General features: G+C 71.4%; 55 protein-coding genes (2 of these 55 cut by a window edge). 26 read left to right on the top strand and 29 right to left on the bottom strand.

Annotated elements, in window-relative coordinates; all coding sequences use genetic code 11:
- The 4 genes from IOE58_RS03715 to IOE58_RS03700 form a co-directional block, all read right to left on the bottom strand.
- A protein-coding gene (locus IOE58_RS03715; RefSeq protein ID WP_228018874.1) for an iron chelate uptake ABC transporter family permease subunit crosses the window boundary here: on the bottom strand, window positions 1-981 show its 5' portion. It extends 219 nt beyond the left edge of the window; the window shows 981 of its 1,200 coding nt (coding positions 1-981); its start codon is at window positions 979-981; the stop codon falls past the left edge of the window.
- Between the two features lie 16 nt (window positions 982-997).
- Window positions 998-1,999, bottom strand: coding sequence for an ABC transporter permease (locus IOE58_RS03710; RefSeq protein WP_193865078.1), 1,002 nt, complete (start codon window positions 1,997-1,999; stop codon window positions 998-1,000).
- Window positions 2,000-2,102: 103 nt separating this feature from the next.
- A complete protein-coding gene (locus tag IOE58_RS03705) occupies window positions 2,103-3,125 on the bottom strand; it encodes a siderophore ABC transporter substrate-binding protein (RefSeq protein WP_193865077.1) in 1,023 nt (340 codons plus the stop codon).
- A gap of 178 nt (window positions 3,126-3,303) precedes the next feature.
- Window positions 3,304-4,074, bottom strand: a complete 771-nt coding sequence (locus IOE58_RS03700) for an IclR family transcriptional regulator (protein WP_193865076.1) — start codon at window positions 4,072-4,074, stop codon at window positions 3,304-3,306.
- A gap of 251 nt (window positions 4,075-4,325) precedes the next feature.
- On the opposite strand from IOE58_RS03700, the gene IOE58_RS03695 reads away from it, so the two are divergent.
- The 9 genes from IOE58_RS03695 (at window position 4,326) to IOE58_RS03655 (ending at window position 12,624) form a co-directional block, all read left to right on the top strand.
- The gene (locus tag IOE58_RS03695; RefSeq protein ID WP_193865075.1) at window positions 4,326-5,678 is read left to right on the top strand and encodes an MFS transporter; all 1,353 of its coding nucleotides are present in this window, start codon (window positions 4,326-4,328) and stop codon (window positions 5,676-5,678) included.
- A gap of 72 nt (window positions 5,679-5,750) precedes the next feature.
- On the top strand, window positions 5,751-6,482 hold the full coding sequence (locus IOE58_RS03690) for a hypothetical protein (RefSeq protein ID WP_193865074.1): 732 nt from the start codon (window positions 5,751-5,753) through the stop codon (window positions 6,480-6,482).
- A gap of 9 nt (window positions 6,483-6,491) precedes the next feature.
- Window positions 6,492-7,415, top strand: a complete 924-nt coding sequence (locus tag IOE58_RS03685; protein WP_193865073.1) for a hypothetical protein — start codon at window positions 6,492-6,494, stop codon at window positions 7,413-7,415.
- A gap of 259 nt (window positions 7,416-7,674) precedes the next feature.
- Complete coding sequence (locus IOE58_RS03680; RefSeq protein WP_193865072.1) at window positions 7,675-8,430, top strand: VIT1/CCC1 transporter family protein; 756 nt, start codon at window positions 7,675-7,677, stop codon at window positions 8,428-8,430.
- Window positions 8,431-8,718: 288 nt separating this feature from the next.
- Window positions 8,719-10,254, top strand: coding sequence for a purine-cytosine permease family protein (locus tag IOE58_RS03675; protein WP_193865181.1), 1,536 nt, complete (start codon window positions 8,719-8,721; stop codon window positions 10,252-10,254).
- Window positions 10,255-10,410: 156 nt separating this feature from the next.
- Entirely contained in the window at window positions 10,411-10,638 is a 228-nt protein-coding gene (locus tag IOE58_RS03670) for a hypothetical protein (RefSeq protein ID WP_193865071.1), read from the top strand.
- A gap of 9 nt (window positions 10,639-10,647) precedes the next feature.
- Window positions 10,648-11,427, top strand: coding sequence for an SDR family oxidoreductase (locus tag IOE58_RS03665; protein ID WP_193865070.1), 780 nt, complete (start codon window positions 10,648-10,650; stop codon window positions 11,425-11,427).
- Between the two features lie 39 nt (window positions 11,428-11,466).
- The gene (locus IOE58_RS03660) at window positions 11,467-12,069 is read left to right on the top strand and encodes a cysteine hydrolase family protein (protein ID WP_193865069.1); all 603 of its coding nucleotides are present in this window, start codon (window positions 11,467-11,469) and stop codon (window positions 12,067-12,069) included.
- Window positions 12,070-12,144: 75 nt separating this feature from the next.
- Window positions 12,145-12,624, top strand: a complete 480-nt coding sequence (locus tag IOE58_RS03655) for a hypothetical protein (protein ID WP_193865068.1) — start codon at window positions 12,145-12,147, stop codon at window positions 12,622-12,624.
- A gap of 9 nt (window positions 12,625-12,633) precedes the next feature.
- Here IOE58_RS03655 and IOE58_RS03650 read toward each other — a convergent pair whose 3' ends face one another.
- From IOE58_RS03650 to IOE58_RS03640, 3 genes are read right to left on the bottom strand one after another with little or no spacing between them, the layout of a single operon-like run.
- On the bottom strand, window positions 12,634-12,987 hold the full coding sequence (locus IOE58_RS03650) for a hypothetical protein (RefSeq protein ID WP_193865067.1): 354 nt from the start codon (window positions 12,985-12,987) through the stop codon (window positions 12,634-12,636).
- Window positions 12,988-13,011: 24 nt separating this feature from the next.
- Entirely contained in the window at window positions 13,012-14,382 is a 1,371-nt protein-coding gene (locus IOE58_RS03645) for a CoA transferase (RefSeq protein ID WP_193865066.1), read from the bottom strand.
- A 33-nt stretch (window positions 14,383-14,415) separates the two neighbouring features.
- Window positions 14,416-15,057: a class I SAM-dependent methyltransferase gene (locus IOE58_RS03640; protein WP_193865065.1), complete on the bottom strand. Its 642-nt coding sequence runs from the start codon at window positions 15,055-15,057 to the stop codon at window positions 14,416-14,418.
- An 89-nt stretch (window positions 15,058-15,146) separates the two neighbouring features.
- Between IOE58_RS03640 and IOE58_RS03635 the strand changes: the two genes are divergently transcribed.
- On the top strand, window positions 15,147-15,692 hold the full coding sequence (locus tag IOE58_RS03635; RefSeq protein ID WP_193865064.1) for a DUF488 domain-containing protein: 546 nt from the start codon (window positions 15,147-15,149) through the stop codon (window positions 15,690-15,692).
- Here IOE58_RS03635 and IOE58_RS03630 read toward each other — a convergent pair.
- A complete protein-coding gene (locus tag IOE58_RS03630) occupies window positions 15,689-16,597 on the bottom strand; it encodes a sulfite exporter TauE/SafE family protein (protein ID WP_193865063.1) in 909 nt (302 codons plus the stop codon). The two genes, IOE58_RS03635 and IOE58_RS03630, sit on opposite strands and share 4 nt — an antisense overlap.
- Window positions 16,598-16,702: 105 nt before the next feature.
- On the opposite strand from IOE58_RS03630, the gene IOE58_RS03625 reads away from it, so the two are divergent.
- The 3 genes from IOE58_RS03625 to IOE58_RS14745 are packed head-to-tail and all read left to right on the top strand — an operon-like array spanning window position 16,703 to window position 19,005.
- Entirely contained in the window at window positions 16,703-17,878 is a 1,176-nt protein-coding gene (locus tag IOE58_RS03625; RefSeq protein ID WP_193865062.1) for a phosphotransferase family protein, read from the top strand.
- Window positions 17,871-18,701 carry a fructosamine kinase family protein gene (locus IOE58_RS03620; RefSeq protein ID WP_193865061.1) on the top strand — a complete coding sequence of 277 codons (831 nt, stop codon included), beginning with the start codon at window positions 17,871-17,873 and terminating at the stop codon, window positions 18,699-18,701. Before IOE58_RS03625 ends, IOE58_RS03620 begins: the two co-directional genes overlap by 8 nt.
- 13 nt (window positions 18,702-18,714) lie before the next feature.
- On the top strand, window positions 18,715-19,005 hold the full coding sequence (locus IOE58_RS14745; RefSeq protein ID WP_348981857.1) for a pyrimidine dimer DNA glycosylase/endonuclease V: 291 nt from the start codon (window positions 18,715-18,717) through the stop codon (window positions 19,003-19,005).
- A gap of 169 nt (window positions 19,006-19,174) precedes the next feature.
- On the opposite strand, the gene IOE58_RS14620 is transcribed toward IOE58_RS14745, so the two are convergent.
- The 3 genes from IOE58_RS14620 to gdhA form a co-directional block, all read right to left on the bottom strand.
- Entirely contained in the window at window positions 19,175-20,611 is a 1,437-nt protein-coding gene (locus tag IOE58_RS14620) for a hypothetical protein (protein WP_193865060.1), read from the bottom strand.
- Between the two features lie 89 nt (window positions 20,612-20,700).
- The gene (locus IOE58_RS03605; protein WP_193865059.1) at window positions 20,701-21,309 is read right to left on the bottom strand and encodes a GNAT family N-acetyltransferase; all 609 of its coding nucleotides are present in this window, start codon (window positions 21,307-21,309) and stop codon (window positions 20,701-20,703) included.
- Window positions 21,310-21,428: 119 nt separating this feature from the next.
- On the bottom strand, window positions 21,429-22,772 hold the full coding sequence (gene gdhA, locus IOE58_RS03600; RefSeq protein ID WP_193865058.1) for an NADP-specific glutamate dehydrogenase: 1,344 nt from the start codon (window positions 22,770-22,772) through the stop codon (window positions 21,429-21,431).
- Between the two features lie 279 nt (window positions 22,773-23,051).
- Between gdhA and IOE58_RS03595 the strand changes: the two genes are divergently transcribed.
- A complete protein-coding gene (locus IOE58_RS03595; protein WP_193865057.1) occupies window positions 23,052-23,588 on the top strand; it encodes a hypothetical protein in 537 nt (178 codons plus the stop codon).
- 53 nt (window positions 23,589-23,641) lie between these two features.
- Here the strand turns inward: IOE58_RS03595 and IOE58_RS03590 are convergent, their stop codons facing one another.
- From IOE58_RS03590 to IOE58_RS03545, 10 genes are all read right to left on the bottom strand, one after another.
- Window positions 23,642-23,842, bottom strand: coding sequence for a helix-turn-helix transcriptional regulator (locus IOE58_RS03590; protein ID WP_193865056.1), 201 nt, complete (start codon window positions 23,840-23,842; stop codon window positions 23,642-23,644).
- A gap of 10 nt (window positions 23,843-23,852) precedes the next feature.
- Complete coding sequence (locus IOE58_RS03585; RefSeq protein WP_193865055.1) at window positions 23,853-24,269, bottom strand: hypothetical protein; 417 nt, start codon at window positions 24,267-24,269, stop codon at window positions 23,853-23,855.
- Between the two features lie 96 nt (window positions 24,270-24,365).
- Entirely contained in the window at window positions 24,366-25,145 is a 780-nt protein-coding gene (locus IOE58_RS03580) for a CPBP family intramembrane glutamic endopeptidase (protein ID WP_193865054.1), read from the bottom strand.
- A gap of 94 nt (window positions 25,146-25,239) precedes the next feature.
- Complete coding sequence (locus tag IOE58_RS03575) at window positions 25,240-26,661, bottom strand: sodium:solute symporter family protein (RefSeq protein WP_193865053.1); 1,422 nt, start codon at window positions 26,659-26,661, stop codon at window positions 25,240-25,242.
- A 46-nt stretch (window positions 26,662-26,707) separates the two neighbouring features.
- Window positions 26,708-27,985: a metal-dependent hydrolase family protein gene (locus IOE58_RS03570; protein WP_193865052.1), complete on the bottom strand. Its 1,278-nt coding sequence runs from the start codon at window positions 27,983-27,985 to the stop codon at window positions 26,708-26,710.
- Window positions 27,986-28,109: 124 nt separating this feature from the next.
- Window positions 28,110-28,838 (bottom strand): glycerophosphodiester phosphodiesterase, encoded by a 729-nt coding sequence (locus IOE58_RS03565; protein WP_193865051.1) that lies wholly within the window; start codon window positions 28,836-28,838, stop codon window positions 28,110-28,112.
- Window positions 28,835-29,713 (bottom strand): glycerophosphodiester phosphodiesterase, encoded by an 879-nt coding sequence (locus IOE58_RS03560; protein WP_193865050.1) that lies wholly within the window; start codon window positions 29,711-29,713, stop codon window positions 28,835-28,837. The genes IOE58_RS03565 and IOE58_RS03560 overlap by 4 nt, the downstream gene beginning before the upstream one ends.
- 2 nt (window positions 29,714-29,715) lie before the next feature.
- Window positions 29,716-31,116 (bottom strand): ABC transporter substrate-binding protein, encoded by a 1,401-nt coding sequence (locus IOE58_RS03555; RefSeq protein WP_193865049.1) that lies wholly within the window; start codon window positions 31,114-31,116, stop codon window positions 29,716-29,718.
- Between the two features lie 132 nt (window positions 31,117-31,248).
- Window positions 31,249-32,151: a carbohydrate ABC transporter permease gene (locus IOE58_RS03550; protein WP_193865048.1), complete on the bottom strand. Its 903-nt coding sequence runs from the start codon at window positions 32,149-32,151 to the stop codon at window positions 31,249-31,251.
- Window positions 32,148-33,236: a carbohydrate ABC transporter permease gene (locus IOE58_RS03545; protein WP_228018779.1), complete on the bottom strand. Its 1,089-nt coding sequence runs from the start codon at window positions 33,234-33,236 to the stop codon at window positions 32,148-32,150. Before IOE58_RS03545 ends, IOE58_RS03550 begins: the two co-directional genes overlap by 4 nt.
- 414 nt (window positions 33,237-33,650) lie before the next feature.
- Here IOE58_RS03545 and IOE58_RS03540 point away from each other — a divergent pair, with 414 nt between their 5' ends.
- The 11 genes from IOE58_RS03540 to IOE58_RS03490 all read left to right on the top strand — a co-directional run bounded on the left by IOE58_RS03540 (window position 33,651) and on the right by IOE58_RS03490 (window position 47,372).
- Window positions 33,651-34,673: a LacI family DNA-binding transcriptional regulator gene (locus tag IOE58_RS03540; RefSeq protein ID WP_193865047.1), complete on the top strand. Its 1,023-nt coding sequence runs from the start codon at window positions 33,651-33,653 to the stop codon at window positions 34,671-34,673.
- Between the two features lie 230 nt (window positions 34,674-34,903).
- Entirely contained in the window at window positions 34,904-35,974 is a 1,071-nt protein-coding gene (locus tag IOE58_RS03535; RefSeq protein WP_193865046.1) for an LLM class flavin-dependent oxidoreductase, read from the top strand.
- A 187-nt stretch (window positions 35,975-36,161) separates the two neighbouring features.
- Window positions 36,162-37,109 carry a hypothetical protein gene (locus tag IOE58_RS03530; RefSeq protein WP_193865045.1) on the top strand — a complete coding sequence of 316 codons (948 nt, stop codon included), beginning with the start codon at window positions 36,162-36,164 and terminating at the stop codon, window positions 37,107-37,109.
- A gap of 186 nt (window positions 37,110-37,295) precedes the next feature.
- Window positions 37,296-38,081 carry an S-layer homology domain-containing protein gene (locus tag IOE58_RS03525; RefSeq protein WP_193865044.1) on the top strand — a complete coding sequence of 262 codons (786 nt, stop codon included), beginning with the start codon at window positions 37,296-37,298 and terminating at the stop codon, window positions 38,079-38,081.
- 259 nt (window positions 38,082-38,340) lie between these two features.
- Complete coding sequence (locus IOE58_RS03520) at window positions 38,341-41,967, top strand: S41 family peptidase (protein WP_193865043.1); 3,627 nt, start codon at window positions 38,341-38,343, stop codon at window positions 41,965-41,967.
- 6 nt (window positions 41,968-41,973) lie between these two features.
- Entirely contained in the window at window positions 41,974-42,288 is a 315-nt protein-coding gene (locus tag IOE58_RS03515) for a hypothetical protein (protein WP_193865042.1), read from the top strand.
- Window positions 42,289-42,569: 281 nt separating this feature from the next.
- A complete protein-coding gene (locus tag IOE58_RS03510; protein ID WP_348981853.1) occupies window positions 42,570-43,520 on the top strand; it encodes a WD40 repeat domain-containing protein in 951 nt (316 codons plus the stop codon).
- Between the two features lie 76 nt (window positions 43,521-43,596).
- The gene (locus IOE58_RS03505; RefSeq protein ID WP_193865040.1) at window positions 43,597-44,121 is read left to right on the top strand and encodes a hypothetical protein; all 525 of its coding nucleotides are present in this window, start codon (window positions 43,597-43,599) and stop codon (window positions 44,119-44,121) included.
- Window positions 44,118-44,438, top strand: a complete 321-nt coding sequence (locus IOE58_RS14615; RefSeq protein ID WP_348981852.1) for a copper chaperone PCu(A)C — start codon at window positions 44,118-44,120, stop codon at window positions 44,436-44,438. The genes IOE58_RS03505 and IOE58_RS14615 overlap by 4 nt, the downstream gene beginning before the upstream one ends.
- A 95-nt stretch (window positions 44,439-44,533) precedes the next feature.
- Window positions 44,534-45,739 carry a Dyp-type peroxidase gene (locus IOE58_RS03495; RefSeq protein WP_193865179.1) on the top strand — a complete coding sequence of 402 codons (1,206 nt, stop codon included), beginning with the start codon at window positions 44,534-44,536 and terminating at the stop codon, window positions 45,737-45,739.
- 145 nt (window positions 45,740-45,884) lie between these two features.
- Complete coding sequence (locus tag IOE58_RS03490; protein ID WP_193865039.1) at window positions 45,885-47,372, top strand: gluconokinase; 1,488 nt, start codon at window positions 45,885-45,887, stop codon at window positions 47,370-47,372.
- 114 nt (window positions 47,373-47,486) lie between these two features.
- On the opposite strand, the gene IOE58_RS03485 is transcribed toward IOE58_RS03490, so the two are convergent.
- From IOE58_RS03485 to larE, 7 genes are all read right to left on the bottom strand, one after another.
- Complete coding sequence (locus IOE58_RS03485) at window positions 47,487-48,824, bottom strand: mannitol dehydrogenase family protein (protein WP_193865038.1); 1,338 nt, start codon at window positions 48,822-48,824, stop codon at window positions 47,487-47,489.
- A 2-nt stretch (window positions 48,825-48,826) separates the two neighbouring features.
- Window positions 48,827-50,272, bottom strand: a complete 1,446-nt coding sequence (gene uxaC, locus IOE58_RS03480) for a glucuronate isomerase (RefSeq protein WP_193865037.1) — start codon at window positions 50,270-50,272, stop codon at window positions 48,827-48,829.
- Between the two features lie 141 nt (window positions 50,273-50,413).
- A complete protein-coding gene (locus IOE58_RS03475) occupies window positions 50,414-51,415 on the bottom strand; it encodes a LacI family DNA-binding transcriptional regulator (RefSeq protein ID WP_193865036.1) in 1,002 nt (333 codons plus the stop codon).
- Between the two features lie 51 nt (window positions 51,416-51,466).
- A complete protein-coding gene (locus IOE58_RS03470) occupies window positions 51,467-51,787 on the bottom strand; it encodes a DMT family transporter (protein WP_193865035.1) in 321 nt (106 codons plus the stop codon).
- On the bottom strand, window positions 51,784-52,206 hold the full coding sequence (locus IOE58_RS03465; protein ID WP_348981851.1) for a DMT family transporter: 423 nt from the start codon (window positions 52,204-52,206) through the stop codon (window positions 51,784-51,786). Before IOE58_RS03465 ends, IOE58_RS03470 begins: the two co-directional genes overlap by 4 nt.
- Before the next feature lie 34 nt (window positions 52,207-52,240).
- Window positions 52,241-53,020, bottom strand: a complete 780-nt coding sequence (larB, locus tag IOE58_RS03460; protein WP_193865033.1) for a nickel pincer cofactor biosynthesis protein LarB — start codon at window positions 53,018-53,020, stop codon at window positions 52,241-52,243.
- Window positions 53,013-53,885 (bottom strand): ATP-dependent sacrificial sulfur transferase LarE, encoded by an 873-nt coding sequence (gene larE / locus IOE58_RS03455; protein WP_193865032.1) that lies wholly within the window; start codon window positions 53,883-53,885, stop codon window positions 53,013-53,015. Before larE ends, larB begins: the two co-directional genes overlap by 8 nt.
- A gap of 192 nt (window positions 53,886-54,077) precedes the next feature.
- Here larE and IOE58_RS03450 point away from each other — a divergent pair, with 192 nt between their 5' ends.
- Entirely contained in the window at window positions 54,078-55,127 is a 1,050-nt protein-coding gene (locus tag IOE58_RS03450) for a Gfo/Idh/MocA family protein (protein WP_193865031.1), read from the top strand.
- A gap of 43 nt (window positions 55,128-55,170) precedes the next feature.
- Here IOE58_RS03450 and IOE58_RS03445 read toward each other — a convergent pair whose 3' ends face one another.
- Window positions 55,171-55,540 carry the end of a lactate racemase domain-containing protein gene (locus IOE58_RS03445; RefSeq protein WP_193865030.1) on the bottom strand. Its footprint extends 971 nt past the window's final position, so 370 of the gene's 1,341 nt are visible here — the last part of the coding sequence; its start codon lies beyond the right edge, outside the window; its stop codon occupies window positions 55,171-55,173.

The following is a 55,540-nucleotide window of genomic DNA, read 5'->3' as shown; positions in this document are numbered from 1 at the left end:
GAAGGTCATGGGTCCGATGAGGGCCGTGGAGACCGCCATCAGCACGGAGACCAGTACCAGGGTGTAGATGGTCTGGCGTCCGTGGTCCACCCCGATGTTGATGCACACGTCCCGCCCCAGGGCGATCACGTTGAGGGTGCGGGCGTTCAGCCAGATCAGCACCCCGGCCGTCAGGCACAGCGGGATCGCGTACGGGAGGTACTCGACCTCCGCGTTGGTGACCGAGCCGAACAGGCGGGCGGTGAGCACGTCGAACTCGCTGGGGGGCAGCAGGCGCTGCATGAAGGAGGAGACCGATCCCAGCCCCCCACCGATGATGATGCCGATCAGCAGCATCACCTGCATGTTCGCGTAGCGCCCTCGCAGCAGCCAGCCGTACAGCAGCACCGACAGTGCCACCATGATCGCCACCTGCGCGAGGAACTGCCCGGCGCCCTGCAGGGCCACCACCCCGGCCACGCCCAGGAAGTAGATGGTGCCGGTCTGGATCACCGTGTACAGGGACTCGAAGCCCATGATCGACGGGGTGAGGATGCGGTTGTTGGTGACGGTCTGGAAGGCGATGGTGGCGGTGGCCTGGCAGAACGCGGCGATCAGCATCACCAGCAGGGAGGTGGCGCGCAGCTCGGCGATCAGCCAGAAGCCGCGGGAGCCGGGCGGCATGGGGTTGTCCACGGCGAGCAGGCCGAAGCCGAAGGCCAGTGCCAGCACCGCCAGTCCCGCCACCACGATCCAGTAGCGGCGCCGGGATGAGGCATCCGGGAACGCCCCGGAGCTGCTGCGGGTGCGCGCGGCTCCGGCCCCTGCCCCGGCCGATGTCCCGGCCGCTCCGCCTTGGTCCTTGCGGCGCGGGGCCCAGCGGTTGCCCTGGCGGGAGGGGGGCGCGCCCATCGCATCCAGGTCCATCGCGGTGTCGGTGGGGGCGGTGGAGACGTCGGCCGCGCCGTTGGCGGGCGGGGACCCGAGGCGGCGCGGGTTCATGGGGTACGGGTCGCGGTCAGCCACGGCGACGCTGCCTGAGGATCATGGTGATGAACACGGCCGCGCCCACGATCCCCAGGATCAGGGAGACGGGCACCTCGAACGGCATGATGATGGTGCGTCCGATCAGGTCGCACACGGTGACCACGGCGATGCCGAGCAGGCACACCCAGGGCAGGTTCGAGCGCAGGTCGTCCCCGCGGATCATGGAGACCACGTTGGGCACGATCAGGCCCAGGAACGGCAGGTTCCCCACCACCACGGTGACCACACCGGTGGCGATGGCCACCAGGCCGGTGCCCAGCAGCACCACCTGCTGGTAGTTCACGCCGACGTTCGTGGCGATGTCCTCGCCCAGGCCCGCCACGGTGAGGCGATCGGCCACGAAGAACACCGCGACGCCCACCGCCAGCACGATCCACAGCACCTCGTACTGACCGCGCAGCACGGAGGTGAAGGACCCGGCGAACCACACGCCGAGGTTCTGCAGGGCGTCGAACTGCAGGGCCACGAAGCTGGAGATCGAGCTGACCACCGCACCCAGCATGATGCCGATGATCGGCACGATCAGCGAGCTGCGCAGCGTGACCCGTCGCAGGAACAGGAAGAACACCATGGTGCCCACGAACGCGAACACGATCGCCACCACCATGCGGGTGAGGATCGAGGCCGACGGCGCCGCGATCATCACCAGGATCAGCCCCAGCCCCGCCCATTCGGTGGTGCCGGTGGTGGAGGGCTCCACGAAGCGGTTCTGCGTCATCAGCTGCATGATCAGCCCTGACATGGCCATCGCGGCACCGGCCAGCACCAGGGCCACGGTGCGGGGGATGCGGGTGATGGCGAACATCTGGCTGCCGTCCTCGGCACCGAACACGTCGTACACCCCGGTCAGCAGGGATGCGACCAGCAGGGCGCCCACCACGGCGATGCCGATCAACAGCTTCCAGTCGAGGAGCTTCTCGCGCCCGCGCCTCCTTCCGGGGGGAGCGTCGGACGTGGTGGTGGCAGTGGACATCAGGGCACCTGGCAACGAGCGGGACGGGGGCGGACGCACCGCACGGCGGCGAGGCCCGTGGCCTCGCCGCCGTGATGGTCGATGCGGGTGGTTCTCAGGCTGATCAGGCCTTCTTCTCGAGCGCATCGGCGAAGGTGCCGAAGAACTCGGTGTAGGTCTGGATGCCCTCGTTGGTGTAGGTGTCCGTCGGCATGTACACGATGTTGCCCTCGGTCACGGCGGTGACGCCGGCGAGCGCCTCGGAGGCCTCGAGCACCTCGGCGGCCGGCTCGTAGGCGGGGTCATCGGCGTTCACGGCGGCGTCGCGGTCCATCACCAGGATCCAGGTGGGGTTCGCATCGGCGATGGCCTCCACGGAGATGTCATCTCCCTGGTGGTCGTCGCTGGCGGCCTCGACCTCGAGGGCGGGCACCAGATCCAGGGCGTCGAAGACCCAGCCCAGGGTGCGGCCCTTGCCGGGGGCGATGTAACCGATCTCGCCGCCGGAGACGTTCACGGCCATGACGGTGTCGGAACCGTTGTAGGCGCCGGTGACGCGCTCCATGGCGGCGTCGAGATCCGCACCGAGCTGCTTGGCCTCGCTCTCCTTGCCGAAGATGGTGCCCAGAACGGTGGTCTGGCGCTTGAGCTCCTCGGCGAAGGGCTTGTCCTCGCGCGGATCCAGCTCGAGGATCACGGCGTCGGGCGCCAGGCGCTCGAAGTCGGCGTGGAACTCGGCGAAGCGCTGGCCGTTGATGATCAGGGTGGGCTCGGCGGCGACGACGGCCTCGAGCTTGGGCTCGCGGTGGTTGCCCAGGTCGACGATGGACTCGTCGTCCTTGTAGCTGTTGCTCGCGGGCATCAGCGTGCGGGCCGCTGCGGTGAGGGTGACGCCCCAGGTCTCGAGGGTCTCGAAGGTGCGGTTGTCGGTGGCGACCACCGACTTCGGCGGCACCTCGACGGTGTGGGTGCCGTTGTTGTCCTCCACCTCGACGGTGCCCTCACCCGCGCCGCCAGCGTCGGAGCCGGAACCCCCGGTCGCGGCCCCCTGGCCGGATTCGGTGGTTCCGCCGCAGGCGGTCAGGGCGAGACCCACGGTGGTGGCCACGGACAGGGCGCCGAGGCGACGGCGGGAGATCGAGGTCATCGGTGTTCCTTGAGATGGAAAGCAGGGAGATCACGGGCCCCGGACGGGCCGGGATTCGCACTTAGGCTAGCCTCACCTGCCCCCATTACGCCACTGCCCTGTTGCGAAATTGGCGAGCGCTGGCGTGCGCACGCGATCCACGCTGGTGAGAGGACCGATCCCGGCTTGCGAAAAACGGTCAGCCCGGTCGCCTGCCTGAGACCACGCGCGCGATCTCGTCGGCCGCCTCCCGCACCCGCTCCGCCAGCAGGGAGCCCCGATCCTCCTCCGACCGACTGCTCTCCCAGGTCAGGGCCACGGCCGCGAGCGGCCACCCGGCCTGGTCCAGCACGGCTGCGGCGACGGAGCGGAATCCGTCGGTGACCTCGCCCGACTCCCAGGCCACCCCGTCGGTGCGCACCTGCTGCAGCAGCTCCCTCAGCTGCCGCGGAGTGGTCGGGGAGGGGGCGTCGGTGCGGCGCAGCAGCTCCTGACGTCCCGGGTACAGGGTGCGCAGCTGGGCAGGAGCGAGCTGGGCCAGCATGGCCCGCCCGGTGGCGGTGAGGTGAGCGGGAAGTCGCACACCGATGTCGCTGACCAGGGACGTCCGTCCCCGGGCGCGCTCCTCGACGATGTAGAGAACGTCACTTCCGGAGAGGCTCGCGAGGTGCCCGGATTCCCCGGTGGCGTCCACCAAGCGCTCGACCACGCCTCGCCCCACCCGGGCCAGGGGTGCATGGCGGGCGTACCCGGCGGCGACCTCGTAGGCCGCCGGCCCGATCGCGTACCTGCGCTCCTGCGGCAGGTGCAGCACGTACCCGTGCTCCACCAGCACAGTCAGCAGGTCGTACGTGGTCGATCGGGGCAGGTCCAGCTCGGAGGCGATCCGGGCGGCCGGCAGCGGGCTGCGCTGGCGGGACAGCAGGCTCAGCACCCGCAGGGTCGCATCGGCCGCCGGCACCTTGGTCATGGCCCCATCCTGCCCCGACATCACCTGCGCCGCGGCAGCTCCCCTGCCCGGGCCCGCGGCGTGATGCTGCCTTCCTCCTGACCCGATCCCCTTAGGCGCCGCCGACCCTGCTCGGTACAGTGGTCCGGCTCGCCGCCGCGGATGCGGACGCGGGCACCCGCTTGCACCGCACCCGGCCCTGCCCCGCTCCCAGCGGCCCTCGGCCCGGCCCGGTCCCTGGCGGGAGGAACGTCCCGAAAGACCTGACTCCCATGGTCTCCTCCGCACCCGGCGCTCTCGCGCGCTACCGCTCCCTGCCCTCGATCGCCTCCGGCCCCTGGATGGCGCTGGCGATGGCCGCCCGCGCCCCGTACGCGATGATCCCGCTGGGCACGATGACGGCGATCACCGTCTCCACCGGCTCGATCGCCACCGGCGGGCTGGCCTCGGGCCTGGTCGCCGCTGCCAGCGCGGTGGCCGGCCCCCTGATCGGCCGTGCCGCCGATCGCTCCGGTCAGCGCCTGGTGCTGACGATCCTCACCCCGATCAACGCGCTCGCCCTGAGCCTGCTGCTGGTGGCGGCGCTCTCCTCCTGGGACGGTCCGCTGCTGTGGGCGATCTGCCTGCTCACCGGCGGCTCCGCCGTCCCCGTCGGATCCTTCACCCGTGCCCGCTGGGTGGAGCTGGCCCGCGACCCGAAGGACCTGGGCACGGCCCTGTCCTACGAGTCCACGGTGGACGAGCTGAGCTTCGTGCTGGGCCCGGCCCTGGTGGGCATCGCCGCCTCCACCGCGTTCTCCGCGGCGCCCCTGGCGATCGCCGCGGCCCTGGTGGCGATGGCCGGCATCCCCTTCGCCGTGACCACCCCGCGCCGTGAGCGCGACGGGGCCGGCCTCACAGACCGCAGTGCCGATGGCGCGCCCGATCCCACCGATCGCGCGGCCGCGCGCCGCGTCCCCGCGCGCACCGTGACCGGGGAGATCCCCGCCGTCGGGTCGGTGCCGCCCGAGGCTCCGTTCGCCGAGCACCCCGCCCCCGCCTCGGTGGCGGATGCGGCCCCGGCACCGTCGATCCATCGGGTGCTGCTGGCGGTGCTGCCGGCGATCGTGGTGATGGTGTGCATCGGCGCCTTCTTCGGGTCCGTGCAGGCCGGCACCACGGAGCGGGCCGACGTTCTGGGTGCGGCCGGCTCTGCGGGCATCGTCTACGCCTTCATGGGCCTGACCTCTGCGCTCACAGCCTTGCTGGCGGTGCTGTTGCCGGACTCGGTGACCCTGGCCGCCCGGGTGCTGATCGGCGGCGCGGGCATGGCCGCGTTCGTCGCACTGACGGCGCTGATGGGCACGCTCACCACCACCGGGGCCACGCTGATGCTGGCGGGCCTGTTCATCGGGCCGACGATGGTCACGGCGTTCTCCCTGACCGAGCGGCGCACCCCGCCGGGCGGGACGGGTGTGGCCATGACCTCGATGCAGTCCTCGGTGACGGTGGGCCAGGCGGCCGGCGCCTCCCTGGGCGGCGTGCTCGCCGCGGCGATCGGAGCGCAGGGCGCCTACGGCCTGGCCGCCGCCGTCAGCGTGGTGATCGCCCTGGTGGGCGGGGTCGTGGTGCTGCGTCGGCGCTGAGCACCGAGCTGCCGATAGTGTGATGCCATCCGGGCAGATCGGCGCACCAGAGCTGGGTCAGGGGAGGACGCGATGACACACCCGTCGGGGAACCAGCCTGCGCTGCCGGACTTCCATGGCGGCGCTCCCCAGGCCTCCTCCCCGGCCGGTTCGTACGGTGCTGGCCGCACCGGGGACGAGCCGCCCCGGCGCCGCTCACCGTGGCCGCTTGTGCTCGGCGGGTGCTGCGCCATCGCACTGGCACCCACTGAGCAGTGCGAGTACCACGAGGACGATCAGGACGGCCTGGCCAGTGGCCCCACGCGCACCAGCGGCGACCTCACGTTCACCTTCCCCGAGGGGTGGGGCAGCTCGGTGGACTGGGACGCGACGATGCCGTACGCCACCGACGTGGAATCCGCTGATCGGCCGACCTCCCACGACGAGCACTACTACTCCGTGGCCATGGTGGGCCAAGCGACCTGGTCCGACGTCCAGGGCGGCTACCCCGGTGCCGAGGCCGCCGCCACCGCCTACCTGCAGTGCCACCTCTTCCGTCCCGAGGCGGTCGATACCTACGGCGAGGATCCGGAGCTGAGCGCGTTCGTGTCCGAGGCCCTCGAGGTGGGCGGCCATCCGGGGTGGATCGTGCGCGGCGCGGTGGATGTGTCCGAGGCGAGTGTGGGGTGGGACTCGGTGGAGATCGTCGCGGTGGTGGTGGAGACCCCCAGCGGACCGGCGGCGTTCAAGGTGTCCGCTTCCGGTGACGATCCCCAGCTGATGGAGGACGTGCAGTCGATGGTGGACAGTCTGACGGTGGGCTGAGGCACTGAGATGCTCGATCCCATCGATGAGGGACCTCACCTGCCGGACTTCCACGGCGGGGAGCGGCCGCGCGGCCGTGGCAGCGGGCGGCACGGCGAGGTCGACGACCTCGATGGGAACCACCGCTCGGCCGGCCGGCCGCGCCTGCCCCTGACCCGGGCCGGCATGGCGGCGGGGGCGGTCGCGGTGCTGCTGGAGATCGCCCTGATCGTGCTGGCGACGACCCTTTTCCGTCCCTCCGACGAGCCGCCCGAGGCGGCCCCGCCCGCGGTCTCCGAGCCGGAGCGGCGCGAGCCGGCCGGCGGCGAGTACGTGCCCGAGGGGGAGGAGTCCGAGCCCGACTCCGAGGAGGTCACCACGATCACGGCCCCCACCGAGGAGTGCGAGTTCCACCCCCAGGAGGAGTCCGAGCCCCAGTCCGGCAGCCGACGCACCAGCGGTGATCTGTCCTTCACGGTCGCCGCGGGGTGGGGGGAGACCGGCGTGGACTGGAGCGAGTCGCTGCCGTACGCCACGGATGTGGCCTCGGCAGACAGGCAGGTGGACGAGGGCTACTACGCCCTCGCCCAGGTGGGCCAGGTGGAGTGGTCCCAGGAGCAGGGCGGCTATCCCGGCCCGGAGCGGGCGGCGATGGCGTACGTGCAGTGCCATCTGACCCGGCCGGAGGGCATCGCGGTGTACGGGGAGGAGCCGCTGATGACCGAGTACGTCTCCCAGGCCACCGAGGTGGATGGCCACGAGGCGTGGATGGTGCGCGGCGTGGTGGAGCTGAAGGAGCCGGGCACCATCACCGAGTACGGCTCGGTGGAGATCGTGGCGATCGTGGTGGAGACCCCCAGCGGTCCGGCCGTGTTCAAGGTGTCCGCCCCGGCGGACGTCCCCGATCGCGCGGCCGACGTGGACGCGATGGTGGACAGCATCACCGTGGGGTGAGTGCGCCCTCGGCGGCGAGCCCCGCCCCTCGGGGGTGGCGTACAGCTGCGTCGAGGCCGACGGGGTGACCTCGGTGAAGCCCACCTGGTGGGCCCAGGCCAGCAGGCGCCGACCGGCGTCGGGGGTGCCGCCGTTGGCGTGGGCGGCCTGAAGGTACAGCTCGCGCCGATCCGAGCACCGCCGAGTGCTCCGCACACAGCGGGTGAGGTAAGGCGAAGCTTGCTTGCGCAGCGCTCTGAACAGGAGTTTCATCAGTTCCATGAACACCGAGCACACCCCTCCCGCCCCCGTCCTCGCCACGGCCGACTCGTCGGGCGCGCCCCGGCGCACGACCGGGTACCAGCAGCGCCTGAACCAGCTGCGGGCTGCGGTTCTCGGCGCGAACGACGGCATCGTCTCGGTGGCGGCGACCGTCGTCGGCGTCGCGGGCGTGACCACGGCGACCGGTCCGATCCTCGCGGCAGGCACCGCCGCTGTCGTGGGCGGAGCCGTCTCGATGGCGCTGGGTGAGTACGTCTCGGTCTCCAGTCAGTCCGACTCCGAGAGGGGCAAGATCGCCACGGCCGAGAGAGAGCTGGCCACTGACCCGGAGGCGGCGCGCCAGGAGCTCGCCGAGCACTGGCAAGAGCTGGGCCTCACGCGGGAGACCGCCGAGCAGGTGGCCTCGGAGCTGCACCGGCGCGATCCGCTGGCCGCGCGCCTCACCATCGCCGGTGACATCGATCCGGACGACATCGTGAGCCCGTGGCACGCAGCGATCGCCTCCTTCCTGGCGTTCTTCCTGGGCGCGCTCCTGCCAATGGCGGCGATCCTGCTGCCCCCACCGGATCTGCGGATCCCGGTGACGTTCATCGCGACGCTGATAGCGCTGGCGCTGACGGGCTGGATCGCCGCGAAGGTGGGCGATGCGAACCCGGTGCGCGCCTCCCTGCGCGTGGTGATCGGCGGCGCGCTGGCTCTGGGGATCACCTTCGTGATCGGCTCCCTGCTGGGGTCGGCCGGACTCGACATCTGAGCTGGCGCACCGGCCGCGCCGCCCCGTCTCACGCCCCGTCTCAGGTGCGGGGCACACAGTTCCTTCCGGGGTGCAGGGACGGTGCGCGCTGGTCGAGGGTGGCTCCCCGACGCAGCTCGCGGCGTGCCCCGTCGGCTGGGTCGCCGGTCTGCGAGGATATGCCCACGCATCCACTTCCTCTCCTCACCCTCGGAGGCGACTGTGTCGTCCACTCCCCCCTCCTCTGACCGCCTCGGTGAAGCACCCCGCTATCCCGGCACCGGCCCCGACGGGCCGCGCGGCGGCGCGATCCCGCCCGGTGCCCCCGTGGCCACCACCGCCACCGCCGGCGGCGGGCTGATCGAGACCGCAGGCATCGAGATCATCGGCGAATCCGAGCGCACCGCGAAGCCGCGGGACCTGTTCTGGCCGTGGTTCGCCGCCAACGTGTCCGTGTTCGGCATGAGCTACGGCTCCTACCTGCTGGGCTTCGGCATCTCCTTCTGGCAGGCCACGATCGTGGCGCTGATCGGCATCCCCATCAGCTTCGCCCTCTGCGGGCTGGTGGCGATCGCCGGCAAGCGCGGCAGCGCGCCCACGATGGTGCTCTCCCGCGCGGCGTTCGGCGTGCACGGCCAGAAGGTGCCAGGCGTCGTCTCCTGGCTCACCTCGATCGGCTGGGAGACCAGCCTCGCGATCACGGCGGTGCTCGCCACCGCGACCGTGCTGCGCACCCTGGGTCTGGCCTCCGGCGGGGTGGTCACGGTGATCGCCGCGATCCTCATCGCGCTGCTGATCGTGACCGCCTCGGTGCTGGGCTACCACACGATCATGAAGCTGCAGTCGGTGCTGACCTGGGCCACCGGCGCGATGACCATCATGTTCATGATCCTCACCATCCCCCACATCGACATGGCTGCGGTGGTGGCCGCCCCGTCGGGTCCGCCGCAGGCGATGATCGGCGCACTGGTGATGGTGATGACCGGTTTCGGGCTGGGCTGGATCAACATCGCGGCCGACTGGTCGCGCTACCAGAAGCGCTCCACCTCCGACGGGAAGATCGTCGCCTGGAACACCATCGGCGGCGCTGCGGCCCCGATGGTACTGGTGATCTTCGGCCTGCTGCTGGCCGGGTCCGATCCGGCCCTCAGCGAGGCGATCGCCAATGACCCGATCGGTGCGCTGATCTCGATCCTGCCGATCTGGGCGCTGATCCCGTTCTGGATCGTGGCGGTGCTGACCCTGGTCTCCGGGGCGGTGCTGGGCATCTACTCCTCGGGCCTGACCCTGCTGAGCCTCGGGATCGACATCCCCCGCCCCGCGGCCGCCGCGATCGATGGCGTGATCCTCACGATCGGCACCATCTGGGTGGCGTTCTTCGCCTCCAGCTTCATCGGGCCCTTCCAGAGCTTCCTGATCACCCTCGGTGTCCCGATCGCATCCTGGGCCGGCATCCTCATCGCCGACGTGCTCACCCGCCGCGCCGACTACGACGAGGCCGCCCTGTTCGATCCCGCCGGGCGCTACGGCGCCTTCGACTGGGCCTCCCTGATCACCATGGCGGTCACCTCGATCCTGGGCTGGGGCCTGGTGGTGAACTCCTTCGCCGAGGACGCCCCGTGGAACAACTGGCAGGGCTACCTGCTGGAGCCGCTGGGCCTGGGCACCTTCGTGGAGGACCCTGCCGGCTCCTACTGGGACGGCAACTGGGCCTACGCCAACCTGGGCGTGCTGCTGGCCCTGGTGCTGAGCTTCCTGGTCACCCTGGTGGCGCGCCGCGGGAAGATCCGCCGCCAGGAGCAGGGCGCGGTGGCGCGGGGCGAGGCCGTGCTGAGCGCGGACTGAGGCGCCGGGCCCGGCGAGATCCGCGTGGTCGTTGCTCGCGGTCCTCGTCGGCGTCGATCCACATCCCTCCAGCGGGGTGACGGGCCCGACCATAGGGTCAAGGGACGATTCCGGTTGAGCGCGGGGCCGGGCAACGGCGCCGGGGAAGAGGAGACGATGGCCCACAAGCCCGTCACGGTGACCGCGGCCGAACGTCAGGTGACCTGCACGCACTGCCGCGGTGTCTGGTTCTGGCCGCGCAACGTGGTGATGAGCAGCGGCACGGCGACGTTCTTCGACCTCGACGCGTTCAGTCCCCAGGTCACCATGCTCTCCTGCTCCGGCTACGGGAAGGTGGGGATGTTCCAGCCGTCGACGATCCAGCTGCACCAGCAGCCCGGATAGCGTCGACCCATGCACTCCACGTCTCCACTCCCCGGCACCGCTCTGATCACTGGCGCCGGCCGTCGGCGGAACATCGGATCCGCGATCGCGCGCGGGCTTGCGGCCGACGGCTTCGATCTGGCCCTGTCCTGGTCCGCGCAGTACGACCAGCGGGTCAACCGCGAACACTCCGACGTGGAGCTGCTCGCCCAGGAGCTGCGGGAGGCCGGGGCCCGGGTGGAGCTGTTGCCCGGGGACCTCTCCGACCCGGAGGTCCCCGCCGCTCTGGTGGAGGCGGCCCGGGAGGCGATCGGCCCTCTCGGTGCGCTGGTGATGTGCCACTGCGAGTCGGTGGACTCCTCGATCCTGGACACCACGGTGGAGAGCTTCGACCGGCACTACGCGGTCAACGTGCGCGCCAGCTGGCTGCTGCTGAAGGCCTTCGCCAAGCAGGTGGAGCCCGGCACCGACACCCCCGGCGGGGCGGCGATCGCCCTGACCAGCGACCACACGGTGCACAACCTTCCCTACGGCGCCACCAAAGGGGCGCTGGACCGCCTGGTGCTGGCCGGCACCCGGGAGCTGGCCGATCGCGGCATACGCACCAACGTGATCAACCCCGGACCGATCGACACCGGCTGGATGACCGAGGAGATCCGCGCCGCCGGTGCCGCGGCCACTCCGGGCGGGCAGCTGGGCGGGCCGGAGACCGTCGCTGATCTGGTGCGCTTCCTGCTGTCCGAGCAGGGCGGCTGGATCCGCGGCCAGCTGCTGTTCTCCAACGGCGGGTTCCATACGCCGGCGGTGTGAGCCGCACGCGCGCATCCTGCTGCGCTTACAGTGCCTCGTATGGACACCGTCGCGCCTGGTACCCCCACTCCTGAGACTGCCCCCTGGCTGCTGGTCGTGGACCCGCAGCGGATCTTCGCCGACCCGGCCTCGGAGTGGGCCTCCCCGTTCTTCCCCTCGGCGATGGGGAACGTCCGCGCCCTGGCCGCCCACATCGGTTCCGAGCGCACCCTGGTGACCCGCTGGCTGCCCACCGCCGATCGCGACACCGCCTGGGGCGCCTACTTCGCGGCCTGGCCTTTCGCCGACGTTCCCGCCGAGGACCCGCTGTACGAGCTGGTGGAGGATGCCCAGGCGCTCTCCGCGCACCCCACCGTGGACGAGCCCACCTTCGCCAAATGGGGGCCGAAGCTCGCGGCGCTCGTAGGCCGCGCCCCGCAGCTGCTGGTCACGGGGGTCTCGACCGACTGCTGCGTGATCACCACCGTGCTCGCCGCGGCAGACGCCGGCGCGCACGTGACCGTGGTGACCGACGCCGTCGCCCACTCCACGGCCGAGAACGGGCAGGCGGCACTGCAGGTGATGGGGCTGTTCCCGCCCCAGGTGCAGCTGCGCTCCACGCGGGAGGTGCTGGAGGCGGTGCCACCTCGGCCTGGGGCCTGAGTCTTGGTCTCCCGTGTCGAGGCCGATGGCGGGAGGCTCACCCGGAATGCGGGGCGAGGGCGGACATGGACGGCGATGGCCGGCGCGTGTCTGCTCCTGACCAGTTGTGGGCTTGACCTGGGAGGCCTGGGGCCCGGCACGCCCTCCCCGTCGGAGCCGCCATCGTCGAGCGATCCTCCTGTCGAACCTCCCACGCTGAGCTCGGAGCTGCTGCCCGAGGGGACGCAGCAGCTGGAGATCGAGGTGGGTGAGACCGCGCAGATCTACTGGGGCGGCAGCAGCACGAGCGTCGGCGACAACTGGGGCGTGCTCTCCGTGGAGCCGGAGGGTGTCGCCGAGGCCGGGTTCGTCAGCGGTGACTCGGTGCTGGGCTTCGAGGACTGGGAGGACACCTCCACCGGGGGCGACGGGCCGACCGCGCTCGAGGTCACAGGGATCGCGCCGGGTACGACGACGATCCGCGTGCAGTACTGCTTCCGCGAGGAGCTCGCCGAGGACTGCGATCCGGGATCGGAGGACGGGTACCCGACGGACGTGACCGTCACGGTGCGCTGACCGGCTCCCTCAGCTCCCGCGCACGAATGCGAGCGCTTCGCGCACCAGCGGCAGCCACGCCTGGTAGGCCTGATCGGGCGTGTCGGCGGAGGGCAGTTCGAACCACTCCTTCATGGTGCGGGTGCCCATGGTGACCGGGGCGGCTTCGCCTGCCGCGATCAGTTCCTGCCCCCGGGCGTGCGGGAGCTTCACGATCAGCTCGCCGTCGAACCCCAGGAAGGCGAGGATCGTGCCGCCCACCCGCAGGCCGGGGCTGCGGAACATGGTGCCCACCTCGACGTCACCCTCGGAGCCGACCCCCCGGGCGAGGTCATGCAGCACGCCGACCAGATCGGCACGCGGATCCTCGGGTGCGAGCTTCATGGGCACCTCCCAACTCAATGGCACTCAGCCTGTCACCGATGGGGGCACCGCACCAGAGGCCCCTCCGTCCCAATGAGGCCGGGCGGTGCCGTACTCCGCGATCGGCCCGCTGATAGGCGCGCCGTCGAGGGTGAGCGGAACCGGGACGGTGCGCACCCGTCCGTGCGGGGTGTCGAGGTCGACCGTGGCCGGGCCCGCGCCGCCCGAGTCCGGCCCGGCACCGCCCGCACCGGCATCGATCGCGTTGCCTGCTTGCGCCGTGTCGTCCTCGCGCAGCGCGTCCCCGTCGGCCCGTTCCGGCACCGCACGCCGCAGCAGCTCCCGCGCGGCACCGAGCAGGTTCACGTGCACCCGCCCGCCGCGGGCATCGGCCAGCAGGTCGATCACCCGAGCAGCGAGCAGGTACCCGCTGGAGTGGTCCAGGGCCTGCACCGGCAGTGCCCCGGGGCGCCCGTCCTCACCTCCGCACACACTGGCGATACCGGTCGCGGCCTGCACGATCGAGTCGAACCCCGCCGTGCTCCCCCACGGCCCGTGCTCGCCCCACGCACTGAGTGAGCCGATCACCAGATGCGGGAAGCGCTGTGCGAGACCTGCCGGGGCGAGGCCGAACCGGTCCAGCGATCCGGGTCGGTAGCCCAGCAGCACCACGTCCGCCCCGGGCAGCAGGTGCTCGTGCAGGACATCCAGGTGCTTGCCCAGGTCGAGCTGTGCGGAACGCTTGCCCATGCCGGTGGACAGGTGGTGCTCCAGCAGCTCCGGGCAGTGTGGCGGGTCGATGCGCAGCACCTCGGACCCCAGGCAGCCCAACAGCTGGGAGCAAACGGGCCCGGCGATCACCCGGGTGAGGTCCAGGACCCGCACCCCCTGAAGCGGCACGTCCTGGGCAGCACCCAGCACTCGCCGCTCCGCACCGGGCAGCACCCGGTGCCAGGGGACGTCACAGGTCGCCCGGTGGTGGGGATGCTGCTCCCACTGCGCCGGGGAGCGCACCACGGTGGCGATGCCACCGACCGCCTGCACCCGTTCCTCCACCTGCGCGGCTGGAAGGCGCGAGACGGCCGCAGCCAGCTCCTCCGGGCCGCCCACCTGGAGCGATGCCCGGATCGCCTCCGCGTGGTGGGGGAAGTTGCCGTGGAGTCGCACCCACCCGTCGGCCGCCTCGACGAAGCCGCTGAGCGGGGCCCACCCCGGTGCCGGGCGCCCGTCGATGCGCAGGTGGCCGATCGCATCGAAGGCGCCGACGATCAGCGCTGCGGAGGTCCCCACCTCGGCATCGATCCCCCTCAGCCCCGCCACGCGCTCGACGGCTCGGCGCGCCTGCTCGACCGAGTCGGCAGCGAGGCCTCCGACGTCGAGCGGTCCCGGCCAGTCACGGATCAGCGGTGGTTCCACGCGGCCAGGGTACGTGCGGCCTCGCGGCCGCGGTCAGCGGCGGGCGATGACAGTGAACGTGTGCCAGTGCTTGGGCCCGCCAAAGGAGCGGCCGTCGTACTCCCTCTCCTCCACCTCGGCACTCGCCCAGCCCTGCAGCAGGTCCTCGACCTGCGAGCGGGAGAGGAACGTGCCGTCGGTCACTGCCCAGTCGTCGTTCTCCCCGAACAGGTCGATCGCGAGCCCCCCGCCGGGCCGCACCGCGGCGACGATGCTGCGCCACAGGCCGCCGAACGCCGCTCGCGGCACGAAGGACAGGGTCGCGCAGGAGAGCAGGAGGTCAGCGGAGGGCAGATCGGCGATCGACTCCAGCACCGTGGTGGAGTGGTGCACGGGATGCCGCGCGGCCAGCTGGCGCAGGGCGGGTTCGACGGAGGGATCGGCATCGTAGGTCCACACCTCGTAGCCCTGCCGGGCCAGGAACTCCGCCTCGATGCCGATCCCGCTGCCCAGCTCCACGGCGGTGGGGCGCTCATCCCCGTCAGCGGCCCCGGACCCGGTCGGGCGTGGCTCCGCGGCGTCGGCCGGGCCCTGTGCCGCAGCCTCGACTGCGCGCACCGCCAGGGGCCTGACAGGTCTGCCATGCTGGGCCGCGTTGTACGCGGAGAAGTCCCGATCCTCTGTACGCCTCTGCATGGATGACCCCTCGCTCCGGCCAACGGCGACCGGTACCGCTGCCTGATGATATCGGTCCGCGCCGGTACCCGGCGTGCCATGCTGGGCCGATGGCCCCTCCCCTGATCACCGTCGGCCACGGCCGTCTGGACCGCGACGAGCTCGCCGCGCTGCTGAGCGGCGCAGGAATCGAGCGCCTGGTGGACGTGCGCCGCTTCCCCGGCAGCCGGGCGAACGACGCCGCAGCCCGCGGCCAGGTCGAGGAGATCTGCGAGGCCGCCGGCATCGAGTATCGGTGGGAGGAGCGCCTGGGAGGCAGGCGCCGACTCACCACGGAGCAGGATGCCGCCTCCCCGGACACCTGGTGGCGCGTGGCCGCGTTCCGCGCCTACGCCGCCTGGACCCGCGAGGACGACTTCCGGGCCGCGATCAGCGATCTCACCGTCGACATCGAAGCGGCGCGCACCGCGGTGATGTGCTCGGAGTCGGTGTGGTGGCGCTGCCACCGCCGCATCATCGCCGACGTGATCGCACTGGAGCACGGCATCCCGGTGGAGCACCTGATGCACACCGGCCGGCTCAGCGCGCACGAGCCCAGCGAGGGCGCCCGTCTCGATGGGAGCGGACGCATCCTCTGGGACGGTGCGGACGCCTAGCCCAGCAGCGTGGTGCCCAGGGTCACCGCGGCCACCCCGCCCAGGAGGGTCGCGAAGATCAGGGTGAGGGTGGAGGGGCGGGCCTTGGCCGAGAGCGGGCCGCCCAGCATGCCGCCCACCGCGGAGCCCGCCGCGAACAGCAGCGTGACCGTCCAGTCGATAGAGACGTGGGTGCCGATGCGCGCCAGCAGGCTGACCACGGTGGCCACGATCATCACCAGCAGGCTGGTGCCGGAGGCGCGGCGCATGGCCAGGCCCAGGGCGATCACCAGCATCGGCACCACGATGAAGCCGCCGCCCACACCGAAGAAGCCGGTGAGGAAGCCGGTCAGGGTGGCGGCGACGATCACGACCGGCAGGCGCCGACTGCCCGGTCCTGCACTGTGGTCAGCGGGCTTGCCGTGGTGGGTGTGGGTGCCGTCGGCGGCGATCACGGTGTCGGGCCCGGGGGCGTCCAGCACCGGGTCGTCGTGGGTGAGCAGCGGCTGGTCCGCTTCGGAGGTGCCGTGCGCCGCCCGTTCCAGATTCTCCTGCCGCCTGCCCCGGACGCCGCGCACGGCCATCAGCACGGCGACCGCCACCAGCATCGAGCCGAACAGCACCAGCAGCAGCTGCGGGTCCACCAGCACCGACAGGCGCGACCCTGCCACGGCACCGACCACCGAGACACCCGCGAAGACGAGTCCCTCGCGCCAGTTCACGTTCCCATTGCGGGCATGGTGCGGGATGCTGAACAGCGCCGTGACAAGCACGATGATCAGACTGGAGGCGGTGGCGGAGTGCGGATCCTGCGCCAGCAGGAACACCAGCACCGGCACCGCGAGTATCCCGCCGCCCGCACCGAGCGCGCCCACCACCAGGCCCACGCCCACGCCCACGGCGATCGCGAGCAGTGCCAACTCCATGGGGGGAAGCCTCCGCGGTGAGGAACGGGTGCGAGCGTCGATCGGCGCGGGATCCATCGTAGATCCGCGCGGGACAGTGGGATAATCGACCGGCAGGAGGCACCGATGCAGAGCACCCACCCGCAGGACCCGTCCGTCGCTCCCGATCCCGTGAGCGCCGCCATGGGCGAGCGACTGCTGCAGGCGTGGCGCCACGGGACGCTGGTGCTGCCCTTGCGCGATGAGAACTCCCCGGTGCGCCTGCCCGGCCTGCACTCCTCGGTGCTGCCGGCCTCGCTGTCGGGCCAGGCCCGGGTGTCCCTGGTGGGGGTGGGCGAGCGCTTCGCCGCCTGGCGCCTGGTGCCGCAGCAGAACGCGCCGGTGATCGTGCGGATCCCGCACGTGGCACCGAGCGAGCTGCACCAGAGCCTCTCCCATGAGATCGCGGCCCTCACGCTGATCCCTCCGGAGGTGGGCCCGGATCCCATCGCCTTCCACGACGACGCCGCCACCAGCCCGATCGGCCACCCCTATGTGGTCGCCACCGACATGCCGGGCTCGACCGCCGCGCCCGAGGCCTGGACACCGATGCAGCTGGAGCTGCACGCCCGCCACCTGGCCCGCCTGCACACGGTGGCGGCACCGGGGCGAGGCCCGGTGTCCCTGGGAGAGGATCCGTGGTCGCAGATCCCGCCCGGCCCGGCGTCGCTGCTGGGCGAGGTGGAGCAGCTGGTCGCCCAGTGGCGGGACCGGTACGGGATGGTGATCGAGGAGCACGGCCTGGAGCCGTTCCTGGAGGCCGCCCTGGAGGTGGCGGCGGGGATCGAGCCCGAGATCGCGGCGATGTCGACGTCGTCCTCGGGAGGTTTCGTGCTCGCGCACGGTGACCTGTGCGCCACCACTGTGCTGTGGAGCATGCCGGAGCCCGGACGTGAGCACCCGGTGGTGCGCTACATCGACTTCGAATGGGCGCAGGCCGACGATCCGGCCCGTGACCTCGCGATCATCGGCGGCAGCGTGCACGGCGGGCCCTGGTACGTGCCGATGGACGAGCAACGGGTGACGCGCTTCGTGGAGTGCTACCTGCAGGCCCGCGCCGAGACGGGGGAGGTGCCGGAGGCGGTGGCCGACGTTGCGGCGCTGCGCCGCCGCATGCACGCCTGGACCGCGTACGAGCGCACGGCGATGCTGGTCCACGTGGCCTCCGCGGCCTCCACCCGGGTCGCGCATCAGCGGGTGCTGCCGTGCCTGCGCTCCACCCTCGCCGCTCACCTGGACCTCGAGGACGGGGCCGATGGCTGAGCAGGAGCAGGCGGGCGCAGGACCCCGCGCCGAGCGGGCCCCCTTCGTGAAGTCCCGTGCCGGAGCCCCCTCGGGGTTCTTCGCGGCCGAGGCCGCTGGTCTGCGGTGGTTGGCCGAACCGGGTGCCGTCCCGGTCGTGGAGGTGCTGGAGGTGCGGGAGGACGCCCTGCACCTGGTGCGCCTGGAGTCCGCTTCGCCGGATGCCGAGGCCGCCCGCGACCTCGGCGCCCGCCTCGCGCGGCTGCACGACGCCGGTGCCCCGGGATTCGGCTGGGCGCCGGGGGATTCGGCCTGGTTCGGGCCGCTCACCGATCCCTTCGAGGTGCCCACCGACTCCCGCGACAGCTTCGCCCGCTTCTGGGCGGAGGACCGTCTGCGGCCCCTGCTGGCCTCCTGCATCTCCACACTGGGCAGTGACGGCAGCGCTCGGGTCGAGGCCGCGATCGACACGATCGCGGACGGCTCGTTCGACGGGATCTGCGGGCAGGAGCCGGAGCCGCCCGCCCGGGTGCACGGGGACCTGTGGTCCGGCAACGTGATGTGGACGGGCGGGGGTGCCGTGCTGATCGACCCGGCCGCGCACGGCGGGCACCGCCTGGAGGACCTGGCGATGCTGTCGCTTTTCGGCGCCCCGCACCTGGAGCAGATCTACGCCGGGTACGAACAGGCCCATCCCCTGCCGCAGGGCTGGCGCGAGGACCTGCCGGCGCGCGTGCTGTTCGGACTGCTGGCCCACGTGCACCTGTTCGGATCCGGCTACGCGTCTCAGGCGATCTCGACGGCCGATGCGGTCAGCGCCCGCGCGCGGCGCCTGGCCGGCTGAGGGGAGGAGGACCGTGCGCTTGTGGAGCCTGCACCCGTCCCTGCTGGACCGGGCCGCCCTGGTGGCGGGCTGGCGTGAAGCGCTGCTGGCCCAGAAGGTGCTGGCCGGCGGTACCCGCGGGTACACGAACCATCCGCAGCTGCACCGCTTCCGCGCCCACCCCGACCCCATGGTGGCGATCGGCGCCTACCTCAGCGCCCTGCAGGAAGAGGCGACCGACCGCGGCTACCGCTTCGATGCGACCCGGATCCTGCGGCCACCCGGTGCCGGCGCCCCCCCCACCCCATCGAGGCCATCCCGGTGACCAGCGGGCAGCTGGAGTACGAACTGGAGCACCTGCGACGCAAGGTCACCGCCCGTGCACCCGAGCACCTGCCGCACCTTCCCACCGTGGGGACCACGCCGCGGGCCCACCGCTACTGCAGGTGGGCCCGGGGGATGTGGAGGACTGGGAGGTTCGCTGACCGGGAGGGTCAGTGGCCGTGGTCCTCGTGGCCGTGGTCCTCGTGGCCGTGGTCCTCGTGGCTTTGGTCCTCGTGACCCTCATCAGCGTGATCGTCGTCCGCGTGCTCGTCGTCCTCATGGTCGTGCGCGTGCCCCACCGTGTACTCGCCCGAGGCGGTGCCGGTGGTCACCTGGATCTCGTGCGGCTCCACGGTCAGTTCCAGCTCGCGGTAGGTCTTGCCGCTGGCCACGTCCACCATGGTGATCTTCTTGGAGGCGGGGTCCACCACGAAGGCGGTCCCGTCGGCCACGGCCATCATCGGGCCGGGCTGCTGCCACTCATCGGGCTCGCTCCATTCCGCGGCGACCGGCACCTCGTGCAGGATCTCGCCGGACTCGGGGTCGAGGATGTTCAGCTCGCCGTCGTACGTGAGCACCAGGGCCTCGCCGTTCGGGCCGCGGTCCAGGGAGCGGAACCAGTAGGGCGAGCCCAGGTCCACGGTCCGCATGATGGCGTCACGGGTGTCGATCAGGGCGATCTGGGTGGGGCGCTCGATGCCGCCGGCCGGGTCCTTCTCCACCTTGTGGTCCGCCAGCACGATCGGTGAGGAGGGGTGGCCCTTCTGGTTGCCGGAGCGCTGGTACTCCTGGCCCACGGCGACCTTGTGGAACTCGCCGTCGCGGTAGACGACCGGGCCGTTCTCGCAGCCGATGGAGATCACGTCACCGGACTCGGAGGGCTGCGCGGCCGCCTCGCCATGGATGCCGGGGCAGTCGTCGGTCTCCGCCACGACAGCGCCGGAGGCATCCTTGACCTGCACCGTGCTGCGCTCGTCCTCGGTGCCCTGGGTGAGCAGCAGCCCCCCGTCCTCGAGCGGCACGGCGACGCCGTGGTGCGGATCCTCGGTGCTGGTCTCCTCGACCTCGCCGAGGGAGCCGTCAGCCAGGGAGGCGGGATCGAACAGGGTGATGGCCCCGGTGCCGTCGGCGAACAGGGCGGTGCGGCCGGCATGCGGGACCACATGTCCCGGGTGGGGCGCCTCGACGCTGATGTCGGTGAGCGCGGGGTCCTGCACGTAGTAGTGGAAGTGGTCGCCATGGCCCTGGGCCAGCAGACCGGTGTCGTACATCGTGAAGCCGTCCGCGGTGCTGAGGGCGACATGACGGCCGTCGCCGGCCGGGTTCAGCCGCACGTAGCCCTCCACCTCGGCGGTGCCCAGCTCGGTGCCGTCCGCGGAGTCGATCGTGGTCACGCCGCCGTCGTGGGCGAGCACGATGCGCGGGGTGAGGGCAGCGACCTCGGTGCGGTCCGAGCTGGTGGCGGTCTGGCCGTCCGAGGCTCCCCCACCGTCGGACGCTCCCCCGCCGGTGGTGGCGCTGGGGCTGCAGGCGGCCAGGGCGAGCACGCCGATGCCGAGCAGCGACGCCGCCCGACGGGTAGTGATAATCGTTCGCAGTGATGTCATGCACGAGAGGCTACCAGCGCATGAGAACCATTCCCACCTAAGGGGGTGAGGCGCCGGTCACAGATGTGGTCACATCAGCTCGAGGCGTGTCACCGCGCGCGCCACATCCGGGTCATCGGTGGCGCGCCAGATGAGGCGACCTCCCCCAGGGAGCGGAAGCCGAACCTCTCGTAGTACCCGACCAGGGGTGGGGCCGAGGCCTCCAGGTACGCGTCGGCTCCGTCGGCATCGATCGTGGCCAACCGGTGCCGCAGTAGCGCCGACCCGATGCCGCGACCGGCGTGGTCGGGCCTCACGCCCAGCGTGGCCAGGTACCAGTGCGGCTGGGTGGGGCGGGTGCGGGCGATCGCCGACCATGCCTGGGCCAGACGGCCGACGGACCGACCTCCTGCCCGCACCGCGGCTGGCAGGGCGCGCACGGTGGCCATCGGCCCCGGCACTGCCGTGCCCGGGGGCGCCCAGACCGCGACACCGACGACGTCGAACGGGTCAGCGAGGACCAGGTCGATCACGTGCGGCACGGACATCGCGAGCGTCAGCTCGGAATCGAAGGTGGCGCGGATGCGGTCATGGCGCCTGTCCGGCGGCAGCATCGTGGTCAGGAACGGGTCCTGCGCGAAGGCTCTGGCGAGCACCTCGATGACCTCGTCGGTGCGGGTGCGGTCGAAGGGCACGATCTGCGGGTCGGCCGAACTCATACCCGGATACTAGTGCGACAGCAGCAGATCCTCGGCAGGTATCGCAGCAGTCAGGCTCGTCGATCAGGAGAAGCCGATCAGATGATGACGATCAGAAGGGGCTGCTCAGATGTCAGCGATCAGATGACGCCGAAGGCGATCATCGCGTCGGCCACCTTGCGGAAGCCGGCCACGTTCGCACCCACCACATAGTCACCCGGGCGCCCCGCCTCCTCGGCGGTCTCCAGGCAGGTGGTGTGGATGTTCTTCATGATCTGGGTGAGGCGCTCCTCGGTGTGCTCGAAGCTCCAGGTGTCACGGGAAGCGTTCTGCTGCATCTCCAGCGCGCTGGTGGCCACGCCGCCCGCGTTCGCGGCCTTGCCGAGGCCGAAGGCCACGTCGGCCTGGCGGAACACGCTGACCGCTTCGGGGGTGCAGGGCATGTTGGCACCCTCGGAGATGGCCTCGACGCCGTTCTTGACCAGGGTGCGGGCGGCATCAGCATTGAGCTCGTTCTGGGTGGCGCTGGGGATCGCGATCGCCACGGGCACGTCCCACACGCAGCCGTCCTTGACGAAGCGAGCGCTGCCGCCACGACGCTCGGCGTACTCGTGGATGCGACCGCGCTCCACCTCCTTGATCTGCTTGAGCAGATCCAGGTCGATGCCATCCTCGTCGACCACGTAGCCCGAGGAGTCCGAGGCAGTGATCGGCACGCCGCCCAGCTGGTGGGTCTTCTCGATCGCGTACAGGGCCACGTTGCCGGAGCCGGAGACGGCGACGCGACGGCCCTCGAAGGAGGAGCCGCGGGCCCGCAGCATCTCGTCGGCGAAGATGGCCGCCCCGTAGCCGGTGGCCTCCTTGCGCACCAGCGAGCCGCCCCAGTCCAGGCCCTTGCCGGTGAGCACACCGGCCTCGTACCTGTTGGTCAGGCGCTTGTACTGGCCGAACAGGTAGCCGATCTCGCGCGCGCCGACCCCGATGTCACCGGCGGGCACGTCGGGGTACTCCCCCAGGTGGCGGTGCAGCTCGGTCATGAAGGACTGGCAGAAGCGCATGACCTCGCCGTCGGAGCGCCCGTGGGGGTCGAAGTCGGAGCCGCCCTTGCCGCCGCCGATGGGCAGACCGGGCAGGGAGTTCTTGAAGATCTGCTCGAAGCCCAGGAACTTCACGATGCCCAGGTTCACCGAGGCGTGGAAGCGCAGGCCTCCCTTGTAGGGGCCCAGCGCGGAGTTGTACTCGACGCGGAAGCCGCGGTTGACCTGCACCTCACCCTTGTCGTCCACCCACGGGACGCGGAAGATGATCTGCCGCTCGGGCTCGCACATGCGCATCAGGATGCTGCGGTCGTTGTACTCGGGGTACTTGCCCTGGATGACCTCGAGGGACTCGAACACCTCGCGGACGGCCTGGTGGAACTCGGGCTCGCCGGGGTTGCGGCGCAGCACCTGGTCGTAGGTGGCCTGGAGCGTCGAATCGAGCATCGCGGTCCTTTCGGATGGCCCCGGTGCGGGGCGAAGCAGTCACAGCGACCCCAGAGTACGGAGTCCCGCGGGGGTGGCGTCAGGACTGTCCATATGCACTCACCTGGTGAGACCCCCTGGTCGCGGGGTATTGACCGCGCATGACCTGCACAGAAGCATGGTGGCAAGGCCCGGCCGATCAGCGGTCCGGCGCGAACGGACTTGGGGGAGACCATGTTCACAGGACTCAGGAACCATCACCGAAGTGGTCGTGGCCTGCGTCGGCTCAGCGCAGGGTGCGTGACGCTGCTCGCCGTCGGCGCGGTGGCCGCCTGCGGCCCCGACGAGCCGGAGGAGACGACACCCGCGGATCCACCGTCGGTCGAGGCGTCCGCGGACCCCACCGAGCAGCCCGCCGATGAGGGTGGCAAGGCCCGCCCCGGCGGCGAGGAGTCCGAGAACGGCGGAGCGAACGACGGGGACTCCGGCGGCGAGGGGTCCGACGACGGGGACTCCGGCGGCCGGACAGGCGCCGAGGCCTGGCGTGCCCCGTTCGACGAGGTGGGTCACGAGTGGAGCAACGGCTGGGTGGCGCTGCCGGCGTCGGCCGAGGACATCGAGTCGATCCTGGGAGAGACGGCCCCGGAGATCCGGGAGGGCACCGAGAAGGTGGACCTCCTGGTGGACTGCGCGGACGGCATCGACGGGACCAGCCTGGAGACCACCTGCACGGTGACGGCCGCGGACGAGGAGCTGAACCTGCCCGAGGTCACCTGGCGGGTCATCGGCGAGATCGAGGAGGGCGGGGCGGACCTCACCGTCCGCAACGAGGGCTGAGAGGGACGGGGCATCGGCCGCCTCACCGTGCACGATCCTGGGAACCCTCCTGGTCAGCCCTCCGAGTCGGGGTGGAAGATCTCCTCGATCTGCTTCTCGAATGTCTCGGCGATCTTGAACGCCAGCGGGAGTGAGGGGTCGTACTTGCCGTTCTCCAGGGCGATCACCGTCTGCCGGGAGACGCCGAGGGCAGTGCCGAGCTCGGCCTGGGACCAGCGGCGGTCGGCGCGGAGGGCCTTGATGTCGTTGCGCATGTCGGCCCTCTCAGCGATAGCGGATCGCGGAGACGATGGTGCCCAGGATCCACGCGACCATCAGGATCGAGAAGGCGAAGATCCAGTTGAGCTCGGGAAGCACGTAGAACTGCAGCACGCCCACGGCCAGGATCAGCGGGGTGGAGATCGCGAAGGCCAGGAGGATCGCTTCGGCGATCTTGGCGCGCTCGAACTCGTCCCCACTGCGGTACATCAGCACGTTGGCCCAGGCCATCAGCCCGATGCCGGGCAAGACGATCAGCGCGGCCCACCAGGCGGGGATCCCGATGGAGGGGGCGAAGCCGGCAGCGGCAAGGCCGAGGCCGTAGAACACACCGCCAAGCGTGAACAGGAGCGCGAAGGTGCGGTTCGCCTTCTTCCGAGGGCTGGCGGTCGTCGTGCCAGGGGTAGGGGCATCGGTGGTCATAGCGGGTCCTTCCGGGATGGTCGGTGGTCGGCAGGGCCGACGGGGGTGATGATCGAGCGGGGAGGTACCACCGGAGGCGTCAACCTCAGATCGGCCTCAGAGCAGGGCGATTGCCAGGGTGGGCAGGCCCAGGAACAGCAGGTCGAGGCCCCAATGGGCCAGCACCAATGGCATCAGACGGCGCATCCACAGCCACAGGCCGCCCAGGATGAGGCCAGCGAACACGGTGGTGAGCACCTTGGCGGCGATGTCGGGCCCGGAGCTGAGGGCGAAGCCGACGTGCTGGATGCCGAACACCACCGCCACCAGGACCAGGGCGCCGATGCGCCCGATGTGGCGCTGCAGGCGGGGCTGGGCGTAGCCGCGGTACACGGCCTCCTCCGACAGGGCGATGCTGAGCGGGGCGATCAGGAATGCGACCAGGCCCACCCACAGCGGGATGGAGGGCGCGGGGCCTGCGGGCATCGGCGGGGCCCCGCCGTAGACGATCAGGTTGGCGGCGAAGTTCGAGGCGAAAAAGCCGACTGTCAGGATGACCAGCAGCAGGGCGCCCCAGGCCAGATCCACCCAGCGCCAGGGCCCGAACAGGTCCCGCAGCCGCTTGCCCTCGGCGCGCAGGGCCACGGCGACGGCTGCCAGGGCGACCACGTCGACGATCACGACCAGTGCGTTGGCGTACATGAGGGAGAGGTTGGCCCCCAGCAGTGCGAGGCCGAGGGCCAGGATCAGCAGGGGGCGGACGGCGAGGACCCCGGCGATGCGCAGGGTCGGGACCGCGGGAGCGCCGGCCTCAGCGGGTGCGGTGATGCGGTGATCGGTGGCGGTCGAGGGGGTGAGGTCGGTGGGAGGGGCGGTGGTGGAAGTCGCGGTGCTCATGCCTAGAAATGTAAGGGTCGCTTGACATGAGTGTCAAGGGCCCTTGACAGAAAAAGTAAATGTCCCTTGACATGCCTGGTCGGCGGCGCCGTCGTCACGCCGCCGGGGACTTCACGTCCTGCGGCAGTGCCTCGTCGGCCTTGGGCCGTGTCAGCAGGGACCCCACCACCAGCGCGATGATCGCCAGTGGCAGCGAGACGATCACCGAGTTGACCTCGGCAGCGCGCCCGCTGACCTCCCAGCCGATGGTCGCCACGCCGCCCACCAGCATCGCGGCCAGCGCCCCGACGGCGGTGGCCCGCTTCCAGAACAGGGCCGCGAGGACCACGGGGGTGATCGTCGCGCCGTACATCGTGTACGCGTACATCTGCAGGGCGAGGACGCTGGGGAAGAACTGCACCATCACGTAGGCGAGCACGGCCACGCCCAGCACCGCCGCACGCCCCAGCCACATGTCCCGGGCCGGGTTCTGAGGGGTCTTCGGGCTCACCTGACCCACGAGGTCGTGGACGATGTTCAGCGAGCACGTGAGCAGGTACGACGAACCGGTGGTCACCACCAGGGCGAACGCGCCGGCCAGCAGCGCGCCGCCGATCGCACCCGGGGTGAACCTCGCGTCCGACAGGGAGAGCACTGCCATGTCGGGCTCGATCCCGGGCTGCAGCACGGCGCTGGAGACCGCCAGCAGGACGATCGGGACGATCATGATGATCGCACCGAAGAAGAAGAGGATGGCGCCCTTGTGGGCGGCCTTCTCGTCCTTCGCGGAGGAGAGCCGCTGGTACATGTTCTGGTCGCCGAGGATCAGGGCCAGCAGGGGCAGGGCGAAGCCCAGCATCTGGATCGGGGAGAGCCCGCCGAAGACACCGCCCTGGCCGGAGCCGACGGAGCCGAGCTCGGACACGCCGCCGAGATCCACGCCGATCACGAAGAACAGGGTCACCCACAGTGCGAAGACGATCATGATCGCCGAGATGTAGTCGGTCCAGGCGACCGATTTCAGACCCCCGGCCAGGGCGAGGAAGGTGATGAGCACGGCCGCGAGGATCGAACCCGTGGTCCCGTCCAGGGGCGTGATGAGGCTGATGATGTAGCCGGCTCCGGTGAACTGGTACGCCGCGATCCCGATGAAGGCCACCAGCATCATGATCGTGGCGACCAGCCGCGTGGCCCGGCTGAAGCGCTGCTCGAACAGCTCGGGGATCGTGTAGTTGGCCAGGCCGCGCACCCGCTTGGCGATCGCGATCAGCACCAGGGTGCCGATGATCGTCCCCGAGAAGAACAGGAAGCCGGGCAGCACGCCGTAGCTGTAGGCGAAGTTGGCGCCGCCGATGATCGACCCGGAGCCGACGAACGTGGCGAGCATCGTGCCGGCGAGCACCGGTGCGGGCAGCGATCGCCCTGCGAGCATGAAGTCCTCACCGGAGGCTGTCTGCTTCGAGCGCCCGAACCAGGCGCCGACGGCGAGCATGAGGACGACGTAGATCACGAGCACGACGATGTGCGTGATGTTCATGAGGGGTGCCTTTCGTGTGGGAGGGGAAGGGTGCGCTCAGGTGCGCTCAGGCTGAGTGCTCGCGGCCACCGACGACTCGTCCGCCCTGGACGACGAGCACGGGATCGGGCTCGGAGAGCACGGTGATGTCCTGCAGGGGGTCGCGGTCGAGCACCAGCAGATCCGCCAGGGCACCGTCGCGGATCTCCCCCAGCTCGCCCTCGCGCTCCAGGAGCCGGGCGGCGGTGGTGGTGGCGCCACGGATGATGTCGAGAGGCTCCTGGAAGCGAGCCCGGATGTCGAACTCGCGGGACTGGTGGATCTGCATCCCGCCCAGCAGATCGGTGCCGAAGCAGAGGTTCAGCCCGTGCCGATCGGCGATCTGCAGAGCGTTCTCCCCTGCCTGGAGCACGTCGTCGACCTTGGCCTGGCTGGCCTCGGGCAGCCCCATCTCGGCGCCGAACTCCTTGAGCGCCCAGTAGGTCACCAGGTTCATGGTCACGAACGCATCCGCCTCCACGACGGCCTCGGCGGTGGCATCGTCCATCAGGTTGGCGTGCTCGATGGAGCGCACCCCGGCCTGCAGCGCGCGCCGGATGGCACCGGGGGTGTAGGCGTGAGCTGCGACGTACCGGTTGGCATCGGCTGCCTCCTCGACAGCAGCCCGCATCTCTGCCAACGAGTACTGCAGGGAGTCGACCCGGTCGGTCGGAGAGGCGACCCCGCCGCCGGCCATGATCTTGATGTGGTGCGCGCCGGTGCGCAGCTGGTCGCGTGCCGCGGCCCTGACCGCGTCTGGCCCGTCGGCGATGACGCTGATGCCCGCGCAGCAGGGCACGGAGGTGGAGACGGTCTGGCCCGGGCTGCGGGTGTCGCCGTGGCCTCCGGTCTGGCTGAGCGACTTCCCGCCGAAGAAGAGGCGGGGGCCACGCAGCATCCCCTCCTCCTGGGCTGCCGCCAGGCCGTGATCGCCACCCGCGACGTCCCGCACCGTGGTGAAGCCACGATCGAGCATGTCCCCCATCAGCCGGGCCGCATGCATGGCGGCATACGAGGGAGCGATCAGTTCCAGCTGCCCGAGGTTCGCGGTCATCGCGTACACGTGCACGTGGCAGTCGATGAGGCCGGGGAGCACATAGCGGCCCTGGAGGTCGATCGTGGTGGGCCGCTGGTCATCGCCGGCTGCGCCGTCGGAGCCGTCGTCGTGCGCGGACTCGGCACCGCGCTCGGAGCGCGCGCTGATGCGGTGGAAGCGGCCATCCCGCACTTCGAGATCCGCCGTCCTCCATTCGCCGGTGTGCGGATCCAGGTAGTGCGCATCGGTGAACCGGACGGCGGCGTTCATTGCAGACTCCTTCGTGCTGCGAGCAGGGGTGGGTGAGGCGTGAAGCGGCGTGGATCACACCACGGTACGGACACCTCGAGCGCAGAGCGTCGACGTCCGCGTGGCGGACGGGCCATCGGGCCGGTCACAGGCCCGTCGGTCGCCCTGCCAGCCGCTCCTTGACCCAGCCGGGGTCGTCGGTGGTGATGGAGTCGACCTCACAGGCCAGTGCCACCGCGAGCTGCTCCTCGGTGTTCACCGTCCACGGGTGCACGGCCAGCCCGGCCTCCCGGGCGGCCCGGGCTGCGGCGAGCGACAGCCCGTCGATCGCGGGGCCGATGGCGGCGGCACCCAGCTCTTCGGCGGTGGACAGCGCCTGTTCGTCGACCGCCTTGACGAGGTAGGACACCGTGGTCTCCGGGCTGGTGCGGCGGATCTCGGCGAGCGCTTCAGCGTGGAAGGAGATCACGGTGGAGGCGGCCTGCGGGGAGCCCTCCTCGAGCTCGGCCAGCAGCTCACCCACCGCGCGAGCCGCCTCCGGCACCTTCACCTCGATGAACAGCGGCACAGTGGTGAGGTCCAGCAGCTGCGCGAGGGTGGGCACGTGCTCGTCGTGCTGGAGCCGCACCCGGCCCAGCTGCTCGCCGGTGAGGTCGGCGATGGCGCCGGTGCGCAGCGGGGAGTCCTCGTTGGCGGTGCGGTCGATGGTCTCGTCGTGCATGACGATCACCTGCCCGTCACTGCTCAGGTGAACATCGCATTCAAGCAGGTCAGCACCGTCGGCCAGGGCCCGACGGAACGAGGACAGGGTGTTCTCCGGGGCCAGGTGGGCAGCGCCGCGGTGGCCGACGACGAGGGGCTGGGTGCGTGTCATGCCCCGATCCTCTCGGATTTCCGGCCCGGGAGGCCGGCATCCGGTGATCCGGCCCCGGCGATGATCTCGCGGGCCCACCGCGGATCGTCGACGGTGATGGTGTCGCAGCCCAGCTCGAGTGCCCGGTGCAGCTCCTCCTCGGACCGAGCGGTCCACAGGTTCAGCTCGATGCCGAGCTGCCGCGCGCGCTCCACATCCGCCTGACGGGCGTCGGCGATGCGCACACCGATCTGGGCGACGTCGAGCTCCACGGCCGTGGTGAAGAACTGCTCGGAGGTCTCCGTGGTGGTCAGCAGGCGGGGGATGTGCGGGGCAACTGCCCGCGCTTCCTGCAGCACCTCCGGGTGGAAGGAGATCACCATCGCGGGGGCCGACGCCCTCTCCGCGAAGTCCTGGTCCCGGAAGTAGGCGGTGAGGATCTGCATCACCAGCGCGGTGGCGGCAGGGGCCTTCACCTCGACCAGTAGCGGGATCCGGGTGCCGCCCTCTCCCACAGCGACATCGAGCACCTCGGTGAGCGTGGGGATGCGCTGGTCCATGCCCACCCGCACCCGGTCCAGCTGCTCGCGGGTGAGCTCCGCGACCGATCCGGTGCGCAGCGGGGAATCGGGCTGGGCGGTGCGGTCGATGGTGGCGTCGTGGATGATCACGTCGCGGCCGTCGGCGCTGAGGTGCACGTCGCACTCGAGCAGCACGGCCCCGTCGGCGATCCCGCGGCGGAAGGAGAGCAGGGTGTTCTCGGGGACAAGCGCCGCAGCGCCGCGATGGCCCACCAGCTGCGGGATGTGACGGTCGGACCGTGCACCGGCCGTGCCGGGGGCGCCTGAGGTGCCAGAGCTCGGCACGTCCGATGCGCTCGGGGCGACCGTGTTCATGCTCAGATCCTCTCGAAGTCGATCTTCTCGATGTCCTCGCGGTTGTCGTCGAGGATCTCCTGCAGGGAATCCTTGATGGAGCCCAGCGCCGTCTTGGGGTCGGTGCCGTCACCGTGCACCTGTGCGACGGCCGTGGAGATCTCCGTGACCGCCGACTGGAACCAGTTGGTGTAATCGGCGGTACGGGCGTTCTCCAGCTGGTTGAGGGCCACCTCGTAGTTGGGGTCCTTCGCCACGAGGTCCTTGACCTCCTGGGTGTCGCGGGCGGCCTTGACGATCGGCACGTAGCCGGTGCCGATGTGCCACGTCGCGGAGTTCTCGGGCGTGCCCAGGAAGCGGAACAGCTCAGCGCAGGCGTCCTGGCGGTCCTTCGAATCAGCGCGGACGATCGACAGCCCGGAGCCGCCGGTCGGCACAGCCTTCTCCTGGCCCTCCTTGGCAAGCATGTAGGCGGTGCCGACCTCGAACTTGTCGCCAACGGCCTTCGTGGTGCCGGTCAGGCCTGCGGTCGAGCCGCGCTTGCCGGCGGCGACACCGGACTCGAAGTCGGTGCCGGCGGCCTTCGCCATGTAGGCGACCTTGTCCTCGTGGATCAGCTTGCGCTGGAACTCCAGCCACTCGATCCCCGGCGCTTCGTCAATGGTGACCTGGAAGTCGTCGTCACTGTTGCGGCCGCCGAAGCCCCAGATATCGGCCTGCGAGAACCAGGCGTCGTCGGTGGAGAAAGCGAGCGCACTCAGCGGCCGACCCTCGACCTTGATCGAGGAGAGCTCCTTGCCGAACTCGGCGAGATCCTCCCAGGTCTCGGGGCCCTCTTCCGGCAGTCCGGCTTCCTGGTAGCGGGTGCGGTTGAAGTAGAACAGCGGCGTGGAGCGGGCGAAGGGCACGAGATAGGTCTGGCCCGCGGCCTTGCACTCGGGCGTGTAGCTGTCGATGTAGTTGTCGAGCTTCCACTCGTCATCGAAATAATCATCCAGCGGGGCGAGCGCGTCGGAGAAGTAGAACTGCAGCCACTGCATCTCGGGGAAGCAGACGATGTCGGGCACGGTGCGGGCCTGCAGCGCGGCGGTGAACTTCTGGTTCAGGTCGGCGTAGCCGCCCACGGATTCGGCGACCGCGACGATGTCGTTCTGCGACTCGTTGAACGCGGTGAACAGGCCGTTGAGGACTTCGAGGTTGTTGCCGGTGAAGGGCGCCCAGAAAAGGATCGGGGTGCGGTCCTTGTACTCGTCGGGCACGGTGATGTCGGCTTGGCCGAAGCCGTCGCGGACGGGCTGGTCAGCGCCCTCCGAGCTGCCGCCATTGGGCGAGCCGCAGGCGGCGAGCGAGGCGCCGGCTGCGCCGAGCCCGAGAGCGGTCAGGATGCTGCGACGCGACGGGGAGAAGGAACGGGGGCTGGTCATGGACATCTCCTTGGGAAGGTCTGATCGGGTCGGGTCGTGGGATGGAGGTCGAGGTGGGACAGGGGCGGCGGCGCAGGGCCGACGCTGGGGCGGATGCGCCGTGAGGCGGCGATGTCCAGTGACAGGGCCGGGTCACTTCAGGGCACCGGCGGCGAGACCGCCGATGATCCGTTTCTGGCCGAGGAAGAAGAGCACGAGCATCGGCAGCGACACGAAGACGGTGCCGGCCATGATGGCGCCCCAGTTCGAGTAGCCCTCCTGGCTGCACAGGAAGAGCAGGCCGATGGGCAGCGTGCGCATGTCCGTGGTGCTGGTGACGATCAGCGGCCACACGTACTCGTTCCATTTGCCGGCCATGACGATGAGGCCGGCGGTGAGGATCATCGGCGAGGACAGCGGCACGGCGATGGTCATCATGCGGCGCAGGTGCCCGGCGCCATCGATCTCCGCTGCTTTCATGATGTCCACGTCGATGGTGCGCATGTGCTGCAGCAGGAGGAACATGGCGAAGGCGCTGGCGATGCCGGGCAGGATCAGACCCTGGTAGGTGTTCAGCCACCCGAGGTTCGCCACGGTGATGTAGTTGACGATCAGCGTGACGTGGCCGGGCAGCATCATCGACGCGATGATCAGCACGAACACGATCCTCTTGAAGCGGAACTCGACGAAGGCGAAGGCGTAGGCGCACAGGATCGCCAGCAGGATCTCCAGCCCGGTGCCCACGACCGTGGTGATGATGGAGTTCAGGTAGAAGCGGTCGAACGGCGCGGTGGACCAGGCTTCGGCGAAGTTCGCCAGGGTCGGTTCGGTGGGGATCCACTGCAGCGGCCAGGTGTAGATGGCGTCCTGGGGTTTGAAGGCCGACGAGAACAGCCAGTACAGCGGAACGAAGAACATGGCGATGATGCCGATGATCCCGACCATGAAGAGGGCGGTCCGCCACGCCGGTCGACGCGGGCCGCGGGCGCGGCGGCGGAGCGGGGCGTCAGCGGTGTCGCGGATCTCGGACGAGTTGGTGGTGGCGTGGGTGCTCATGAGTCGTAGTTCACCTTCTTCTCTCCCACACGGACCTGGACGAACGTGAGGATCAGCAGAATGACCAGCAGGATCGTGGCGGCGGCAGAGGCGGAGCCGATGTCGAACTTCTGGAACGCCTCCTCGTAGACCATCCAGCTCAGGGTCGACGAGGAGTTCCCGGGCCCGCCCCCGGTCATGATCGAGATGATGTCGAAGGCCTGGGCGGCGGAGATGACGCCGGTGATGGACAGGAAGAACGTGATGGGGCTGAGCAGCGGCAGTGTCATGTGCCGCAGCAGCGTCCAGCCGTGGGCACCGTCGAGGGCTGCGGCCTCGTAGATATCGCGGGGCAGGTCCAGGATCGCGGTGTAGCAGATCACGGTGACGAACCCGAGCCGCTGCCAGGTGTAGGCGATGGTGATCGCCCACAGCGACCAGTCCGAGGTGGTGGTCCAGGCCGGTGAGGAAGCACCGACCAGGGAGAACAGCCAGCGCGAGAGCCCATAGTTGGGATCGAAGATGAACAGCCACAGGGTGCCGACGGCTGCGCCGGGCAGCATGTGCGGGGCGAAGGCCATGGTCTGGGCGAATCCGGTCAGCGGCAGTTTCGTGGCCAGCAGGCTGCCCAGGAGGATTCCGCCGATGATCGAGCCGACCACGCTGACGCCGGTGAAGATGAGGGTGTTCAGCAGGACCTGGCCGAAGGCGGGGTCGGTGAACAGGTCCTGGTAGTTCTCCAGCCCCACCCATTCGGGGGTGGGCTCCACGAAGTCCCATTCGGTGAAGCTGAGGCCGATGTTGTACAGCGAGGGGTAGTACGAGAACACCAGGATGGCCACCAGGTTGGGGGCGACCAGTGCCAGGAACAGGGCCGCGTCGCGGCGGGTGCGGCGGCGGCGCTGAGGGGATCGCCTGCGCTGCTCAGTGCGTGCCCGGATGGCGTCGTTCCCACGGTGCGGGGGATGGCCGGTGCTCCCGGGTGCCTCCGTGGAGTTCGCCCCGTGAACGGCGGCAGTGGAGAGCCCGTTGGCGGCGTCGGTGGGCCTCGCGCCCGACGGGGCAGCGGTGCGCGATGACGGTGACCTGCGGGTCGAGGTGGTCATGAGAGCGCTCCCAGTTCTGTGCTCGCTGTGAAGCGGTCCCGGTGCCCGTCGGGCTCCGGTCGGCGGGGACGACCACAACCTAGGGAGGGCCGCGAAGGTCGCGCCAGTACCCCTTTGACCTGGGTTAATGCCGCGTTAACGCACGATGGCAGTGCAGGTGGGAGCGCTCCCACCAGCGTTGGTTCACGGACGATTCGTCGGGATTTGCACCTCCCGTCCCCGCTCGTCCACTGCCTCGTCACCGGATGTGCGTCAGAAGTTCACCGTTTCCCGCCCTGGTCGCGTACACCACACGGGTCGACTTCACCGGACCGTCATCCCTAGGCAGAGGTCCCGTTCACGGACTCGACTACCCTGCTGCGATACCGATCCAGCCCCCGGTGCCGAGCGCTGCGATCCGGCAGGAGGGAATGCATGGGAAGGTCACGTCCACCGACGATGCAGGACGTCGCACGAGCGGCAGGGGTCTCGCGCTCCACCGTCTCCCGCGTGTTCCAGAACGGCGGCGAGAAGGTCTCCCCCGATGCCCAGATCCGCATCCACGAGGCCGCCCGCGCGATGGGCTACGTGCACAACCTCGTGGCCAGCGGGCTGGCCGCCCGCAGCAACAGGCAGCTGGGACTGCTGATCCGCGACGCCACCAACCCGGCCTACGGCCATCTGCACGCGGAGATGCACCGTGCGGTCCTGGCCGCCGAGCGCACCCTGGTCTCGGTCACCGCCCACCGGCACGACTACGGGGGCACGGAGATCGAAGGTCTGCATCGGCTCATGGGGCTGCGCGTGGCGGGAGTGTTCGTGGGCACGGGCGTCACCGCTGCCGAGGATCTCGCCGAGACGGTCACCGGGATCCCGATGATGATCGTGGGTCGTCCGAACAGTCATCCGCGGATCGAATCGGTCAGCTACGACGAGAAGGCGCACGGTCGCGACATGGCGGAGCAGATCGCCGCCGCCGGCCATCGCCGTGTCGTGGTGCTGGAGGCCCCCGTCCTCTACTCCCGGGTGTTCGACCTGCGCATGCGCAGCCTGGTGGACCGATGCACTGAACTGGGGGTGTCTGCGGTCCCGGTGGACCTGCTGCCCGTCGAGCAGGGCGTGGGGCGCGCCCTCGACGTCGCCCGGGAGGAGCGGGCCGGCTGCATCGTCTGCCCGGTGGACTACGTGGCGCTGGAGCTGCTGCGGGCGGCCGCCCAGCGCGGTCTGCGTGTTCCCGAGGACGTCAGCACCGTGGGCTTCGACGGGCTGGGTGACGGACTGGATCTGATCGGCCTGGCCACGATGCAGCTGCCGGTCCGGCAGGTCGTCCGCGATGCCGTGGTCCGCATGGAGGAGCTGCTGGAGGGGGCGGACCTTCCGGTGCGGCACTCACTGCACACCGGCACGTTCCTTCCCGGCCGCTCCCTCGGACCCCCGCCGGCCGGTCACAACTGCTGACCTGTCCCACCCCCGGCCGGACGGGACGCTCCCGTGGGGACGTTCCCGTTCCAGGATTCGCCCCTCGTGGAACGGGAACGTCCACGTGGGCCTGGAGCGCTGCGGCCGCAAGCCGGGCGCCCGCTCGCGCGACCCGCCTCTTGAGCTCGTCCCATGTTGAGCTCGTCCCATGTTGGGCTCGTCCCACCCATTGATCGAATATTCAATCACCGTGTACGGTGGTGGCCATCATGCGTGCCTTCGGATTCCTCAGCTTCGGCCACTACGGCCACGCCGCCGCCCACGGCGGTCTCTCCGCCCGGCAGATGCTCCACGACGCGATCGACATCTCCGTCGGCGCGGAGGAGCTCGGCGTCAACGGCGCCTACTTCCGCGTGCACCATTTCGCCACCCAATCCGCCTCTCCGATGCCGCTGCTGTCGGCCGTCGCAGCCCGCACCCAGCGCATCGAGGTGGGCACCGGCGTGATCGACATGCGCTACGAGAACCCGCTGCAGCTGGCGGAGGAGGCGGCCGCGCTGAACCTGATCGCCGATGGCCGGGTGGCGCTCGGGGTGTCCCGGGGCAGCCCCGAGCCGGCCGACCGCGGCTGGGAGGCCTTCGGCTACACCGGCTCCACCGACCCGCGGGGCGCGGACATCGCCCGGGAGAAGTTCGAGCTGTTTCTGCGGGCCGTGCGCGGCGAGCCGATGGCCCGCGCCTCGCAGCAGCCCTACGGCGCCCCCGTGCAGCCAGGGGCAGGACTGCGCATCGAACCCCATTCCCCCGGTCTGATCCAGCGGATCTGGTGGGGTGCGGGCTCGCGCGACAGCGCCGAGACCGTCGGCCGCCAGGGGCTGAACCTGATGAGCTCGACCCTGCTGACCGAGGCCACCGGCGCCTCCTTCGGCGAGCTTCAGGCAGAGCAGATCGATCGCTTCCGTTCCGCTTTCGCCGAAGCCGGCCACACGCACCGGCCGCGAGTGTCCGTCTCCCGCAGCGTGTTTCCCGTGGTCACTCAGCAGGATGCGCTGACGTTCGGGCTGCGCTCGGGCAGCGGTGCCGATCAGATCGGCATCATCGACGGGCACCGCTCCACCTTCGGCCGCACCTACGTGGGCGAGCCGGATCAGCTGTTGGAGCAGCTGCGCGCCGATGCTGCGGTGATGAGCGCCGACACACTCATGCTCACGATCCCCTCCCAGCTGGGGGTGGAGCTGAACCTGCACATCCTGGAGAACTTCGCGCAGCACGTGGCCCCCGCCCTGGGATGGCAGCCCAACACCGCCGGTCCCGTGGAGGGCGACCCCGCACAGCCGTGAGCGGGTCTCAGCTGACGGCGCGCCCCACGCTGTCACAGACATGAGCGCAGCGGGTGCTGTCGGCCCGTGATCAGGACCTCGCCCCGGTCTTCGCAACACCCCTCGCCCGCCCGCACCCGCTCCCGTACAGTGGGCAATCGCGGGCGCCGGTGGGAGCGCCCGCCGTCAGCCGAAGGGGAGGTCAGCGATGCCTGGGCCGCTGTCCCCCGTTGCCCCCGCCGAGCCCGGCACCGGCAGCGACTCGGCCCCCGGCACGGACGCCTCCCGCCACCTGCTGAACCCGGCTCGGAACGCGCACCCGATCACCCTGTGGGGCTCCTCCTCGATGAGCTCCGAGGGCGGCGCCGAGGGCACTCCCCGGCCGATCCGGATCCACGAGCACCTGGCACTGGCCGCCGCCCCCACTCCCGTGCACGCCTTCGGGGTCGGTGCCACGCAGTCCGGGCACGCCCTGCTGATGCGCGGCCTGGCCCGTCCTCGTATCAGCCCTGATCAGGGGACCGACAACTCGGGCGCGGTCCCCGTCCACCTGGACACGGACCTTCCGGCCTTCGGTCCGCTGCGCTGCCCAGGAGAGGTGGACGGCGTCGCGGGCACGCTCGATGCCACCTCCGGCAGCTGGCAGTTCGTGACCGATGACGCGGCCGCCTCGTTGCGCAGCGGCACCTTCCGCTCCTCCCTCGCGGAGGTGGCCGACGGCTCCCGGCAGGTGCTGTGGCTGGGCAAGAACAACATCCTGCAGGTGGATACGGTGCTGGAGCACACCCAGCGCATGTGGGATGCCGCCGCGGATCCTGCCAACGACACCCTGGTGCTGGGGCACTGGCCCACCGAGCACGATGCGGCCGGCTCCCCCACCGGCGAAGCCCTCACCGCGGTCAACTCCGCGCAGAAGCAGAGGTACGGTGCGCACTTCGTGGATCTGCAGTCCCTTCTTTTGAGCGAGGAGGGACTGACAGCGCCTCCGGTCGCGCACCTGCGGCTGCTGGAGCAGGCCTCCACGCACGAGGCGATCGAACGCGGGGTGACGCCGCCACTGCTGGTCGCCACGGACCACATCCACCTCAACGGCTGGGGGAACCTGCTGGTGAGCTGGGCGATCGTGCGCAGGATGAGGGAGCTGGTATGGCTGTGAACCATCCTGTGCCCCACCGTCCCGCCGCCCCGCCTCACCTTTCCGCCCCGCCACGACGTCCGGCCCCGCCACGACGTCCCGCCCGCCGCGCCTCCGGCCGGGCCGCCCGGGTGTGGGTCCGGTCCTGCCCCGGCCGCACCACCTCAGTCGGCAGCATCGTCCCTGCCGGGCGCCCCGGTGCACTCGGTGGCTGCTGCGACGGCACCTCCCGCCCCGGCCGGTACGGCCACCACCGGCACCAGGCCCGCCCGTCGCTCTGTGCTGCTGTTCGGTTCGGCTGCGGCCGCCGTGGCAGTGCCCATTGCGGGCCTCGCCCTTGTGACCAGGAGCTCGGCCACCGATGACCCTGCCGCTGCACGGGCCGGCGGCATCACCTCCCCCGGCCAGGTGCGGCCCGCGCTCGCGTCCTTCACCGACGTCCCAGCCGACCACCCGGCTGTCGAGGCCATCGCGTGGGCGCACGGAACGGGAGTGCAGCCCGGCCTGGAGGACGGCACCTACGCACCGGATTCCGAGGTCACCCGCGGGGAGCTCGCCGCTGCGCTGCATCGCCTGGCCGGTGCACCGGTGATCGACGTGGACGCCATACCGACCCTGCTCACAGACGTGCCGTCGGACCCCGAGCACGCCGCCGCCGTGCTGTGGCTGCACGGGCGGGGCGTGATCTGGGGTGATGCGGAACTGCGCGTGCATCCCGATGCCGCCGCCACGTGCGCCGAGGGAGCAGTGATCCTCACGGATCTGCTGGCACCGGCGTTGGTCGGGGCGGTGGTCGACGCAGCTCCGGCGCTCCAGGCGGTCCTTGCCGTGCTCGGCGGCTCGCACACCGTCGGGTCCGGAGACAGCACTGCGACCCGAGATGTCGCGGGGCTCGATGGCGAAGCTCTCCGCGCCGTGGATCCCGATGCCCCGCTCACCCGGGCCCATCTCGCCCTGGCATTGCACCAGGTGGAGATCACCCTCACGAGCTGACTGCAACGGCACCCCATCGATGCCGGCTCGGGGGAGCCGCGAGGCGGCCGAGCAGAGGCGAACGAGGAAGACGTGGCAGAGCAGAGGCGAACGAGGAAGCAGCACACACACCCCGTGGCCTTGCGGGTGATCGACGCCCCTCCCGCGGCCGACACACGAGGAGTTGGCGGAATGGCGCCGTCATTTCGCCAACTATCACGACCTCGACCGGCCCCGGCCCGGTATGACGCACGCCACGTGCACGCATAGGCTTGCCGGCATGCCGATGACGCCTGCGCATGCCGCTTACCTCCGCCATCCCGATGTCCACGGCGACACAGTCGCCTTCACCGCCGCGAACGATGTGTGGCTGGCCCCTCTCGCCGGTGGCCGTGCCTGGCGGCTCACGGACGAGGGTGCGCCCGTGTCCTACCCTCGCTTCTCCCCGGACGGCGCGCACGTCGCCTACACCTCCCGCACCTCCGGCGGCCCCGAGGTATGGGTGATCGCCTCCGACGGCTCCACCGCGCCCCGTCGCCTCACCACCTGGGGCCGCCCCTCCACCCGCGTGGCCGGGTGGCTGTCCGACGGGCGGGTGCTGGCCGCCTCCAGCTACGGAGCGCCCCTGGCCCGCGACATGCAGCTGTGGGCGATCGACCTCGAGGGCACTGCCGTCCTGCTTCCCCTGGGGCGCTCGGCCGAGGCCGCGATCCACCCGGACGGCACCACCGTGGTCGTCACCCCGTGGCGCCGCGAGCAGTCGGCCTGGAAGCACTACCAGGGCGGCACGGCCGCGAAGCTGTGGATCTCCCACGAGGCGCTCGCGCTGGACGCCTCGCCGGATCAGCACGCCGCCCGCCCCTGGGAGCCGCTGCTGGACGAGCTGCTGGCCTCCAAGACCCGGGTCGCCTGGTACGGGGACCGCCTGGTGTTCGCCTCGGACAGCCCGGGCGCAGGCGCCGCACTCACGGATCGCGCCACCGCGAACCTCTGGTCGGTGCGGGCCGACGGCACGGACCTGCAGGTCCACACCTCGCTCACCTCCGAGGCCGGGTACCTGCGCGAGCCCGCCACCGACGGCACCACCATCGTGTTCAGCTCCCGGGGCCGCCTGTTCGCGATGGACTCCTTGGACGCTGAACCGCGCGAGGTCGAGGTGCAGGCCACCGGCGTGGGCGCCTCCCGTCTGGCCCGTCCGGCCTCGGCCACCGAGAACCTGCTGGCCATGCGGCCGGTGCACGATGCCCGCGCGAGCCTCGTGGAGTGGCGCGGCAGCGCCCATGTGCTCACCCACCGCGGTGGGCCCTCCCGCCTGCTGGCCGGCGCCTCCGGGCTGCGCATCCGCGAGGTGCGCCCCCTGGGCCGCTCCCCCTTCGCACTGCTGGTCACCGACGAGAAGGCACAGTCGGACCGCGAGAATGGCGGCGTCGGCTCGGACGTCCTGGCGATCGCCCGCCTGGACGGCAGCGGGAAGCCCACCCTGCTGGATGTGGGCGATGTGGGCCGGATCCTGCACGCGGTCCCCTCACCGGACGGCTCCAAGGTGGCGATCTCCACCCACGACAACCGGGTGCGCCTGGTGACGCTGCGCGGCATCGAGGACCCCGCGCTGAGCTCTCACCGCGGCCGCAGCGCCGCGGCCCGCACCACCGGCGAGGCCGGCCCCGAGTCCTGGCAGCAGGACGAGGCCGCCCCGCCCGAGCCTCCGCGACTGGACCGCGTGCGGGAGGTGGGCCGCTCGAACGGCGGCGAGATCCGCGACCTGGCCTTCTCTCCGGACGGCCGCTACCTGGTGTGGGCCGAGCCGAACTCGTGGCTGCTGGGCCGGTTGATGATCTCGGACACCGAGGACGCCGACCCCACCGGCCGGGCACTCACCTCCGGCAAGTACCAGGACTCCGCCCCGGCCTTCAGTGCCGACGGCAAGCACCTGGCCCTGCTGTCGATGCGCACCTTCGAGACCATCTACGACGACATGGTCTTCGACCTGGGCTTCGTCAACGCCGAGCGCCCGTTCCTGATCCCTCTGGAGCGCACCACCGCCGATCCCTTCGGCCCCCACCCGGACGGCTGGTCCGCCTCCGAGGAGGAGCCCACGGGGGAGGGCAAGGACGGCCGGGGCGCCAGCCCGTCAGCCCACGGATCCGGAGCCGACCCTCAGGGCGGGGCCCACAGCACCTCCCAGGGCGCGCAGGCGGAGGCGGCCGATCAGCCCGCCGGGGCCACCAGCCCCGCCGGGGCAGGCGATGCCCAGCGGCCGCCGCGCACGCACGTGGACCTCGATGCCGTCGAGTCGCGGATCGTGCCGTTCCCGGTGGAGTCCGGGAAGTACTCGCACCTGACCGCGGTCAAGGGCGGCTTCGTGTGGCTGCGGCACCCGCAGCTGGGCATCCTGGGCTCCGCCCGGGCCGGCGTGGAGGGCGAGGCGCCCACCCCCAGCCTCGAGCACTGGAGCCTGGCCGACCGCAAGCTGACCGTGCTGGCCGAGGGCGTCACCGACGTGGCGGCCTCCGGGGACGGGGAGTCCCTGGTGATCAAGCAGGGCAAGGACTGGGTGCAGGTGCCCGCCTCCCGCAAGGCGGAGGACCAGGACCCGTCCCGCATCGCGATCGACACCGCCCGCCTGCGGCTCACCGTGGACCCGGCGGCCGAGCGGCGCGGCATGCTGTGGGACAACTACCGGATCATGGCCCAGCAGTTCTGGCGGGCCGACATGGACGGTCAGGACTGGCACGCCATGACCTCCTGGTACGAGCCGGTGCTGGAGCGCGTGGTCACCGACGACGACTTCCAGGACATGATGTGGGAGGTGGTGGGCGAGCTGGGCACCTCCCACGCCTACGTGCAGGGTGCGGTGTACACGGCGGATCCGCCGATGCTGCCCGGGTACCTGGGGGCGGATCTGGAGCGGGCCGGGGATCGCTGGGTGATCACCCGGATCCTGCCCGGCGACTCCTCGGATCCGGACGCCCGCTCCCCGCTGCTGGCCCCCGGTGTGGCCGCCCAGGTGGGCGATGCGATCGTGCAGGTGGACGGTCGCGAGGTGGGCCCGGACGGTGTGGAGCCGCTGCTGATCGGGGCGGCGAACCGTCCCACCGAGCTGGTGCTGGAGCGCGAGGGCGGGCACCGTCGGGTGGCGGTCACCCCGCTGCCGGACGACACCCAGCTGCGCTACCAGGCCTGGGTGGCCTCCCGCCGGGAGCGGGTGGAGGAGCTCTCGGGCGGTCGACTGGGCTACCTGCACATCCCGGACATGGTCTCCTCCGGCTGGGCGCAGGTGCACCGTGACCTGCGGGAGGCCTCCACGAAGGAGGGCATCGTGGTGGACGTGCGGTACAACGCCGGCGGCCACACCTCGCAGCTGGTCACCGACCGTCTGGCGCGCCGCGTGCTGTCCTGGGACTACCCGCGCCACGAGGCCCCCGGCACCTACCCCGAGTTCGCCCCGCGCGGCCCGGTGGTGCTGGTGACCAACCAGGAGGCCGGCTCCGACGGGGACATCGTGAACGCGGTCTCCCAGGCGATGGGGATCGGCCCGGTGATCGGCACCCGCACCTGGGGCGGCGTGATCGGCATCGATGGCCGCTACGACCTGGTGGACGGCACCGGCATCACCCAGCCCAAGTATGCCAGCTGGTTCGAGGGCGTGGACTGGTCCATCGAGAACTACGGCGTGGAGCCGGACATCGAGGTGCCCTACCCGCCGAGTGCCTGGGTGGCTGATGCCGATCCGCAGATCGCACGGGGCGTCGAGGAGGCCCTGGCGCTGCTGGAGCAGAAGCCGGCCGCTGTGGCCCCGCCGCTGCCGCCGGCCCGGTTCGCCTCCCCCTCGGCATCCACGACCTCGCCCGCACCCCGGCCGGCGTCCACGGAGCCGTCCGTCCCTGACCCCACCGAGGAGGGCTGACAGCTCATGAGCGCGGACATCGACCGCAGGATCCTCGACCTCCCGGTGAGCGTGGAGCACGGGGAGGACCGCATCTCCATGATGCTGGACCTGCCCGTGGGAACGATCGGCGAGCACGCCGGCACGGGCGGGGTGTGGCGCGAGAACTTCGACGGGGACAACTACATCTCGCCCGACGAGGACTTCGAGGCGTACCAGGCCCAGCCCGTCGAGGTGGATGCCCGCGAGAGGGAGGACGGCTTCGCCGGTGACCTCACCTTCGAAGAGCTCCAGCGGTACCAGCAGGACGCCGGGGTGCCAGTCAGTGAGAAGCGCACGTGACCGGCCGCCGATCATCGCGGCCAAGCACCGCACCGCAGCATCGGCTCCGTTCGCTCCGCGGGGCGCGCGCCCCGTTCCGCCGAGGCCGTCGGCTGCTCCTCCTGCTCGCCGGCGGTCTGCCGGCCGGTGCGATGCTCGCGGCCTGCGGTCCCGATGACGACACGCCGCCCGTCGGTGGGTCCGAGCTGCGGGCCAGCACCTGCCACCAGGGCCGCACGGTGGAGCCCCCCGCCCCGGCCGAAGGGGTATCGGGCACGTCCGAGGTGGCGGTCGATCAGTCCGTGCTCGCCCCCGTCGGCCTGGCCGTGTCCCCGGACGGGGCCATGATCGCCGCCAACGCCGGTCGGGGACGCAAGGCGACCGGTGCCTCCGAGACCGCCGGAACGGTGTTGTGGAACGCCTCCGATGGCTTGGTGACACGGCGCTTCGACAACGACCTCTCCGGGGCGATCGCGTGGAGTCCGGACGGTTCACTGCTCGCTGTGGGCGGCCCTCAGCACATCGAGCTGACCAGCCCGGATGGTGAGGTGTTGTGGACCCTGGACGGTCACGGCCCCCGGCTCGAGGGACTTGGCCGCTCCTCGATCCACGCCCTCTCCTTCAGCACTGACGGCAGCACGCTGGCCTCCGTGGGGCCGGACGGCACCGTAAGGCTGTGGACGGGGATCGGCAGCGGGTGCGCGCCGGCCCCGGTCCTCGATGTGCGCTCGCTGCTCCCGCTGTCCCTGAGCATCAGCCCGGACGACACCACCCTGGCGGTCTGCGGCACGGCCGCCCCCGTCCAGCTGTGGAACCTCGGGACCGCCGAGCGCATCTCCCAGGTGGAGGGACCGGAGTTCGCTCCCCGCGCTGTCGCCCACACCCCCGACGGCACAGTCCTGATAGGGACCGGGATCCCCGCCGAGAGCACGGCCGACAGTCCCGAGGAGGCGCGCCTGTACGCCCTGTCCCCGAGCGGCGACCTCCAGGAGGCTCCTCGGCCACCAGGGCTCGCCGCCGACACGATCGCCGTGACCGCCGACGGCAGCCGTGTCGCCGTCGGCAGCACCACCGACATCCAGGTCATGGTCTGGGACCGCTCCACCGGACAGCACGAGAACCTCCCCCGGGCCACTGGAGCGACCGGCCCCCTGGCGTGGTCGCCCGACGGCAGTGTCCTGTACGGCGCCTCCGCGTCCCAGGGTGTGATCGCCTGGGACGGCACGACCTGGACCACCTTGGAGACCCCGTGACCCCGCCCGCACCCCGACGTCCAGGGCCGCCGGAACGATCCGGACGACACCGCCGGAACACGACGAAAGAGGCACCGTGACTTTTCCCAACATCATGGAGGACTTCCTCCGCGACCCGACCCCGGAGCATCGCGATCGACTGCGGGCGGCCATCATGGACGCCCCCCGGTACGACCCGCTGGTCTCGATCGCCGGTCTGCTCGCCGACGGATCAGGCACGGACACGAGCACCGATGAGGCGACGGCGGCCCGTGCTGTGATCGACACGATCTGGGAGCACATGCCCGCGCTGTTCCTCAGCCCGCAGGCCCACCTCCACCTCGCCCGTGCCTACAGCACCGTCGGTGCCCACAAAGACTCCGAGAGGGAGCGCAAGCTGGCCGCCCTGTCGCTCGACAGCATCCGCGGTGACGGCACCGGCGGAGAGGACTCGCCCTACCAGGTGCTCCGCGTCGAGGACGAGTACGACCTGCTCGCCTCCTCTCGCCTCCGCTCCGTCGGGCAGACACTGCGGGAGAGCGACGAGAGTGCGTTCGACATCCACACCCTGGAGGACGGCGCCTCCCTCTGGTTCGAACTGCTCTGGCGTCGCCGGTCGTGACACCGGCGCCCACGGGGATCGACGACGACCTCGGTGGTATCCGGCGGCCCGCTGGCCCCTCCGCGGAGGGCGGCTTCCCCATCCCCGCCGGCGGCGAGCTGCCGCTGGAGCCGGGCGGGGATCACATCATGCTGATGGGTCTGACCGCGCCGCTGCTGCCCGGTGACGAGGTGGAGCTGGTGCTGCAGTTCGAGGGCGGCACCGAGCACCCCATGACCGCCACCGTCAAGGACTTCGCCGGAGCCCAGGAGAACTACGGAGGCATGGAGGAGCCCAGCGACGGCGGCGGTGAGCACGGCGCGGAGGGGGACGAGTGACCCCCGAGCCGCGCGCGCGTCAGCCGCACACCCACGAGGCAGGCTCCCCTGGGGAGCTCGACCCCCGCGCCCCGAGCCGCCCAGGACGCCGCGGCCTGCTGCTGGCCGGCACCGCCGGTGCGGGCGCCCTGGGCGTCGGCGCGGCGGCCGTCGGCCGGGAGCGCGCGCTGCGCGGATCAGGGCCGACATCCGGGCCCGCCGATCAGGCCGAGGCGCCCCTGCACGGTGAGGCCACCCTCCCCTTCCATGGTGAGCACCAGGCCGGCGTGGGCACTCCCGCTCAGGCCTCGTCGTCGTACCTGGCCCTGGACCTGCGCGAGGAGGTGGACCGCGCAGGCATCATCCGCATGCTGCGACTGCTCACCGACGATGCCGCGCGCCTCACCCAGGGACGGCCGGCCCTGGCCGACACCGAGCCGGAGCTGGCCACCGCCCCGGCCCGCCTCACGGTGACCTTCGGGTTCGGGCGCGGCCTGCTGGAGCGGGCACAGGTGGAGGTGCCCGCGTGGCTGGGTCCGCTGCCGGCCTTCGAGATCGACGAGCTGCAGGAGGAGCTCTGCGGCGGTGACCTGCTGCTGCAGGTCGCCGCGGACGATCCGCTCACGGTCTCCCACGCGGCACGGATGCTGCTGAAGGACTCCCGTGCCTTCACCACGGTGCGCTGGGTGCAACAGGGCTTCCGTCGGGCCCACGGCACCGAGCGCCCGGGCGTCACCCAGCGCAACCTGTTCGGTCAGGTGGACGGCTCGGCGAACCCGCAGCTGGACAGCAGCCACTTCGACACCGTGGTGTGGATCGACGAGGGTCCCTTCGCCGGCGGCACCTCGATGGTGATCCGCCGGATCCGCATGGACCTGGACGGTTGGGACGAGGCCGATCCGGCCGCGCGTGAGCAGTCCACCGGCACGAAGCTGTCCAACGGTGCACCGCTCAGCGGCCAGGAGGAGGGCGACCACGCCGACTTCGAGGCGCGCAGCGAGCACGGCTTCCCACTGATCCCGGAGTTCGCGCACATGCGGCGGGCCCGCGGGGTGGACGAGGGCGTGCACGACGAGATCTTCCGCCGCCCCTACAACTACGAGGACCCGCCCGCTCCCGGCAGCGGGGCGCTCTCGGAGTCGGGGCAGATCTTCACCTCGTTCCAGGCGGACCTGGAGGGCCAGTTCATCCCCATCCAGCAGCGGCTGTCGGACCTGGACCTGCTGAACATGTGGACCACGCCGATCGGTTCGGCGGTGTTCGCGATCCCGCCGGGCTGCGCGGAGGGCGAGTTCGTGGGGCAGTCGGTGATCGGGGACTGAACGGGGGCGCGGTCGGGGCTGGCAACAGGCGGCGTGTCCGGGACCGCCACAGCCCCTGCCCCTATCCTGAACGGGACGGACCCCGCTCCCGGCATCGCTGCCCGAGGAGCGCCGGAACAGACCCCAGTCGCAGGAGACCCACGCCATGCCCCGTTTCGCCATTCCCGATGAGGATGCACTGGCCCCCCTCGTGATCGGCCTGGACGTCGGTTCGGGCGGCGCCCGAGCCGGGGTGTACGACGCCACCGGCCGGGAGGTCGGCAAGCGCACCCACAAGCAGCCCCACGGCTTCACCGTCGGCGATGACGGCACTTCCACCATCGATGCAGACGTGATCGTCGAGGGCCTGCGCACGGCTCTGGGGAAGGTCCTGTCGGATCCGCTGCCCGGCCCCGTGATGGCGATCGGCTTCGACGCCTTCGCCTCCTCCCTGGTGGTGGTCGACGAGGCCGGCGAGCCGCTGACCCCGTGCATCACCTACGCCGACACCCGCTGCCGCACCCAGGTGGCCGCGCTGCGCGAGAGCCTGGACCCGGTGGCGCTGCACGAGCGCACCGGCGCCCGCCTTCACTCCTCGTACACGGCACCGCGCCTGGCGTGGCTGCGAGAGGAGCACCCCGATTTGTTCTCCCGCGCGCACCGGTTCATGGCGCTCGGCGAGTACGTGGCCCTCAAGCTGCTCGGGACGCCGGCCCTGGGCACCGCCTCTGCGGCCTGGTCGGGGATGATCGACCGCCGCACCGGGCGGTACGTGCCCGAGCTGCTCGAGGCGGTGGGCGTGGACGCGGCGATGATGGGCACCCCGCTGGATCCCTCCGATGCCCTGCCCCTGGCGGGCACCCCGCTGGCGAAGGAGTTCCCGCAGCTGAAGGAGGCCGTGTGGGTGCCGGTGATCGGGGACGGCCTGGCGGCGAACATCGGCATCGGCGCACTGGGCCCCACCACCTGGGGCATCTCCACCGCCACCTCCGGTGCGATCCGCCAGCTGATCACCGGGGAGACGCCCACGCTGCCGACGGGCCTGTGGGCCTACCGCGTGGATGCGGATCGCACCCTGGTCGGCTCCGCCATGAGCGACTGCGGCCGGGTGCTGGACTGGGCCCGCAACCAGTTCTCCCTGGCCGACGACATCTCCACCTGGGACACGGACGAGCTGTTCGCCGCGGCACCGGAGTCCTCCACCCCGCTGGTGGTGCCGTTCTTCTCCGGCGAGCGCGGCACCCAGTGGCGCGATGGTGCCCGTGCCCTGTACGCGAACGTGTCGGCCTCCACCACGGCGGAGGACCTGCTGCGCGGCTCGATGGAGGGCGTGGCCCTCAGCTACCTCCGCATCGCCGATCAGCTCACGGAGATGGGCGGGACCCCGGAGCGGATCGTGCTCTCCGGCGGCATGACCGAGGCGATCCCGGCCTGGCTGCACCTGCTGTCAGACGCCCTGGGTGCACCGATCGACCACGTGGCGATCTCCCGCTCCACGATGCGCGGCTCCGCCGTGCTGGCGCTCGAGCAGGCCGCCCCGGGCGTCGAGGTGGCCGAGGCCCCGGTGCGCAACCGCATCGAGCCGCGCCCCGAGCACGCCGACTACTACCGGGAGCGCCTGGACCGCTTCGAGAAGCTCGCCGACCTGGCCTGACTTCCCGACCCGGCCCGGGCTGCACCGTTGCTTCCGGCAGCACTCCGGGGCCTCGGTGCGGGTCCCGCTCGCGACACGTGGTCGGGCCACCCGTGCGGCGGCCGAGGGTAGGTTTCAGCCCCGTGGAAGGCGCTTCTCCTCCGCCGCCACCTTCGCGACCAGTGCGTCGGCGCTCTCACCCTCGACGCCCAGCAGCGCCACCAGGGCGGTCACCCGCGCGGTGTCGTCCTCGAGCGCGGCGGCCTGAGCGATGTCCTCGGCCCGCGGATCGGCGACCTCGTGGCCATCGCGGCTGCGCTCGGTGACCCATAGGGTCCAGGCGGCGATGGCGGCGACGGCACCTGGAGCCTTGTCGGGACCGCCGCGCTCAGCGATCACCGGCAGAGCCCGCACCTGCAGCTTCTCGGACCCGTCGGCGGCGATCCGGATCAGCGCATCGGCCAGGCGGGGGTTGCGGAAGCGCTCCTCGAGGGCGGTGGTGTAGGCGTCCAGCTCGTCCTCGGGCAGGGGCAGGGTGGAGCGGGCCTCGGACCACAGGGTCTCCACCAGGGCCCGCACCTCGCGGTGAGCGATCGCCTCGTCCACGCGCTCACAGCCGGCGAGCTGCCCGGCGTAGGCCATCAGGGAGTGGGAGCCGTTGAGCAGGCGGAGCTTGCGCAGCTCATGCAGCTCGACGTCGTCGGTGAGCTGCGCCCCGGCCTTCTCCCACTCGGGGCGTCGGCCTCGGAAGGCGTCCTGCACCACCCATTCGGTGAAGGGCTCGGTCACCACGGGCACCTGGTCGGCCAGGCCCGTCTCGCGCAGCACCAGGTCCTTCTCCTCCTCCGAGGCCGAGGGGGTGATGCGGTCCACCATGGTGGAGATGACGTCGACGTGGTCGTCGAACCAGGCGCGGGTCTCCTCATCGGCCGCGTCCAGCACGGCCTTCTTCAGCACGGCGCCGTTGCCGGAGAGGTTGTCGCAGGAGACCAGGGCGATCGGCTCGGTGATCCCGGCCTCGCGGCGGGCCCTCAGCGCCCCGGCCAGTCGTGCGGTGGCGGAGGTGGCGGGGTCGTTGCCGGCGCTGTAGCCCTTCTCGGTGATGGTCAGGGTGACCACCGCGGTGAAGGGATCCGCGATCAGCCGGTCCAGCGCCTCGACGTCGGAGGCGGCGAACGCCTCGTCGATCACGTCGATGATCTCGACCTCGTCCCGCTCGGGACCGCGCACCACCAGGCCGTACTTCCCGCTCTGGGAGTTCAGCGCCTCGGCCATGGCGGGGCTGCGGCCGGTGAAGACGGCCACCTCCCAGCCTCCGGCCTGCTGAGTGGCCACCAGGGTGTGAGCGCGGGCGAAGTTGCCGATGCCCAGGTGGACGAGGCGTCCGAATGCCTCAGGAGCGGCAGCCCCCGCGGAGCCGGCCGCCTCGGGAGCGGCGGCGCCGGTGGGTGCAGTGCTGGCAGGTTCCGTCATGATCAGTTCTCCTTCGCGGCGGGGCTGCTCTGCGGCAGGCGGAACACCTCACGGGGATGGGTGGCCGGGAGGGCGTCGGCGATGTCGACGGCATCCTCCAGGCGCATGCGGTGCTCGGCCACGAGGCCGGCGAGGTGGTGGGAATCGATCCGCCGTGCCATGTCGTGGCGGGCGGGGATGGAGCAGAACGCACGGGTGTCGTCGATGAACCCACTGGTCCGGCTGTAGCCGATGGTCTCCGAGACGGCGCGGCGGTAGCGCAGGATCGCGTCGGGCGCATCGATGAACCACCACGGCGCACCGGCGTACACGGAGGGGTAGAAGCCGGCCAGTGGGGCGATCTCGCGGGAGAACACCGTCTCGTCGATCGTGAACAGCACCAGGCGGAAGGCGGGGTCCAGGCCCACGTCGTTCAGCACCGGAGCCAGGGACGTCACGAACTCCACGGAGGTGGGGATGTCGGCGCCCACGTCGGCCCCGAACTTCTCGAACGTCCCCTGGTGGTGGTTGCGGTGCACGGCGGGGTGCAGCGTCATGACCAGGGAGTCGTCGGCCGCCATGCGGGCCTGGTCGGCCAGCAGGTGGCGGCGCAGTGCCGCGGCCGCGTCGGCGTCGATCCGCCCCTCGCGGGCCTCGGTGTACAGCCTGCTCGCCTCGGCCTCCTCCAGCCGGGCGGTGCCGGGGTCGGCATGGGCGTGGTCCGAGGAGACCGCGCCGTGGTCGCGGAAGTACTGGCGGCGCGCCCGCATTGCACGGTCGTAGCCCGGGTAGGTGCGGGTGTCCTCCGCTGCGGCCTCGCCGAGGGCATCGGTGAGCTCGCGGAAGTCAGCCCGGGCGGGCTCGAGGTACTTGTCGGGCCGGAAGGTGGGGATGACCGAGCCGGTGAAGGCCTCGTCGGCCGCGAGGGCCCGGTGGGCGGAGAGGTCGTCGACGGGATCATCGGTGGTGGCCAGCACCTCGATCCGGAACTGGTCGAACAGGGCGCGGGGTCGGAACTCCGGCCGGGCCAGCTTATCGGCGATCTCGTCGTACATCGCATCGGCGGTGCGGGGGCTCAGCACTGTCTCCAGGCCGAACACCTGGTGGAACTCGTGCTCCATCCACAGCCGCGAGGGCGTACCGGCGTACGCGTGCCAGTGCTCGGCCAGCAGTCGCCAGGCGGCGCGGGCGTCCTGCTCCTCAAGGGGTCCGCGGCCGACGCCGAGCTCGGCGAGATCCACGCCGCGGGCGTGCAGCAGACGGGTGACGTAGTGGTCGGGGGTGATGAACAGGCTGGTGGGGTCGCGGAACGGCTCGTCATCGAGCAGCAACCGGGGGTCCACGTGGCCGTGCGGGGAGATGATGGGCTGATCCCGCATGCGCTGGTAGAGGGTCCGGGCGATCGCGCGGGTCGCGGGGTCCGCGGGAAGCAGGCGGTCCTCGTGCGGCGTGTAGGCGTCGTTGCTCATGGGTCCATGATCCCGGGCCTCATCCGCCCCGCGCCCGGGGTTGTCATCGGTTGCCGCTCGCCGCGCACAGGTCCGCACCCGCCACGGCCCGCCTCAGTGCCCCCGCCACGGCCCGGCTCAGTGCACCCACCGTGCCCTGGCTCAGTGCACCCGCCGCGGCCCGGTGGAGCCCCGGACGACCAGGCGCACCGGCTGCGACCCCTCCAGCGGGGTGCGGTGCGCCGAGGGGTTCTCGATCCGTCGGATCAGTCGGTCGACGGCTGCGCGTCCCTGGGCGCGCTTGGGGGTGGCGAGCGTGGTCAGGCCCCCGCCGACGAAGCGGGCCAGGGGGATGTCGTCGTGCCCGATGACGGACAGCTCACCGGGCACCCGCACCCCTGCCCGCAGGGCGGCGACCAGGAACCCCAGCGCGATCAGGTCGTTGTAGCAGATCACAGCGTGGGGAAGAACGCCGTGGAGGTCCTCGAAGGCCTGCTCGCCGCCGGAGGTGGTGGGCGGGTAGGGCCCATGCCGGCGGATCTGGATGCCGTGCGCCTTCGCCGCGGACCGCGCCGCGCGCCACCGCTCCGCGTCGGACCAGGAGTTCACGGGGCCGGCCACGTAGGTGACCAGGCGGGTGCCGTTCTCGGCCAGGTGGGCCATGGCCTGGGCCATGCCGTGCTCGTAGTCGGGGGTCACGGAGTCCAGGCCGGCCACGCGCCGGTTCATCACCACCACCGGGATGCGCTTGGTGAGGTGGTTGAGGGTGGCGTCGGAGAGCCGGGTGCCCGCGAGCACGATGCCGTCCACCACGTCCACGGCGCTGAGCAGGCTCTGCCGCTCGCGGGCCTCGTCCTCCACGCTGTCCAGCAGCAGCAGCATGTGGTCGTGCTCCTTCACTGCCTCCTGCATGCCGGAGATGAGCTCGGCGAAGTAGGGATTGGTGAGATCGGGGACCTCGATCCCCAGGCGGTCGTGGCGCTGACCGCGCTCCTGAGCGGGCGGGGGTGCGCTGCGGTAGCCGAGCTCCTTGGCCGCGGCCATCACCTTCGCGTGGGTGGCGGCACTGACCCGGCCGGGACGCGAGAAGGCACGGGACACCGTGGAGGGTGCCACCCCGGCGTGCGCGGCGACGTCGTAGATGGTCACGCGGTCTTCGGTCATCCGCCCACGTTAGTCCCCCCAGGTGGCAACCGGCGGCAATCTTCCTGTCGGTCAGTGCCCGGCGCCCAGCTCGATCAGCAGCACCCCTGCGCCGATCATGCCGATACCTGCGATCATCAGCGGTGTCATCGGCTCGTGGTGGATCAAGCGGGAGAAGATCGCGGTCAGCGCCACCCCGGCCGCCGTCCACACCCCGTAGGCGACGCCGAGCGGCACGCCGGTGCGCAGCGCCCCGGTGAGGAAGACGAAGGCCAGCACGTACCCGATCAGCACCACGGCGTACAGCCGGGCCCGGCCGGTGGCGGCGGACTTCAGGGTGAGGGTGGCGCTGACCTCGCTCAGCACCGCGCCGATCATGAACACCCAGCTCATCGCACCTGCTCCCCTGCCGCCGGCACCGCAGTCGCCCGCCGTGCCCGCTGGGCGCCGACCTCGATGGCCAGCACCCCGGCCACCACCAGGGCGATCCCGGCGGCCATCATGGCGTTCAGCTGCTCGCCGAAGATCCAGGACGACAGCATCGCGGTGCCCACCACGCCCATCGCTCCCCAGATCCCGTAGGCGACGGCCAGCCCCATGCCGCGCCGCAGCACCACCGCCAGCAGTCCGAAGGCACCCGCGTACCCGGCCACCACGACCACGTAGAGCATCGGCTGGGCGATCGCACCCTTGAGAGAGAGGGTCGCGGCCATCTCCACCACGATGGCCGCGGCCAGCAGCAGCCAGGTGAGGGCCGCGGACCGACCCGCGGGCCGGTGCGCGGCGGGCGCGGGAGCGGGGGCGGGGGTCACCGCAGAACCGTACCCAGCGCGGGCGCCCGCGAAGTCAGCGGTCGGTGGTGTCGCTGGGCACATCTGCTGGCGCCCAGCGGGCGATCTGGGCGGCGAGGTGCCCGGCGCCGTAGCCGTTGTCGATGTTGACCACGCCGATGCCGGGCGCGCAGGCCGACAGCATGGTCAGGGCGGCGGTCACGCCACCGCCTGCCACGCCGTAGCCGACGGAGGTGGGCAGAGCGACCACGGGCGCGCTGATCTGACCGGCCACCACGGTGGGCAGGGCCCCGTCCATGCCGGCGGCGACCACCACGCAGGCGGCCTCGCGCAGCTCGGGCAGGCGGGCCTGGAGGCGGTGCAGGCCGGCGATGCCGATGTCGGCGATCAGGCGGGTGGGGCGCCCCAGGTGACGGGCGGTGAGCTCGGCCTCCCGGGCCGCGGGCAGGTCGCTGGTGCCTGCGCAGGCCACGATCACCAGTCCTCCGGTGGGCGGGGGCGGCTCGGCGGGCCACGCCACCATCCGGGCCTCCGGCTCCCAGTGGGCATCGGGCAGCGCTGCGAGCACGGCCCGCGCCCGCTCCTCGTCCGCGCGGGTGAACAGCACGGGGCCGAGATCGGTGGCGAGCTCGGGCTGCTCGCGGGCGATGCGGGCGTACTCTGCGGCGATCGCGGTGAGGTGAGCGAGGCTCTTGGCGTCGCACAGCACGGCCTCCGGGGCCCCGCGGCGGGCACCGCGGCCCAGGTCCAGCTCGGCGACCCCGTCGATCCGCCCGTCGGCCTGCCCGTCGGCCCGCCCGCCGACCTGCCCTGCGTGCTCAGCGCGCTCAGGCACGGGGGACTCCTCGCTGGTCCAGCAGGGTGAGGGTGAACGCGCCGGACTGCATGCCCTTCAGGTCCACGGCGGCGAAGCGGAACCCGGCACCGGTGGCGGCGCGGTGGATGGCGGTGCGCACCTCCGGCTCGACGGAGCGGACCAGAGCGTCCGAAGGCAGCTCGATGCGGGCCACGTCGCCGTGGTGCCGCACCCGGGAATCGGCGAAGCCGAGGTCGCGCAGCGCCTCCTCGACGGTCTCCACCTGGCGCAGCTTCTCAGGGGTGACCTGCTGCCCGTGGGGGATCCGGGAGGCCAGGCAGGGCGCGGCCGGCTTGTCGGCGCACGGCAGAGCGAGGGCGCGGGCCACGGATCTCACCCGGGACTTGTCCAAGCCGGCCTCGGCCAGGGGGCGCAGCACGCGGTGCTCGGTGGCGGCGCGTGCACCGGGCCGGTCCGGGCGCAGGGCGTCGTCGGCGTTCTCGCCATAGGCGACCGCTGCCAGGCCCAGCTCGCTGACCAGGGCGTCGTCGATGCGGGAGAACAGCTCGTCCTTGCAGAAGTAGCAGCGGTCCACGTCGTTGGCGATGTAGCCGGCCTTCTCCCCCTCGTGGGTCTCGACCTCCACGACGCGCACGCCGATCACCGCGGCGGTCTCGTGGGCGCCGCGGCGCTCGGCGGCGGCCAGGGACGGGGAGATGCCGAGCAGTGCCACCACGTTCTCGGCGCCGAGTGCGCGCACGGCCAGGGCCAGCAGGGTCGCGGAGTCCACGCCCCCGGAGTAGGCGACGCCGAGGGGTGCAGCGCCCTCGACGATCGTGGCCACCCGGTCGGCGGCGGCGAGGTCCTCACCGGCCAGCTGTGTGGGGGTCATGGACGCGGTCATGGGACTCCTTCGCTCGGTCTCGCTCGGGTCCCGCAGGGACGGGCGCGGTTCAGCCTACCCACCTGGATGACCGCCGGCCCGGGGCGGCCATGTGCTGCCGCGGGCCCGGCGACAAGGCACGGCAATCGGTAGCCTGGCGGCGTCCCCGCACCGGATCCTGGTGGGTCCCGTCCCGCTCGACGAGGAGAACAGATGCGGACCCTCAGGACTGCCGTGATCGGCTGCGGCGACATCTCCCCTCTCCACATCGACGCGATCGCCCAGCTGCCCGGTGCGGAGCTGGTGGCGGTGTGCGACACGGACCCGGGACGCCGCGCTCAGGCGGCCCAGGATGCCGGGGTGCCCGGCACCGCCACCCTCACCGAGACCCTCGAGCGGTTCTCGCCGGACGTCGTCCACCTGTGCACCCCTCACGACCAGCATGCCGACCTCGCCATCGAAGCCCTGGCCGCCGGGGTCGAGGTGCTCACGGAGAAGCCGCTGGCCTCCACGCTGGAGGACGCCGGGCGCATCGTCGATGCCGCCGCCGCTCCCGGGGCGCCGCGCATCGGGGTCTGCTTCCAGAACCGGTACAACACCACGGTCCAGGAGGCCCACCGGGTGCTGACCACCGGTGAGCTGGGGGCGCCGACGGGGGCCGCCGCGACGGTCGCCTGGCACCGCACCCCCGACTACTACCGGGCCAGGCCCTGGCGCGGCACCTGGGCGGGCAGCGGCGGCGGACTGCTGATCAACCAGGCCATCCACACCCTGGACCTGCTCCAATGGCTGCTGGGCGGGGTCTCCGCCGTCGCCGGCTGCGCCTCCACCGACGTGCTGGGCGGCACCATCGAGGTGGAGGACACCGCGACGGCCACCCTCACCCATCCGTCCGGCACGCACAGCGTCCTGCTGGCCACCAATGGGGCGCCCACGAACCTGCCCGTCCGGATCGACATCGTCTGCGAGCGCGGAACCCTGCAGATCGCACGGGAGCTCACGGTGCTGCCCGCCGACGGGGAGCCGCGGGTGGTCGTCGAGCGCGCGGCCCCGGCAGGGGCCCGCTCCTACTGGGGTGCCTCCCATACGGCCTTGATCAGCGACTTCTATGCCGGCCACGGCAGCGGTGAGCCCTTCTGGATCTCACCAGCCGAGGCGCTGCCCGCGCTGCAGGCGCTCAAGGCCGTCTACGACTCCCCGCGCGGGTTCCCGGACCGTCCCGGTGCCGAGCTGGACCGGGACAACCCGCTGCGGGACGTCTGACCCGCGGGTCGAGCTCAGCTCCCTCCGGCTCAGACCCCCCGGCTCAGACCCCCTCGCGCTCCGAGGCAAGGCGGAACAGCACCTCGCCGGCGTGGTCGATCACCAGGGTGTCGGGGTCCTCGCGCAGGGCATCGATGTCCAGGCTCGCGGGGTCCACGTAGGTGACGTTGTACGCCTCGCACACCTCCTGGGGGATGGAGGTGGCGAAGGAGCGCCGCACGCGCTGCTGCTCCACCCCCGTCTCCGGGTCGTAGGTGCCCAGGCCCGTGACGTGCGTGGAGTGCGCGAGCTCGCCCCAGGGGTGGTCCTTGAAGCGGTCCCACTGCTTGGTGAAGTACTCGATGTTGTGGTACCCGATGTCGCGCAGCCCGGGGTGCATCGCGGCCACCTCGGTGATGTGGGGGGCATAGATG

The organism is Brachybacterium epidermidis (genome assembly GCF_015209585.1).
Classification (GTDB): domain Bacteria; phylum Actinomycetota; class Actinomycetes; order Actinomycetales; family Dermabacteraceae; genus Brachybacterium; species Brachybacterium epidermidis.
Note: the sequence above shows the minus strand (reverse complement) of the source record. Positions and strands in the feature narration are given on the sequence as shown.

Excerpts from the sequence above, each read along its gene's own strand:
- IOE58_RS03685 (WP_193865073.1), top strand. The coding sequence starts at position 6,492 with ATGCTCGATCCCATCGATGAGGGACCTCACCTGCCGGACTTCCACGGC.
- IOE58_RS03695 (WP_193865075.1), top strand. The coding sequence starts at position 4,326 with ATGGTCTCCTCCGCACCCGGCGCTCTCGCGCGCTACCGCTCCCTGCCC.
- IOE58_RS03620 (WP_193865061.1), top strand. The coding sequence starts at position 17,871 with ATGGCTGAGCAGGAGCAGGCGGGCGCAGGACCCCGCGCCGAGCGGGCC.
- IOE58_RS03700 (WP_193865076.1), bottom strand. The coding sequence starts at position 4,074 with ATGACCAAGGTGCCGGCGGCCGATGCGACCCTGCGGGTGCTGAGCCTG.
- IOE58_RS03570 (WP_193865052.1), bottom strand. The coding sequence starts at position 27,985 with ATGAACGCCGCCGTCCGGTTCACCGATGCGCACTACCTGGATCCGCAC.
- IOE58_RS03475 (WP_193865036.1), bottom strand. The coding sequence starts at position 51,415 with ATGACCGAAGACCGCGTGACCATCTACGACGTCGCCGCGCACGCCGGG.
- IOE58_RS14620 (WP_193865060.1), bottom strand. The coding sequence starts at position 20,611 with ATGACATCACTGCGAACGATTATCACTACCCGTCGGGCGGCGTCGCTG.
- IOE58_RS03705 (WP_193865077.1), bottom strand. The coding sequence starts at position 3,125 with ATGACCTCGATCTCCCGCCGTCGCCTCGGCGCCCTGTCCGTGGCCACC.
- IOE58_RS03545 (WP_228018779.1), bottom strand. The coding sequence starts at position 33,236 with ATGACCACCTCGACCCGCAGGTCACCGTCATCGCGCACCGCTGCCCCG.
- IOE58_RS03680 (WP_193865072.1), top strand. The coding sequence starts at position 7,675 with ATGAACACCGAGCACACCCCTCCCGCCCCCGTCCTCGCCACGGCCGAC.
- IOE58_RS03710 (WP_193865078.1), bottom strand. The coding sequence starts at position 1,999 with ATGTCCACTGCCACCACCACGTCCGACGCTCCCCCCGGAAGGAGGCGC.
- IOE58_RS03485 (WP_193865038.1), bottom strand. The coding sequence starts at position 48,824 with ATGACGGAACCTGCCAGCACTGCACCCACCGGCGCCGCCGCTCCCGAG.
- IOE58_RS03630 (WP_193865063.1), bottom strand. The coding sequence starts at position 16,597 with ATGGAGTTGGCACTGCTCGCGATCGCCGTGGGCGTGGGCGTGGGCCTG.
- IOE58_RS03690 (WP_193865074.1), top strand. The coding sequence starts at position 5,751 with ATGACACACCCGTCGGGGAACCAGCCTGCGCTGCCGGACTTCCATGGC.
- IOE58_RS03605 (WP_193865059.1), bottom strand. The coding sequence starts at position 21,309 with ATGAGTTCGGCCGACCCGCAGATCGTGCCCTTCGACCGCACCCGCACC.
- IOE58_RS03530 (WP_193865045.1), top strand. The coding sequence starts at position 36,162 with ATGCCTGGGCCGCTGTCCCCCGTTGCCCCCGCCGAGCCCGGCACCGGC.
- IOE58_RS03565 (WP_193865051.1), bottom strand. The coding sequence starts at position 28,838 with ATGACACGCACCCAGCCCCTCGTCGTCGGCCACCGCGGCGCTGCCCAC.
- IOE58_RS03515 (WP_193865042.1), top strand. The coding sequence starts at position 41,974 with ATGAGCGCGGACATCGACCGCAGGATCCTCGACCTCCCGGTGAGCGTG.
- IOE58_RS03585 (WP_193865055.1), bottom strand. The coding sequence starts at position 24,269 with ATGACCACCGATGCCCCTACCCCTGGCACGACGACCGCCAGCCCTCGG.
- IOE58_RS03560 (WP_193865050.1), bottom strand. The coding sequence starts at position 29,713 with ATGAACACGGTCGCCCCGAGCGCATCGGACGTGCCGAGCTCTGGCACC.
- IOE58_RS03590 (WP_193865056.1), bottom strand. The coding sequence starts at position 23,842 with ATGCGCAACGACATCAAGGCCCTCCGCGCCGACCGCCGCTGGTCCCAG.
- IOE58_RS03520 (WP_193865043.1), top strand. The coding sequence starts at position 38,341 with ATGCCGATGACGCCTGCGCATGCCGCTTACCTCCGCCATCCCGATGTC.
- IOE58_RS03670 (WP_193865071.1), top strand. The coding sequence starts at position 10,411 with ATGGCCCACAAGCCCGTCACGGTGACCGCGGCCGAACGTCAGGTGACC.
- IOE58_RS03450 (WP_193865031.1), top strand. The coding sequence starts at position 54,078 with ATGCGGACCCTCAGGACTGCCGTGATCGGCTGCGGCGACATCTCCCCT.
- IOE58_RS03665 (WP_193865070.1), top strand. The coding sequence starts at position 10,648 with ATGCACTCCACGTCTCCACTCCCCGGCACCGCTCTGATCACTGGCGCC.
- IOE58_RS03470 (WP_193865035.1), bottom strand. The coding sequence starts at position 51,787 with ATGAGCTGGGTGTTCATGATCGGCGCGGTGCTGAGCGAGGTCAGCGCC.
- IOE58_RS03550 (WP_193865048.1), bottom strand. The coding sequence starts at position 32,151 with ATGAGCACCCACGCCACCACCAACTCGTCCGAGATCCGCGACACCGCT.
- larE (WP_193865032.1), bottom strand. The coding sequence starts at position 53,885 with ATGACCGCGTCCATGACCCCCACACAGCTGGCCGGTGAGGACCTCGCC.
- uxaC (WP_193865037.1), bottom strand. The coding sequence starts at position 50,272 with ATGAGCAACGACGCCTACACGCCGCACGAGGACCGCCTGCTTCCCGCG.
- IOE58_RS03535 (WP_193865046.1), top strand. The coding sequence starts at position 34,904 with ATGCGTGCCTTCGGATTCCTCAGCTTCGGCCACTACGGCCACGCCGCC.
- IOE58_RS03625 (WP_193865062.1), top strand. The coding sequence starts at position 16,703 with ATGCAGAGCACCCACCCGCAGGACCCGTCCGTCGCTCCCGATCCCGTG.
- IOE58_RS03635 (WP_193865064.1), top strand. The coding sequence starts at position 15,147 with ATGGCCCCTCCCCTGATCACCGTCGGCCACGGCCGTCTGGACCGCGAC.
- IOE58_RS03490 (WP_193865039.1), top strand. The coding sequence starts at position 45,885 with ATGCCCCGTTTCGCCATTCCCGATGAGGATGCACTGGCCCCCCTCGTG.
- IOE58_RS03540 (WP_193865047.1), top strand. The coding sequence starts at position 33,651 with ATGGGAAGGTCACGTCCACCGACGATGCAGGACGTCGCACGAGCGGCA.
- IOE58_RS03655 (WP_193865068.1), top strand. The coding sequence starts at position 12,145 with ATGGCCGGCGCGTGTCTGCTCCTGACCAGTTGTGGGCTTGACCTGGGA.
- IOE58_RS03580 (WP_193865054.1), bottom strand. The coding sequence starts at position 25,145 with ATGAGCACCGCGACTTCCACCACCGCCCCTCCCACCGACCTCACCCCC.
- IOE58_RS03575 (WP_193865053.1), bottom strand. The coding sequence starts at position 26,661 with ATGAACATCACGCACATCGTCGTGCTCGTGATCTACGTCGTCCTCATG.
- IOE58_RS03660 (WP_193865069.1), top strand. The coding sequence starts at position 11,467 with ATGGACACCGTCGCGCCTGGTACCCCCACTCCTGAGACTGCCCCCTGG.
- IOE58_RS03640 (WP_193865065.1), bottom strand. The coding sequence starts at position 15,057 with ATGCAGAGGCGTACAGAGGATCGGGACTTCTCCGCGTACAACGCGGCC.
- IOE58_RS03555 (WP_193865049.1), bottom strand. The coding sequence starts at position 31,116 with ATGACCAGCCCCCGTTCCTTCTCCCCGTCGCGTCGCAGCATCCTGACC.
- IOE58_RS03650 (WP_193865067.1), bottom strand. The coding sequence starts at position 12,987 with ATGAAGCTCGCACCCGAGGATCCGCGTGCCGATCTGGTCGGCGTGCTG.
- gdhA (WP_193865058.1), bottom strand. The coding sequence starts at position 22,772 with ATGCTCGATTCGACGCTCCAGGCCACCTACGACCAGGTGCTGCGCCGC.